The organism is Mahella australiensis 50-1 BON (genome assembly GCF_000213255.1).
Classification (GTDB): domain Bacteria; phylum Bacillota; class Clostridia; order Mahellales; family Mahellaceae; genus Mahella; species Mahella australiensis.
Window position 1 is genome coordinate 920,349 of record NC_015520.1, and the last position, 57,671, is coordinate 978,019.

General features: G+C 44.7%; 57 protein-coding genes, 9 tRNA genes and 1 other RNA gene (2 of these 67 cut by a window edge). All 67 read left to right on the forward strand.

Going from position 1 to position 57,671, the window contains the following annotated elements:
* Positions 1-612, forward strand: partial view of a FapA family protein gene (locus MAHAU_RS04365; RefSeq protein ID WP_013780512.1) — the 3' end only. The gene continues 1,188 nt to the left of window position 1, outside the view; the window shows 612 of its 1,800 coding nt (coding positions 1,189-1,800); the start codon falls outside the window, past its left edge; it ends in the stop codon at positions 610-612.
* Positions 613-620: 8 nt separating this feature from the next.
* Positions 621-938 (forward strand): hypothetical protein, encoded by a 318-nt coding sequence (locus tag MAHAU_RS04370; RefSeq protein WP_013780513.1) that lies wholly within the window; start codon positions 621-623, stop codon positions 936-938.
* A gap of 11 nt (positions 939-949) precedes the next feature.
* Positions 950-1,291 carry a DUF6115 domain-containing protein gene (locus tag MAHAU_RS04375; protein WP_013780514.1) on the forward strand — a complete coding sequence of 114 codons (342 nt, stop codon included), beginning with the start codon at positions 950-952 and terminating at the stop codon, positions 1,289-1,291.
* The gene (locus MAHAU_RS04380) at positions 1,288-1,737 is read left to right on the forward strand and encodes an aminodeoxychorismate lyase (protein ID WP_013780515.1); all 450 of its coding nucleotides are present in this window, start codon (positions 1,288-1,290) and stop codon (positions 1,735-1,737) included. Before MAHAU_RS04375 ends, MAHAU_RS04380 begins: the two co-directional genes overlap by 4 nt.
* A 13-nt stretch (positions 1,738-1,750) precedes the next feature.
* On the forward strand, positions 1,751-2,296 hold the full coding sequence (locus MAHAU_RS04385) for a D-lyxose/D-mannose family sugar isomerase (RefSeq protein ID WP_013780516.1): 546 nt from the start codon (positions 1,751-1,753) through the stop codon (positions 2,294-2,296).
* A gap of 220 nt (positions 2,297-2,516) precedes the next feature.
* The gene (locus MAHAU_RS04390) at positions 2,517-4,190 is read left to right on the forward strand and encodes a formate--tetrahydrofolate ligase (RefSeq protein WP_013780517.1); all 1,674 of its coding nucleotides are present in this window, start codon (positions 2,517-2,519) and stop codon (positions 4,188-4,190) included.
* A 24-nt stretch (positions 4,191-4,214) separates the two neighbouring features.
* Positions 4,215-5,261 (forward strand): FAD-dependent oxidoreductase, encoded by a 1,047-nt coding sequence (locus MAHAU_RS04395; RefSeq protein ID WP_013780518.1) that lies wholly within the window; start codon positions 4,215-4,217, stop codon positions 5,259-5,261.
* A gap of 1 nt (position 5,262) precedes the next feature.
* Positions 5,263-6,762: a hydrogenase iron-sulfur subunit gene (locus MAHAU_RS04400; protein ID WP_013780519.1), complete on the forward strand. Its 1,500-nt coding sequence runs from the start codon at positions 5,263-5,265 to the stop codon at positions 6,760-6,762.
* Complete coding sequence (locus MAHAU_RS04405; RefSeq protein ID WP_013780520.1) at positions 6,759-7,427, forward strand: methylenetetrahydrofolate reductase C-terminal domain-containing protein; 669 nt, start codon at positions 6,759-6,761, stop codon at positions 7,425-7,427. Before MAHAU_RS04400 ends, MAHAU_RS04405 begins: the two co-directional genes overlap by 4 nt.
* Positions 7,424-8,350, forward strand: a complete 927-nt coding sequence (locus MAHAU_RS04410) for a methylenetetrahydrofolate reductase (RefSeq protein ID WP_013780521.1) — start codon at positions 7,424-7,426, stop codon at positions 8,348-8,350. The genes MAHAU_RS04405 and MAHAU_RS04410 overlap by 4 nt, the downstream gene beginning before the upstream one ends.
* The gene (locus tag MAHAU_RS04415) at positions 8,351-8,797 is read left to right on the forward strand and encodes a 4Fe-4S dicluster domain-containing protein (RefSeq protein ID WP_013780522.1); all 447 of its coding nucleotides are present in this window, start codon (positions 8,351-8,353) and stop codon (positions 8,795-8,797) included. It begins immediately after the preceding gene.
* A gap of 12 nt (positions 8,798-8,809) precedes the next feature.
* Positions 8,810-11,839 (forward strand): CoB--CoM heterodisulfide reductase iron-sulfur subunit A family protein, encoded by a 3,030-nt coding sequence (locus MAHAU_RS04420; RefSeq protein WP_013780523.1) that lies wholly within the window; start codon positions 8,810-8,812, stop codon positions 11,837-11,839.
* Between the two features lie 19 nt (positions 11,840-11,858).
* A complete protein-coding gene (locus MAHAU_RS04425; RefSeq protein ID WP_041643851.1) occupies positions 11,859-12,290 on the forward strand; it encodes a hydrogenase iron-sulfur subunit in 432 nt (143 codons plus the stop codon).
* Positions 12,287-13,141 (forward strand): 4Fe-4S dicluster domain-containing protein, encoded by an 855-nt coding sequence (locus tag MAHAU_RS04430; RefSeq protein ID WP_013780525.1) that lies wholly within the window; start codon positions 12,287-12,289, stop codon positions 13,139-13,141. Before MAHAU_RS04425 ends, MAHAU_RS04430 begins: the two co-directional genes overlap by 4 nt.
* A gap of 13 nt (positions 13,142-13,154) precedes the next feature.
* On the forward strand, positions 13,155-14,186 hold the full coding sequence (locus MAHAU_RS15330) for a 4Fe-4S dicluster domain-containing protein (protein WP_013780526.1): 1,032 nt from the start codon (positions 13,155-13,157) through the stop codon (positions 14,184-14,186).
* Positions 14,155-15,012, forward strand: a complete 858-nt coding sequence (locus MAHAU_RS04440; protein WP_013780527.1) for an FAD/NAD(P)-binding protein — start codon at positions 14,155-14,157, stop codon at positions 15,010-15,012. Before MAHAU_RS15330 ends, MAHAU_RS04440 begins: the two co-directional genes overlap by 32 nt.
* A gap of 178 nt (positions 15,013-15,190) precedes the next feature.
* Positions 15,191-16,336 carry an aminotransferase class V-fold PLP-dependent enzyme gene (locus MAHAU_RS04445; protein ID WP_041643853.1) on the forward strand — a complete coding sequence of 382 codons (1,146 nt, stop codon included), beginning with the start codon at positions 15,191-15,193 and terminating at the stop codon, positions 16,334-16,336.
* A gap of 94 nt (positions 16,337-16,430) precedes the next feature.
* Complete coding sequence (locus tag MAHAU_RS04450) at positions 16,431-17,687, forward strand: ROK family transcriptional regulator (protein WP_013780529.1); 1,257 nt, start codon at positions 16,431-16,433, stop codon at positions 17,685-17,687.
* A gap of 22 nt (positions 17,688-17,709) precedes the next feature.
* The gene (locus tag MAHAU_RS04455; RefSeq protein ID WP_013780530.1) at positions 17,710-18,318 is read left to right on the forward strand and encodes a chromate transporter; all 609 of its coding nucleotides are present in this window, start codon (positions 17,710-17,712) and stop codon (positions 18,316-18,318) included.
* A gap of 6 nt (positions 18,319-18,324) precedes the next feature.
* On the forward strand, positions 18,325-18,912 hold the full coding sequence (locus MAHAU_RS04460; RefSeq protein ID WP_013780531.1) for a chromate transporter: 588 nt from the start codon (positions 18,325-18,327) through the stop codon (positions 18,910-18,912).
* Between the two features lie 210 nt (positions 18,913-19,122).
* Positions 19,123-19,977, forward strand: coding sequence for a sensor histidine kinase (locus tag MAHAU_RS04465; RefSeq protein ID WP_013780532.1), 855 nt, complete (start codon positions 19,123-19,125; stop codon positions 19,975-19,977).
* Positions 19,978-20,037: 60 nt separating this feature from the next.
* Entirely contained in the window at positions 20,038-20,727 is a 690-nt protein-coding gene (locus MAHAU_RS04470) for a response regulator transcription factor (protein WP_013780533.1), read from the forward strand.
* Between the two features lie 82 nt (positions 20,728-20,809).
* A complete protein-coding gene (locus MAHAU_RS04475; protein ID WP_171804962.1) occupies positions 20,810-22,135 on the forward strand; it encodes a sensor histidine kinase in 1,326 nt (441 codons plus the stop codon).
* 79 nt (positions 22,136-22,214) lie between these two features.
* A complete protein-coding gene (locus MAHAU_RS14935) occupies positions 22,215-23,192 on the forward strand; it encodes a GerMN domain-containing protein (protein ID WP_013780535.1) in 978 nt (325 codons plus the stop codon).
* A gap of 25 nt (positions 23,193-23,217) precedes the next feature.
* Complete coding sequence (locus tag MAHAU_RS14940) at positions 23,218-24,642, forward strand: GerMN domain-containing protein (protein WP_013780536.1); 1,425 nt, start codon at positions 23,218-23,220, stop codon at positions 24,640-24,642.
* A 138-nt stretch (positions 24,643-24,780) separates the two neighbouring features.
* Positions 24,781-25,068: an Asp-tRNA(Asn)/Glu-tRNA(Gln) amidotransferase subunit GatC gene (gene gatC, locus MAHAU_RS04495; protein WP_041644339.1), complete on the forward strand. Its 288-nt coding sequence runs from the start codon at positions 24,781-24,783 to the stop codon at positions 25,066-25,068.
* A 13-nt stretch (positions 25,069-25,081) separates the two neighbouring features.
* A complete protein-coding gene (gene gatA, locus MAHAU_RS04500; protein ID WP_013780538.1) occupies positions 25,082-26,545 on the forward strand; it encodes an Asp-tRNA(Asn)/Glu-tRNA(Gln) amidotransferase subunit GatA in 1,464 nt (487 codons plus the stop codon).
* A gap of 9 nt (positions 26,546-26,554) precedes the next feature.
* Entirely contained in the window at positions 26,555-27,982 is a 1,428-nt protein-coding gene (gene gatB / locus MAHAU_RS04505; RefSeq protein WP_013780539.1) for an Asp-tRNA(Asn)/Glu-tRNA(Gln) amidotransferase subunit GatB, read from the forward strand.
* A 64-nt stretch (positions 27,983-28,046) separates the two neighbouring features.
* Positions 28,047-29,066, forward strand: a complete 1,020-nt coding sequence (locus MAHAU_RS15930; protein WP_013780540.1) for a GerMN domain-containing protein — start codon at positions 28,047-28,049, stop codon at positions 29,064-29,066.
* A 15-nt stretch (positions 29,067-29,081) separates the two neighbouring features.
* Positions 29,082-29,825: a ribonuclease PH gene (gene rph, locus MAHAU_RS04515; protein WP_013780541.1), complete on the forward strand. Its 744-nt coding sequence runs from the start codon at positions 29,082-29,084 to the stop codon at positions 29,823-29,825.
* Positions 29,822-30,421: an XTP/dITP diphosphatase gene (locus MAHAU_RS04520; RefSeq protein ID WP_013780542.1), complete on the forward strand. Its 600-nt coding sequence runs from the start codon at positions 29,822-29,824 to the stop codon at positions 30,419-30,421. Before rph ends, MAHAU_RS04520 begins: the two co-directional genes overlap by 4 nt.
* A gap of 11 nt (positions 30,422-30,432) precedes the next feature.
* On the forward strand, positions 30,433-30,912 hold the full coding sequence (locus tag MAHAU_RS04525) for a metallophosphoesterase family protein (RefSeq protein WP_013780543.1): 480 nt from the start codon (positions 30,433-30,435) through the stop codon (positions 30,910-30,912).
* 109 nt (positions 30,913-31,021) lie between these two features.
* Positions 31,022-31,095 (forward strand) — tRNA-Gly (locus MAHAU_RS04530).
* A gap of 8 nt (positions 31,096-31,103) precedes the next feature.
* Positions 31,104-31,180, forward strand: a tRNA-Arg gene (locus MAHAU_RS04535).
* Between the two features lie 7 nt (positions 31,181-31,187).
* Positions 31,188-31,264: transfer RNA gene (locus tag MAHAU_RS04540), tRNA-His, on the forward strand.
* A 13-nt stretch (positions 31,265-31,277) separates the two neighbouring features.
* Positions 31,278-31,353 (forward strand) — tRNA-Lys (locus MAHAU_RS04545).
* Positions 31,354-31,461: 108 nt separating this feature from the next.
* Positions 31,462-31,536, forward strand: a tRNA-Gln gene (locus MAHAU_RS04550).
* Positions 31,537-31,541: 5 nt separating this feature from the next.
* Positions 31,542-31,617: transfer RNA gene (locus tag MAHAU_RS04555), tRNA-Lys, on the forward strand.
* Between the two features lie 6 nt (positions 31,618-31,623).
* A tRNA-Leu gene (locus MAHAU_RS04560) sits at positions 31,624-31,708 on the forward strand.
* A 16-nt stretch (positions 31,709-31,724) separates the two neighbouring features.
* A tRNA-Gly gene (locus tag MAHAU_RS04565) sits at positions 31,725-31,799 on the forward strand.
* A gap of 7 nt (positions 31,800-31,806) precedes the next feature.
* Positions 31,807-31,882, forward strand: a tRNA-Lys gene (locus MAHAU_RS04570).
* A gap of 128 nt (positions 31,883-32,010) precedes the next feature.
* Entirely contained in the window at positions 32,011-33,333 is a 1,323-nt protein-coding gene (gene tig / locus MAHAU_RS04575) for a trigger factor (protein WP_013780544.1), read from the forward strand.
* Between the two features lie 35 nt (positions 33,334-33,368).
* Positions 33,369-33,953 (forward strand): ATP-dependent Clp endopeptidase proteolytic subunit ClpP, encoded by a 585-nt coding sequence (clpP, locus tag MAHAU_RS04580; protein ID WP_013780545.1) that lies wholly within the window; start codon positions 33,369-33,371, stop codon positions 33,951-33,953.
* Between the two features lie 26 nt (positions 33,954-33,979).
* Complete coding sequence (gene clpX / locus MAHAU_RS04585; protein WP_013780546.1) at positions 33,980-35,266, forward strand: ATP-dependent Clp protease ATP-binding subunit ClpX; 1,287 nt, start codon at positions 33,980-33,982, stop codon at positions 35,264-35,266.
* A 124-nt stretch (positions 35,267-35,390) separates the two neighbouring features.
* Positions 35,391-37,082 carry an ATP-dependent protease LonB gene (gene lonB / locus MAHAU_RS04590; RefSeq protein WP_013780547.1) on the forward strand — a complete coding sequence of 564 codons (1,692 nt, stop codon included), beginning with the start codon at positions 35,391-35,393 and terminating at the stop codon, positions 37,080-37,082.
* A gap of 27 nt (positions 37,083-37,109) precedes the next feature.
* Entirely contained in the window at positions 37,110-37,718 is a 609-nt protein-coding gene (yihA, locus tag MAHAU_RS04595) for a ribosome biogenesis GTP-binding protein YihA/YsxC (protein WP_013780548.1), read from the forward strand.
* Positions 37,702-38,826, forward strand: a complete 1,125-nt coding sequence (tgt, locus tag MAHAU_RS04600) for a tRNA guanosine(34) transglycosylase Tgt (RefSeq protein ID WP_013780549.1) — start codon at positions 37,702-37,704, stop codon at positions 38,824-38,826. Before yihA ends, tgt begins: the two co-directional genes overlap by 17 nt.
* A 61-nt stretch (positions 38,827-38,887) precedes the next feature.
* Positions 38,888-39,196: a preprotein translocase subunit YajC gene (gene yajC, locus MAHAU_RS04605; RefSeq protein ID WP_013780550.1), complete on the forward strand. Its 309-nt coding sequence runs from the start codon at positions 38,888-38,890 to the stop codon at positions 39,194-39,196.
* 70 nt (positions 39,197-39,266) lie between these two features.
* Positions 39,267-39,683 carry a TIGR04086 family membrane protein gene (locus MAHAU_RS04610; protein ID WP_013780551.1) on the forward strand — a complete coding sequence of 139 codons (417 nt, stop codon included), beginning with the start codon at positions 39,267-39,269 and terminating at the stop codon, positions 39,681-39,683.
* Positions 39,684-39,727: 44 nt separating this feature from the next.
* Positions 39,728-39,868 (forward strand): six-cysteine ranthipeptide SCIFF, encoded by a 141-nt coding sequence (scfA, locus tag MAHAU_RS15335; RefSeq protein WP_013780552.1) that lies wholly within the window; start codon positions 39,728-39,730, stop codon positions 39,866-39,868.
* A 61-nt stretch (positions 39,869-39,929) separates the two neighbouring features.
* Complete coding sequence (scfB, locus tag MAHAU_RS04615) at positions 39,930-41,294, forward strand: thioether cross-link-forming SCIFF peptide maturase (RefSeq protein WP_013780553.1); 1,365 nt, start codon at positions 39,930-39,932, stop codon at positions 41,292-41,294.
* Between the two features lie 62 nt (positions 41,295-41,356).
* Positions 41,357-42,622 (forward strand): protein translocase subunit SecD, encoded by a 1,266-nt coding sequence (gene secD, locus MAHAU_RS04620; protein ID WP_041644344.1) that lies wholly within the window; start codon positions 41,357-41,359, stop codon positions 42,620-42,622.
* The gene (gene secF, locus MAHAU_RS04625) at positions 42,619-43,512 is read left to right on the forward strand and encodes a protein translocase subunit SecF (protein WP_013780555.1); all 894 of its coding nucleotides are present in this window, start codon (positions 42,619-42,621) and stop codon (positions 43,510-43,512) included. Before secD ends, secF begins: the two co-directional genes overlap by 4 nt.
* A 36-nt stretch (positions 43,513-43,548) precedes the next feature.
* Entirely contained in the window at positions 43,549-46,056 is a 2,508-nt protein-coding gene (gene recJ / locus MAHAU_RS04630; protein WP_013780556.1) for a single-stranded-DNA-specific exonuclease RecJ, read from the forward strand.
* A 17-nt stretch (positions 46,057-46,073) separates the two neighbouring features.
* A complete protein-coding gene (locus tag MAHAU_RS04635; RefSeq protein WP_013780557.1) occupies positions 46,074-46,598 on the forward strand; it encodes an adenine phosphoribosyltransferase in 525 nt (174 codons plus the stop codon).
* Positions 46,599-46,632: 34 nt separating this feature from the next.
* On the forward strand, positions 46,633-48,792 hold the full coding sequence (locus MAHAU_RS04640) for a RelA/SpoT family protein (protein ID WP_013780558.1): 2,160 nt from the start codon (positions 46,633-46,635) through the stop codon (positions 48,790-48,792).
* Complete coding sequence (locus MAHAU_RS04645; RefSeq protein WP_013780559.1) at positions 48,789-49,424, forward strand: MBL fold metallo-hydrolase; 636 nt, start codon at positions 48,789-48,791, stop codon at positions 49,422-49,424. Before MAHAU_RS04640 ends, MAHAU_RS04645 begins: the two co-directional genes overlap by 4 nt.
* Positions 49,425-49,452: 28 nt before the next feature.
* Entirely contained in the window at positions 49,453-49,623 is a 171-nt protein-coding gene (locus tag MAHAU_RS15710) for a helix-turn-helix domain-containing protein (RefSeq protein ID WP_013780560.1), read from the forward strand.
* Between the two features lie 62 nt (positions 49,624-49,685).
* Positions 49,686-50,948, forward strand: a complete 1,263-nt coding sequence (gene hisS / locus MAHAU_RS04650; protein WP_013780561.1) for a histidine--tRNA ligase — start codon at positions 49,686-49,688, stop codon at positions 50,946-50,948.
* Between the two features lie 11 nt (positions 50,949-50,959).
* Positions 50,960-52,747, forward strand: a complete 1,788-nt coding sequence (gene aspS / locus MAHAU_RS04655) for an aspartate--tRNA ligase (RefSeq protein WP_013780562.1) — start codon at positions 50,960-50,962, stop codon at positions 52,745-52,747.
* Between the two features lie 68 nt (positions 52,748-52,815).
* Positions 52,816-52,998, forward strand: a non-coding RNA gene (gene ssrS / locus MAHAU_RS15340) — 6S RNA.
* Between the two features lie 65 nt (positions 52,999-53,063).
* Complete coding sequence (locus MAHAU_RS04660) at positions 53,064-53,783, forward strand: tRNA threonylcarbamoyladenosine dehydratase (RefSeq protein WP_013780563.1); 720 nt, start codon at positions 53,064-53,066, stop codon at positions 53,781-53,783.
* Positions 53,784-53,888: 105 nt separating this feature from the next.
* Positions 53,889-54,170, forward strand: coding sequence for a metal-sensitive transcriptional regulator (locus MAHAU_RS04665; protein WP_041644346.1), 282 nt, complete (start codon positions 53,889-53,891; stop codon positions 54,168-54,170).
* Between the two features lie 9 nt (positions 54,171-54,179).
* A complete protein-coding gene (locus MAHAU_RS04670; protein WP_013780565.1) occupies positions 54,180-54,647 on the forward strand; it encodes a SoxR reducing system RseC family protein in 468 nt (155 codons plus the stop codon).
* Positions 54,640-54,969 carry a thioredoxin gene (gene trxA, locus MAHAU_RS04675; RefSeq protein WP_013780566.1) on the forward strand — a complete coding sequence of 110 codons (330 nt, stop codon included), beginning with the start codon at positions 54,640-54,642 and terminating at the stop codon, positions 54,967-54,969. Before MAHAU_RS04670 ends, trxA begins: the two co-directional genes overlap by 8 nt.
* 133 nt (positions 54,970-55,102) lie before the next feature.
* Positions 55,103-56,356 carry a serine hydroxymethyltransferase gene (locus MAHAU_RS04680; protein ID WP_013780567.1) on the forward strand — a complete coding sequence of 418 codons (1,254 nt, stop codon included), beginning with the start codon at positions 55,103-55,105 and terminating at the stop codon, positions 56,354-56,356.
* A gap of 15 nt (positions 56,357-56,371) precedes the next feature.
* Positions 56,372-57,671, forward strand: partial view of an AAA family ATPase gene (locus MAHAU_RS04685; RefSeq protein ID WP_013780568.1) — the 5' portion only. It continues 35 nt past the right edge of the window; 1,300 of the gene's 1,335 nt are visible here — the first part of the coding sequence; its start codon is at positions 56,372-56,374; its stop codon lies off the right edge, out of view.

Consider the following 57,671-nt stretch of genomic DNA (forward strand, 5'->3'; position numbering starts at 1 on the left):
ATAGCGCGCTTTGTGGAAAATGCTCATCTCGAAGCAGGGCATGATGTGGTTGCCGATGCTATAATGCATAGCTATATAAAAGCAGGGAATTCGGTTACAGCCGATGGTCGGCGCGGCTTGATAGTGGGTGGCAATATAAAAGCGGCCATGGCGATAAATGCGAGGAACATAGGATCTTTCATGGCTACGGCCACAGAGTTGGAAGTTGGTATTGACCCGGGATTGAGGGAGCGGTATAATCAAATCAGTGTTAAATTGGAAGAGCTGGACCGTCAGTTAAAAAATTACGATAAAGACATACAGGCACTTACTAAAATGGAGGCTCGTGGCGGATTACCGGCAGAGAGGCAGCGCTTAAAAATTGTCCGTATACAAAATAAAATTAAATTAGTGCAGGAGATAGCTGAATATAAAACACAGTTAGTTGAAATAGAAGAGCAGCTGGAGCAACTGTCAAATGGCACAGTAAATGTAAAAGATACTATTTTTCCAGGCGTTAAGATAACTATAGGTTCGTCTGTGCTTAATATAATGAAAGAGTTCCATTACGCGACTTTTAAACGAGAACGCGGAGAGGTAGTGATGGTGGCTTATGAGAAGAGAGGAGGCTGACGATAGTTATGGATGTTCGCCCTATAGAGATGCTTCATGTTATCAATAAGTCTGCCGAGGTATCAAGGATACAGAGCAATGACCAGCATAGGTATATAAATATGCAACAATATATGGCCGAAGAGGCTAAAATACAATTGGAGCATCGGATGGCGGAGGTAAATTATCCAGAACAGGCATATGCTGATAACAATATATCGGAAGATGACCAAAACAAAAGCCAGTATCAGCCAAACAGAAATCGGAATGAAGATAAAGAAGGAAACGATAAAGAAAAAGAAGATGTAATACGACCGTCCGGTTCGGTTATCGATATTATGATATAAAGGTATTCACCATGTATATAGTATTATTAATAGGGTTGATTTTTATCATATGCTCCATACCTCTGCTTAAGCGCGATATATCCGTTATTGAAAAATATTCGATCGATATAGAGAACAGCAAGCGCGAACTAGCTGAATTAAAAGAGTTGAAATATAATATACTGGCGGAACTGGAAGATATGCTTGCAGAAAATGACATTGACAATTTGTCAAGTGATATCGTTAGACTTGCTGATAGCGGATATACTGTCAGCGATATAGCGCGACAGTTAGGCAGAGGTATAGGAGAGGTGCAGATTATGCTGCGCGTAGGGCAAATGCGCCGCCAGAAAAGAGATGATACCTCGTCATGAAACGGATATTTTGGGGCAGCCTTGTATTAGGTATGGGCATAGGTATTTTTATTACGGCGCTATTGGCTATTGTATGGTTTGACGGTCAAGCTGTTGATGATGCATTATCCGACCAACAGATAATGGAAAAAGCTAAAGCGCTCGGCATGATAGATCCCACAGAGGGCAGTTATAAGCAAAGTATAACCGCAGATGGAAAGACGCATGCGGAAACCGAAACAGGATCTTCTTCGCAAGAAGGCTTTGTGGTATTGACTGTAAACAAGGGTATGACTGTATCCGATGTGGCCGGTATATTGAGAGATACTGGTGTTATATCCGATGACGATACTTTTATAGATGAGGTGCGTAAAGCGGATTTGATAACCAAACTTCAGCCGGGTATTTTTAAGATAAAGAAAGGCAGTACTACGGATGAAATCATCCGTTTATTATTTAAGAAATAGTGGAGGTAATATTATGTTAACAAGTCGCCAAATAGCTGAGGCTAGACAAAGGGCACTGGAATTTTATGAAAAAGCCCATATTGTATTAACCGATGAAGAGAAAGCAAATATAGAAGTAGCGGATTTTGGTTTAGATGATTTAGAACATAGCGGGCTAGAGCTGGTGGTTTATGTAAATACTGATAGAGTATGTGCCAAAGAAATGGTTTTATTTCCGCATCAAACATGTCCTGAGCATCGCCATCCTGACATAAACGGCAAGCCGGGCAAAGAAGAAACATTTCGTTGCCGCTGGGGAAAGGTTTATCTATACGTGCCTGGGGAAGCAACGGCACATCCGAAAGCCAAGCCGCCTGAAGGGCATGAGACCTATTATACTGTTTGGCATGAGGTGGAATTAAATCCCGGTCAGCAGTACACGTTGTTGCCTGACACGCTTCATTGGTTTCAAGCCGGCCCAGAAGGCGCTGTAATATCGGAATTTTCCACTACCAGTATGGATGAGTTCGATATATTCACCGACCCCGATATAAACCGTATACCTCAAATAGTAGAATAAGCATCGGTATCAAGGCTTTGCTTTAATAAGCAAGGCTTTATTTTTTTGTTATTGTTTATGTTAATTATTTAACTAACAAAATAGGCATATACATTACAAAATAAGATAGAGCAATATCATCTATATTGTGTTATCATTAAACCAGTATAAAAGTCGTTAAGAGCTGTATTCACGTATATAAAATTCATGGCAAAATATTAACAAATCGGAGGATGATGAAATGTTATCGGATATCGAAATAGCGCAGCAGGCCAAATTGCAACTCATAAGCGAAATAGCGGGGAAAGCGGGGTTGTCGGAGGATGACCTGGAGCCTTATGGCAAATATAAGGCCAAGGTAAGCTTAGATGTATATAATCGGCTTAAGGATAAGCCGAACGGCAAACTGGTATATGTTACGGCCGTGACGCCGACGCCGGCCGGCGAAGGCAAAACGTGCACGGCGGTAGGCACCACGCAGGCGTTGGGCAAGCTGGGTAAAAACGTTATGCTCTGTTTGAGAGAACCGTCATTAGGGCCTACTTTTGGCGTAAAAGGCGGTGCCGCCGGCGGAGGATATTCGCAGGTGTTGCCCATGGAAGATATAAACCTTCATTTTACAGGGGATATACACGCGGTGACCACCGCGCACAACCTTTTGGCCGCTATGCTGGAAAATCACATAGTAAAGGGCAATAAATTGAACATAGACCCGACGCGCATCATATGGAAACGCGTTATGGACATGAACGACCGCCAGTTGAGAAAGATTGTGGTAGGATTGGGTGGCAAAGCCAACGGCATGCCGTTGGAGTCGGGCTTTGATATAACAGTAGCATCGGAGATCATGGCTATATTGTGTCTTACCACTGGTATGACAGATCTTAAAAAGCGTTTGGGCGATATGCTGGTGGCATACACGTACGATAATAAGCCGGTATATGCAAGGGATCTAAACGCTGTAGGCGCTATGGCTGTGTTGTTGAAAGATGCCATAAAGCCTAATTTGGTTCAGACACTGGAAGGTCAGCCGGCTTTTGTTCATGGTGGGCCCTTCGCTAACATAGCCCACGGCAACAACAGCATAATAGCCACCAGGACTGCTTTGAAACTGGCCGATTATGTTGTGACCGAGGGAGGATTCGCCGCCGATCTCGGAGCCGAGAAGTTCTTCGACATAGTCAGCCGCGTTATAGACGTGCATCCCGACGTAGTGATTCTGGTAGCGTCGATAAGGGCATTGAAGTCGCATGGAGGCGTGGATAAGGATAAGCTATCCGAGGAGAATATAGATGCTCTGGCCAGAGGTTGTGCAAACCTAGACCAGCATATAGATAACGTGCACAACAAGTATGGATTGCCGCTTGTGGTGGCTATAAACCGTTTCCCGAGCGACACCGAAGCCGAGATAGAATTTTTAAGACAGCATTGCAATGATATCGGCATACGCGTCGCTCTTTCCGAAGTGGTGGCCAAGGGCGGAGAAGGCGGCATAGAGCTGGCGCAGCAGGTCATAGACGCATTGGAACACGACGAGAACAATTTCAAACCCATATATGACCTTGATCTTCCTTTGGAGGATAAGATAAGGGTTGTAGCCAAAGAGGTATATAGGGCTGATGATGTGGTATTCAGCAACAGCGCGGCCAAATCGCTAAAGACGTTAACCCAATTGGGCTATGGAAAGCTGCCGGTATGCATAGCCAAGACGCAGATGTCTTTTTCGGATGATCCATCGCTTAAAGGTGCGCCGCGCGGCTGGAAACTCAATGTTCGCGAGGTTAAAGCATCGGCGGGGGCTGGATTTATAGTGGCATTGGCCGGCGATATCATGACCATGCCCGGTTTGCCGGCGGTGCCCGCGGCCGAGAAAGTCGATATAGCCGAGGACGGTACCATTACAGGTTTGTTTTAAGCGAATTCATTAGGGGGTGTATGCGTGAGAGGTGTATTGATAGTGGGCGGCGGCATAGCCGGTTGTACGGCGGCCGATATGCTGGCCCAGTCTCATATTCCCGTCTATATCGTAGATAAGAGCAAAAATATCGGAGGCAAAGCAATAAATTACGGTTGCAAGGCCACCGATACCTGCCTTAAGTGCAATATGTGCCTTACACAGGATATTTGGCAAAGCGTTAACGATAATCGCTATATCGACATTATGACCGGAGCCGACGTGTTGTCATGTCAAGGTGACAAGGGCGATTATAGGGTGATGATAAGGCTGGATGACGGACTGGAGCGCGAGATAAACGTGGCGTATATAATAGTGGCTATAGGATTTCAGCCTTATGACCTTAAAAACAAAGGATTTTTTGGCTACGGGCTTTACAAGAACGTATTGGGTGGGTTGGACATGGAACAGCTATTGAAGCAGCGCACGCCGGAAACATTGCCATTTATAAACCCATCGATAAAAAAGCTGGCATTTTTACAATGCGTCGGTTCGAGAGATGTGCAGGACAAAGCGCCGTATTGCTCAAAGGTATGCTGTGCTTATGCATTGCGCATGGGGCAAACCATTCATTATTATTATCCGGATATAAAGATTACCTATTTTTATATGGATATACAAGAGGTAGGCGGTGTGTTTTCAGATTATTACGACAAATTGGTGAAGAATGGTTTCAGATTCGTATTGTCCCGGCCGGTTATGGTGGAACAGGCCGACGACGGCGGGCTGGAGGTTATACACGAGGATCTGGCCAAAGCGTCGGTGGTGAGGGAGAAATTCGATATGGTCATATTATCGCAGGGCATAAGGCCGGCCGATGATATCGATTATATAGCCGATGTATTCGGTTTGGGATACGATGCCAACGGCTTTCTCAAGGGCATAGGCCGTTGGTCCGAAACCGGCATATATCTTGCCGGTGCCGCCAAAGGGCCTATGAATATAGCCGATAGCATGGCCGATGCCAGGAGAGTAGCTATGGAGATCATAACGGATTATCGGATAGCCGCTGTTGCGTCGGGAGTGATGTGATATGCAGCATAGAATATTGATTATAGGCAACGGAGATGACGCCGCTGTGGCGGCCAGAGCTGCAGCCGCTGTTGGAATGGAGGCGCTGGTTATAGGGGAGGGCGCATTTCCTATAGCCGATGACAGAATAACATATAAGGACGGTTGGACGCTAAAGCATATAGAAGGCCAGATAGGCGCGTTTGAAGCGGTCTTTGACACAAATGACGGGGAACAGACTGAAACCGTATCGTCTATAATAGCGGCTACGGGCGCGGATATGGTACCATGTTCATTGATGAATTCGGCTGGCGATAAGGCGGTATCGTTCAAGGATTTACCGGCGTTGTTAAATGCTAAAGAGTATACATTGCCAATGGCAGTAGTCTTTATACAGGATGCCGATGTAGATGACGGGCAATGGGTCAGCGCTATAGGTATAGACTTGGCCAGACAGGTTGGAAAAATGTGGGGCTGCGACATATACTATCTTTGCCGATTCATACGCGGCTCTCATTTCGAGGTCGAGAACGCTTACCGCATGGCCAGGGCCGAAGGCGTAGTCTTTATAAAATATAGCAAGGATTCACTCGCCGTAATGCCTTTGAATGGGAAAACAATGGTAAACTTTAATGACTATACACAGGATATAGCTATACAAGCAGACATAGTTGCCATGTCGGATGTGTTGAAGCCGCAAGCTCAGACGTCGTCGTTGGCTCAAAAGCTTGGCATAGGCGTTAATCCAGAGGGATTCTTTCAATATGATAACGCGTATTATCCGTTTACCGCGACCAACCGCAGAGGCGTATATGTAATCGGAGCATGCAAAGGCCCGGCCGGCTTAAACGATGTGAACGGCGATGCTGCTTACACCGCATTGGATATAAAGATTCAACTAGACGACCTTCGGCAAGCCGCCGAGGTGATAGCTGAGATAAATCCGTTCAAGTGCTCGCTGTGCCTTACATGCCTTAGATTTTGCCCTCATGGGGCGCTGCATGTGAGCGATGACATGCCGTCCATGGCGGTATACGATATGGCATGCCAAGGCTGTGGCATATGCGGGGCCGTATGCCCGGCTGAAGCCATAAACCTGGCTGATAACGGCAAAAGGCTTATGAAAGAAGGCAGCGGTCAAAAACGCTTAAAGGTGTATTGTTGTAAGAATTCTGCTAAAAAGGCACTGGATGCAATAAATATGGTCGCCCAATTGCCTCAGGGAATGGAGCTGGCCGAGATGCCATGCTCGGGCAGCATAAAGCCTGAGGAACTGGTCGATGACCTGTATGCAGGATTTCAGCGCATACTGATACTGGCCTGCTACAGCGACGCCTGCCGGCATGTTAACGGCAATACCGATATGCGTCGCCAGATGAAGGCGTTGCAGGACACATTGGCCGATATGGGTATAGCACAGGATAGTATAGTGGTCATGGATGTAGCCGGCCCGTCGCCGGATGATGTGTTAGAGAAAATAAATTCAGCTTATAATGCTATCGGGTTGGAGGTGGCGCTATGATAATCGGACAGGAGAAACCCGTAACCGAATTGTTGGATATGATAAAGCCATATAAGAGGGTACTGGTGTTGGGATGCGGGACATGTACAACTGTATCCCTCGCCGGCGGCGAGAAAGAGGCCGAATTCATATCGGCGCTCATAAGGCTCAACGCGGCAAAAGCAGGCCGGGATGTCACGGCGACCACCGAAACCGTAAAGAGGCAATGCGAGTGGGAGTTTTTAGACGATATAGCCGACCTTATAGAACAAGCCGATGCGGTGCTGTCGTTTGCCTGCGGCGTGGGCGTGCAGGCTATAGCCGAACGCTATCCGGACAAGGTCGTGCTGCCGGGCGTCAATACCAAATTCATGGGTATGCCCATAGATACTGGAGTATTTCAGGTGCGCTGTGCCGGATGCGGCAATTGCATACTGGATAAAAGGGGCGGCATATGCCCGATAGCCCGCTGCTCCAAGAGCCTGCTCAACGGTCCGTGCGGTGGTGCCGAAGACGGCAAATGCGAGGTAAATCCAGAAATAGATTGCGCCTGGTATCTCATATACAACCGCTTGAAAGCTATAGGCCGCTTGGACGATATGAAACAATTCTTCGAACCGAAGGACTGGTCTTACGGCCGCCACGGCGGTGCAAGAAAACTGCGCAAGGAGGGGATAGCCTTATGACGGCGTTAAGCCATCTTCAAGCTGTGCTGAAGCAGGGCCATTTTGCTGTTACCGCCGAGATAGGGCCGCCCATGAGCGCCAATGTGAATCTCGTCAGGCAGAAGGCCGGTTATTACAAGGGTTATGTCGACGCCGCTAATATAACCGATAATCAGAGCGCCGTGGTGCGCATGTCCAGCATAGCCACCGCTGCCATAGTACAGCAGGAGGGCGTGGAAACGGTGTTTCAGATGACCTGCCGCGACCGCAATAGGATAGCGTTGCAGAGCGATATATTGGGTGCAGCCGGCCTGGGACTAAAGAATTTATTATGCTTATCTGGCGACCATCAGAGTTTCGGCAACGATCCTCAGGCCAAAAACGTCTATGATCTGGATTCCATACAGCTAATCCATACGGTCAAGGGCATGAGGGATGACAAGCGGTTTATAAACGGCAAGGAAATAAAAACCGAACCGCAAATGTTTATAGGCGCCGCGGCTCATCCGTTTGCTCAGCCGACCGAACTTTACCTGATAAGCATGGGCAAAAAAATAGCGGCCGGGGTACAATTTTTCCAAACCCAGGCTATATTCGATGTGGAGGGCTTCGGCGATTGGATGAAAGCCGTAAGGGAGATGGGGTACCATAAACAGGCTTATATATTGGCCGGTATTATCCCCATAAAGACGGCTAGAAGCCTTAAGATAATGAACGATACGGTGGCCGGCATACGCATACCGCCCGACCTTATAAAACGCATGGATTCGGCCGATAATCAGGAAGAAGAGGGCATGCGCATAACGCTGGAGATCATCGAGGCTGTGCGTAAAATCGATGGAGTGGCGGGTATTCATCTTATGCCGGTCAGTTCCGAGCAGATAACACCCGTCGTGGTACAAAGGGCCGGGCTGTATCCCAGGCCACAGGCGGAGGTGCAATAAATGATAGAAACAATTAATTCACAATTTAAGGAAATAGTATCGTCCATGCCAGGCGGCGTAAACCTTAACCTTTGTTACGCCTGCGGCGCGTGCACTGCTGTATGCCCGGTCAGTCGGATAGCAGAGGAGTTTAATCCCAGAAAGATTATACGCATGGTATTGCTCGGATTAAAGGATGAGGTGTTATCCGGCCATGAAATATGGCTGTGTTATCAATGCCATGCTTGTATGACGCGCTGTCCACAGGACGTGAGGTTTACCGAGATCATAAAGGCATTGCGCCGCTTGGCGGTGGCCGAGGGCTATGCTACGCAGGAGTTTGCCGATAAGGTAGAAGATATAGACGCATTTTCGAAAATATTGCGTAAAGAATTGGTAAAAGGGCTCTATGACGGTGATCTGGACGAATCAAAGGCTGCAATGCTCGAACGGATAAAGGATGTATAGGGGGTTGACGGCATGAGCAAACCCGTAATGGTGGTAGGAGGCGGCATAGCCGGCATACAGGCATCGCTGGATTTGGCAGAAATGGGCATACCGGTATATCTGGTCGAAAGTCAGCCTTCCATAGGAGGGCGAATGGCCCAATTGGACAAGACATTCCCGACAAATGATTGTTCGACATGTATATTGGCGCCCAAAATGAGCAGCTGTGCCAATCACCCGCTTATAAAGATATACTCATACAGCGAATTAAAGGACATAAGGGGCCAAGCCGGAGATTTCACCGCTATAGTAACCAAAAAGGCGCGTTATGTAGACGAAGATGCCTGCAACGGTTGCCGCCAGTGCTTGGACGTGTGTCCGCAATATGTCGATGATGATTTCAATATGGGCATCGACCAGCGCAAAGCGATATATATGCTATTTCAGCAGGGCATACCGAACGTGGCCACCATCGACGATAGATTCTGCAGATTCTTGAACAGGGATAAAAACGATAAGTGCGGGCGATGCGCCAGGATATGCCCGCGCAAGGCCATAAGGTATGGTCAGCGCGATAAGGATATAGAGCTAGAGGTAGGGGCGGTTATACTGGCTACGGGTTATGATGCGTTTGAGGCCGAGCTTAAGCCGGAGTATGGCTACGGCTCATACAGAAACGTCGTTACCAGTATGGAATACGAGCGCATTATGAGCGCCTCCGGCCCGTATGGCGGCCATATAAAGCGCCCGGACGGCAAAGAACCCAAGCGCATAGCCTTTCTTCAATGCGTAAGTTCGCGGGATGCCAAATGCAATCGGGAATACTGTTCTTCGGTATGTTGTATGTACGCTATGAAAGAGGCTGTTATAACCAGAGAGCATATTAAATCCGTAGAGGATCTGTCGATCTATTATATGGATATGCGCGCATTCGGCAAGGATTTCGAACGGTATTATGAGAATGCCAAGAAACAGGGGATAAATTTCGTGCGCAGCCGTGTGGCTGAGATAGTAGAAGATAGCGATACCCATAACTTGAAGCTCTATGCCGTGGATGAACAGGGTAGCGTCAGCGAGGACGAATTCGACATGGTGGTATTGTCAGTCGGATTGGTGCCGCGCCCGGATGTGGTGGAATTATGCCAACGCGCCGGCATAAAAACCGATCGTTACGGTTTTGTGTATGCAGGAAGCATGGCTCCCATACAGACAACGCGTGAGGGCGTATTGGCGTGCGGTGTGCTGACAGGTCCCAAGGACATACCCGAAACGGTATATGAGGCTAGCGGTGCGGCATCATTGGCCGCTCAACTGGTAAAGGATCTGACCGGTCCGGAGATACCAAAGCCCGAAGAGGTTCCTATGCGCGATATAGGCAGAGAGCGGCCGCGCATAGGGGTATTCGTATGCCATTGCGGTACCAACATAGCCGGAGTGGTCGACGTCAAAGCTGCGGCGGAATATGCCAGGACATTGCCATATGTGGAGTATGTGGATGATACCATGTATGCCTGCGCCGCGGATACGCAGGGCTTTATAGCCGATATGATAAAGGAGCATAACCTGAACCGCGTGGTGGTGGCCTCGTGCACGCCCAGAACGCATGAACCGCTGTTTCAGGACGTATTGAGGAAATCGGGGCTTAACCCTTATTTGTTCACCATGGTCAATATAAGGGATCAATGCTCGTGGGTGCATATGGATTACCCGGAGGAAGCCACCGAAAAGGCAAAGGACCTTATAAGGATGGCGGTGGCTAAAGCATACTATGCCCAACCGCTGCAGCAGCAGGTATTGCCTAAAGATAGCAGCGCGCTGGTCATAGGTGGCGGATTGGCCGGGATGACATCGGCGTTGTCGTTAGCTAAGCAGGGCTATAAGGTATACCTTGTGGAAAAAGAACCCGTATTGGGCGGAAACGCAAGGCTGATGAATATGTCCGCAAGAGGCCGTTCATTCGAACAATACATGGATGAGCTGACCGAAAGCGTGTACGATCATCCGTATATTACCGTCTTAACATCGGCCCATATCAGTGGAGTGGAAGGCTATGTAGGTAACTTCGTTACTACGATGCAAAAGGGGCGGGATACTATAAAATTAAACCACGGCGTGATCATAGTGGCGGTGGGCGCCAATGAGGCTGTTCCGACCGAATATCTATACGGCCAACATCCGGCCGTCATGACGCAGCTCAAGCTGGAGCGCCAAATCAAGCATCATGTTGACGATTTCAAGGGTAAACGCGTCGTCATGATACAATGCGTCGGTTCCAGGGAGCCTCAGCGGCCTTATTGCAGCCGCGTATGCTGCACGCAGGCGGTTAAGAACGCCTTATACCTGAAAGAGATGGATCCCACTATACAAATTACTATATTGTATCGCGAAATGCGCACTTATGGCATGAACGAATTATATTACGAGAAAGCGCGTCGGTTAGGCGTGGATTTTGTCCGCTACGATGTGGATGATAAGCCGCGCGTCACAGTCGATGAAGATGATTTGAATAAAGTAAACGTCGAATTTTATGAGCATTTAATAGGCCGGACGTTGAAAATAAAAGCCGATTATCTCATATTGAGCGCCGCCATAGAGGCGGACAGAGAAAGTAATGCCGAGCTGTCCAAGATGCTTAAGGTGCCGATAAATCAGGATGGATTCTTCCTTGAAGCCCACATGAAGCTCAGGCCGGTAGAGTTTGCCACAGACGGGATATTCCTGTGCGGCATGGCCCATGCGCCTAAGAATGCCGACGAGGTAATAGCCCAGGCGCAGGGTGCGGCGGCTCGGGCAGCATCTATATTGGCTAAAGAGTATATTACCACCGACGGCATGGTGGCGAAGGTGAATCGCTTCCTATGCGTCGCTTGCGGTATATGTGAGAGCATATGTCCTTACAAGGCTATAGCGGTGGACCCGCAGCTGCATGTCGCGGTGGTCAACGCTGCCTTGTGCAAAGGCTGTGGCCTGTGCGCGGCCACGTGCCGTCCCGGTGCCGTGGATCTACAGGGTTTCGACGACAATGAGATATTGGCTCAGCTCGACGCATTGTATAATTGGTAAGGAGTAAGGGGTGAACAATATGAACGAACAGGAATGGGAGCCCAAGATAGTGGCTTTTTTATGCAATTGGTGCAGTTATGCCGGGGCTGATCTTGCTGGTACCAGCCGTATACAGTACCCACCGAATGTAAGGGTGATAAGGGTGCCGTGCTCGGGCAGGGTAAATCCGCTTTATATAATAAGAGCACTTCAGGAGGGTGCCGACGGCGTGCTGGTATCAGGATGCCATCCGGGCGATTGCCATTACTCCACCGGCAATATGTATGCGCGGCGCAAATTTACGGTGCTTAAAAATTTGCTCGAATATGTAGGCGTGGAGCCGGATAGGGTGCAATTTTCATGGGTATCGGCATCGGAAGGGGCCCGCTTTGCGGAGGTTATAACGCAGGTTACAGGGGATATAAAGCGCTTAGGCAAACCTACTCGACTGGTGAAGGAGGCAACGCGGTGAATTGGGAACAGCAGCAGCAAAAAATGAGGAATATAACCTCTGAATTATTGACAAACGGCAAAGTGGATATAATCATAGGTTACGAGCAAGCGTCTGTGAAAGGCAAAGCCGCGCCTGCATTCATAACCTCTCTGGAAGAAATACAAACGCTGGTGTGGAATGATAAATGCGAGAATATGCTAGCCAAGTATGCCCTGCGCTATAAAGACAAACGAATGGCCATAGTAGCCAAGGCCTGCGACGCCAGGGCTATAGTTGGGCTTATGGTGGAGCATCAATTCCCGAGAGAACAGATCGTCATCATAGGCATGGTATGCCCGGGCATGACCGATGAACGCGGCCGCGTTTATGAAAGCTGCCAGGTATGCCGTCACCATAATCCGCCAGTATACGATTATTTTATCGGCGATGCGATGGAGGAAAGCGAATACAAGCTTTCGCCGACCATGGCCAAGATAGATGCCATGATGCCCGATGAGCGCTGGGCTTATTTTACCAGTCAGATGAAAAAATGCATACGCTGTTATTCTTGCCGTCAAGCATGCTATCTATGCTATTGTAATAAGTGTTTTGTGGACAGGAATCAACCGAGATGGATGGCCAGGACCACTGACCTTTCGGATAATATATACTATCATCTCGGCAGAATCATGCATACAGCCGGCCGATGCGTACAATGCGGAGCGTGCGAGAGGGTATGCCCTATGGACCTTAAGATATGGTATCTGGCGCAAAAGGTAAGCGACGACTGCAAAGAATTATATGACTATGATGCAGGGCTTATGCTTGATGAAAAGCCTGCGTTGGCCGATTACCGGTTGGAAGACAGCCAAAAGGCTTTTGTGGATTGATGGGGGTGATTATATGAGCGTTATATCATATAAAATGTTGCAAAAGGCAAATATGGCCGATATAGTAAACCGATGGATGAAGGATTACGATGTGATAGCGCCGGTGAAATATGGGATGACTATGGAGTTCAGGCACATCGATGACCCTAAGCGTATATACCTGAGCGATGGCAACAGCATAAAGACCCCAAAAGAGTTTTTCTTTCCGCAAAACGATGAGCTGTTTGAAATAAGGGATGGAGAAGTGCAGGCTCCGATATCGGCTAAACCAACTATATTGCTGGGCGTAAAATCCTGCGATGTGACATCATTTCCAGTCATAGATAAGGTATTCATAAATGAGCACTATGTAGACCCATATTATAAAGTGCGGCGCGATAATACCATAGTGATAGGTTATGCCTGCAACAAACCGGATGATGGTGGATTTTGCACTACATTAGGCATATCGCCGGCGCATAACGAGCAATGCGACATGTTCTGGCATGATATAGGCGATGCCTATCTCATAGATGTCATAACCCAAAATGGCAGCGATTTGGCCAATGGTTTACCCGATGCCTCACAAGAGGATGTAGAGGCGGCGCATAATGCCCGCGAGTCCATAGAGGCCATGATGCCGCCCGAATTCGACTTGGCCGATCTGCCCGATGAAAAAACCTTTTTTGAGGCGCCGCTTTGGGATGAGGCGTATCAACGCTGCATAGGATGCGGCACATGCACCTATGTATGTTCGACATGCCATTGCTTTGAGTTCTATGATGAACGTACCAAAGGTGCGGTCAAACGCTACAGGGATTGGGATTCTTGTATGTACGCGTTGTTTACCGAACATACCTCGGGCCATAATCCGAGGCCGACGCAGAAAGAACGAGTGCGCCAGCGCTTTATGCATAAATTTTGCTACTATCCTATCAATTTCGGCGTCGTATCGTGCGTCGGCTGCGGCAGGTGTGTGAGGCAATGCCCTACAAATGTGGACATACGGCGCATTATAAAGCAGGCATGCGATTATGGCAGAGAGGTGGCGACAAGTGTTGAATAATCCTTTTGCGCCTATAAAAGGCACTGTAGTGGATATAAAGCAAGAGACAAAGACCGATAACAATGACATAAAAACATTAAAAGTAATACTTGAAGATGAGGACTTCAACTATAAGCCGGGGCAATTTGCCGAGGTATCGGTATTCGGCGTTGGAGAAGCGCCTTTTTGCCTTGCGTCGTCGCCTACGCAGCGAGGTTATGTGGAATTCAGCATAAAGCGTGCGGGTTCGGTCACACAAGCCATACACAGTCTGAAAGAGGGGGATACTATAGGAGTGCGCGGTCCTTTCGGCAATTACTTTCCTGTAGAGGCCATGGAAGACAAAAAGCTGTTGTTTGTTGCAGGTGGCATAGGATTGGCACCGCTGCGCTCGTTGATAAACTATGTGACAGATGAAAGCCATCGCTCGCGATTCGGCCACATAATGATTTTCAGTGCCGCACGCAGCACTGCGGATATGACATTTACGTGGGAATACGACCGTTGGAAACAGATAAGGGACCTAGATGTGAAATTTACCATAGACCGTCCAGAGACCGGTTGGGACGGTATGGTAGGATTTCCTCATGTCCTGTTGCCCGATATGGGCATTTCGTCGGACAATACCGTAGCCGTTACGTGCGGCCCGCCAATAATGATAAAATCGGTATCCAAAGCTTTGATGGACATGGGCTTTGCGCCGGATAGTATCATAACCACGCTGGAAATGCGCATGACATGCGGTCTCGGCAAATGCGGACGCTGCAACATCGGCCACCGCTATGTTTGCGTCGACGGCCCTGTGTTCACAATGACTCAGTTGAATGAGATGCCGGACGAGTATTAAGTTGATATATTAGATGTGGATATTGTTAAAAGTTTGTCCAAAGCAGCGATTATTAGCATTTTGGTCTGTGGATAACTTTGTGCATAATGTGGATTACTTAAAGTTACAGTTAAAGTTAAACATATCTTCTACTGCATGAGCATAGATATGATTATAACTTAAAAGAATGGTGAATACTTTGATATATCTTGATAATGCTGCTACATCTTATCCTAAGCCGGAATATGTATATGAAGCCGTGCTCAAATGCATGAAGGAATATGGAGCCAACCCGGGTCGCTCAGGCCATAGGATGGCCATTGAGGCAGGCAAAAAGGTATATAGGTGCCGCGAATTATTAGCCGAGCTATTCAATATACCTGATCCTATGGATATAGTATTCACATATAACGCTACTGATGCAATAAACCTTGCTGTAAAGGGGTTTATCCGAAGCGGCGATCACATAATAACCACATCGATGGAACACAACGCCGTCGCCAGACCGCTTACCACGTTAAAAACCCAAGGAGTGGATGTAAGTTTTGTTCCTTGCGGCAGCGACGGCACATTAAATGCGGAGGATATAGAAGGCTATATCCGCCCTAATACGCGCCTTATAGCGATGACGCATGCATCGAACGTTACGGGTACGATCCTGCCAATAAATGAGGTTGGGGAGGTAGCTCATGAGCATGGAATAACATTTCTGGTTGATGCCGCTCAAACGGCGGGCACGTGTGATATAGATGCGGCCGAAATGAATATCGATATGCTGGCATTCCCGGGGCATAAGGGCCTCTTAGGTCCACAAGGAACCGGCGGATTGTATATAAAAAAGGGAGTAGAATTGCAACCCTTGAAACAAGGAGGTACCGGAAGCAATTCTGAAAGCCTTATACAACCGGATCTTATGCCGGATAAGTTTGAGAGTGGAACGCTTAACACGCCGGGTATAGCCGGTCTGGCCGCTGGTGTCGAATATATCTTGGACAAAGGCGTCAACGCCATACATGCACACGAGATTGGTCTTATAAAGCAAATGCTAGAAGAACTGCGCTCTCTAAATGGTGTATCCATATACGGTCCTTCAGACGCCAAAGGCAGGGTGGGCATAATATCGCTCAATATAGATGGTATCACCGATGGCGAATTGAGCAATGTGTTGGATCAAAGCTATGATATAGCCACTCGGGCCGGTTTACATTGTGCTCCGCTGGCGCATACGACCATCGGCACTATAGATAAAGGTGCGGTGCGGTTCAGCGTAAGCTATTTTAATACGAGAGATGATATAGATGCGGCTGTGTCCGCGCTTAAAGATATCGTACACATAAAGGCTTAGCGTATATCCTATTCCCAAACATGCATTTCAAATAAACTATTGACTTTTGACCAAATTGGTGATAAGTTATACTACAGAATATGGAGTGATTCTAGTGCAGAAACCCGTTGATGTTTTTGGTTTAATGAGAGATACTATGAAAATTAAGGTGTACGAGATCATAAGAAAGCACGGACCGATCACGCGGGCAGAGATTAAAGATATAACCGGAATGAAATTAACTACATTGTCGCGCATATTGGACGAATTGTCTGATAGAGGGCTCATAATGCAGACCGGTTTCGATGCGTCGGGCGGAGGCCGGAGGCCAGTGCTTTTTGCCATAGTGCCATCGTTCGCTTACGCTGTGGGTATAGATATATCGCGTACCTATACTAAGGCAGTGCTGTTTGATATGGCATTTAAGGCGGTTGATGGCTGTACTATGGATATGAACGAAGACTGTACGCCTCAAAATGTTGTCGAACGCTTGGTATCTTGGCTAAACAAAACGACGGTGGATAAAAGAAAAATCTTGGGTATAGGCATCGGGACGGTCGGCCCTATAACGTCGGATGGTATTATAAAACACCCGCGTGACTTTCCAGCTTACGGATGGGATATGGTTCCGATAAAACAGATGATGGAAACATATACTGGATTGCCCGTTATGGTGGCTAATGGTGCCGATTGCGCTGTCATGGGTGAATATTCATGCGGTAAAGCGGTAAAGCGCTCCGGTGTAATAGCGTATATAATAATAGGCATAGGCATACGCTGCGGGATTATGGTGAACGGCGCTGTCGTGACCGGGCTCAACGAGGAAGAAGATGCTTTTGGGCATATGATAGTGGATATAGACGGTAAGCTGTGCGGTTGTGGCAATTACGGCTGCCTTGAAACATACTGCTCGATGCCGGCTATTTTGATGTCCTATGCATCGCATATAAAGAAATACCAGTCCAATAATGATTTGCCGCTATCGCATTTGGTTTTTCGAGATTTTTGTACAGCTTTGGAGAAAGGCGATGAAATAGCTATGCGCGTAGCTGACGAGGCCGCTGTATACCTTTCGGCCGGTTTGGCAAATTTTGCTCGTTTATTAAACCCGCAGCTTGTAATGCTCGGTGGACCGCTTATAAACGATTGCCATCGAATATATGACGCTGCCGTCGAAATGACCTATAAAAGATTGTGTGGGGAGGGCGGTGCTAAAACCCATATTTTCGATAAGGGCTTGTTGTCCAACGAAGCCGTATGCACGGGTGCTGCTGCTATGATAATAAATATAACGATCCATCGTTCCGGAACCAATGCAATACGGGAATCACGTGACAATACAAACGAGTTGTCATGGATAAAATTAAGTTGATAGAAATGGAAAGGACATTATAATGAGCGATAAAACACGATCCGTAGATTTTAAGATGCTTTGGACACTTTTTATAACGTTTTTTAAGATAGGTGCATTTACATTTGGTGGCGGTTATGCCATGATACCTCTAATAGAGAGGGAAATGGTGGGGGGCAAAGGATGGATAAATCAGGAGGATATAGTCGATATATTGGCAGTATCACAATCGTTGCCCGGTGCCATAGCCATAAATTCCGCTACTTTTATAGGCTATAAGATAGCAGGTATGGCGGGTGCGATATCAGCGGCATTAGGCGTTATACTGCCGTCGGTAATAGTGATCACAATTATCGCATCTATTTTTGTGGCTTTTAAGGAGAATATGATCGTCCAAAAGGTATTTGCCGGTATAAGGTCTGCCGTAGTGGCGTTGATAGCAGTAGCAGCATGGAATATAGGCAAAAGCTCTATTAAAGATGCTATCGGTCTTATTATAGCTGCTGGTGCCTTTATAGCTTCGGCTATATTCGATATACATGCTATATACATAATATTAGTCGGCATAATGCTTGGGCTTATTATACAGGGTATAAATGACCGAAGGACCATTCAACAAACTTATAAGAACGATCGTGCAGGAAAGGAATAACATAAGATGGATATTACGACGATTATTCAATTGATCGCGACATTTTTTAAGATAGGTTTATTCAGCTTTGGCGGTGGTTATGCTATGATACCCCTCATGGCAAAGGAGATAGAGGGACATGCATGGCTGACGGCGCAGGAATTTGCCGATATAATAGCTATAGCGGAAATGACGCCTGGCCCGATTGCCGTAAATTCGGCAACATTTACCGGTTATCAGACTGTAGGCATAATAGGTGGTTTGGCGGCTACTTTCGGCGTAGCTTTGCCATCGTTCATTATAGCTACTATCGTATCTCACTTTTTTATACAATTTCAGTATCATCCGTTAGTTCAAAATGCGTTTTATGGTATACGCCCGGTTGTAACAGGCCTTATAGCAGCTGCTGCTGTAGCCATTGCTCAGACGTCGATATTTACAGGCGCTCTTACGCCGCAACTGTTTATCGGTATATTTGCACATCCATTACAATATATAGATGTTAAAAGCCTGATCATATTTGTGGGTTCGCTTGCCGCGCTCATTTGGTGGAAGAAACTGCATCCTATATTGCTTCTAGCTATAGCCGGCTTGGTAGGGGCTATCATATTTTAGTGCGATGATACAGGATCTAATATGTTGGTTTGAAAGTGCTTGAAAAAATGAGGGTGGTGATATAAAATTAAGCAGTAATAATTGATAAGGATGAGGATATTATTTATGAGAGATGAGTGTAGTGTAGTTTTTATATCGAAACAATATTTGGGAAGAAATATAAACCGAGCATTTTGTAAAATATACTGGTGACAACAAAGGGGTATTGCTGTGAAAATAAAGACGCCGAAATTTAGAGGTGTCGTTCTAACTGCTTTTATAGTTATATTGAGCATGGCCTTTATCGTGCTCGGCTTTTTCACTTTCAAAAATAGCGATAATGCTTTCGGCGGTATATTTATAGCTCTAACAGTGGCTATTTTGACTATAAGTGTTACCTTATCATGCTATATAATATGGAAGCTGGTTAAAGATGCAAATGACGCGGATAATTATAAAGCCCAAGTAAATGACTACGAACGGATCATAATCGAATTGCGTGCTCAGCGCCACGATTTTCAAAATCATTTATTGGTCATATCCACATTGCTTCAAATGGGGGCTTATGATAATGCTATGCAATATATGAACAATATGTTGGGCGATGTAAGCAGTTTGTTCAGCATAGGAACATTAAAAAAACCGGAAATAGCAGCAGTACTTATTAGTAAAACAGATGAAGCCCATAAAAAAGGCATAGATGTAGAATTGGACATCACGGCCTCGTTGGAGGACGTTGAAGCTAGTGTAGTAGACATTGTCAGGATATTATCAAATTTGATGGATAATGCTATTTATGCACTATCACAGCAACCATCACCATATAAAAAGCTTTTCATATCTATAAAAGAAAATGAGCTATATGCTATATTTACAGTTATAAACAATGTCCCTGTTATCCCGTCGGATATTGGAGAAAGAATATGGCAAAAGGGTTTTACAACAAAAGGCCATGACGGCGAAGGCTTAGGCTTGTATGTGGTAAAAAAATTGGTACATAAAAATAGAGGTCGAATATTGTTCAACAGCGATGAGCAAAGTGGTACAGTGTTTCAAATAATGTTGCCGCTTTCTCAAAATATATAGATTATCGTTATTAAATGATGTATAATACAGTATATACATTATATGAAGGTGGTTAATATCTTGGCCAAAAAGATACTTATAATAGATGATGAACGCATTATGGTCAAAGGATTGAAATTTAGCTTAGAGCAGGACGGATACGAGACCGATGCGGCTTATGATGGTGAAGAAGGCTTGAATAAGGCATTAAACGAGCATTATGATCTCATAATATTGGATATAATGTTACCTAAAATAAACGGGTTGGAAGTTTGCAGACAAGTGAGGGAGCAATCATCTGTTCCTATTATTATGCTGACGGCTAAAGGCGATGACATGGATAAAATACTCGGACTGGAATATGGTGCTGATGATTATTTAGCCAAGCCATTTAATATACTGGAATTGAAGGCCAGAGTAAAAGCTATATTTCGAAGGCTTGATTTAGCAAGTCCTAAGAAAAATGATAAGTATTTGAAAATAAAAAATTTAACTATAAATTTTGAGAACAGGACAGTATTGGTGGATGGCCGAGATGCTAATTTGACTGCGAAAGAATTTGATTTACTTGAGGTATTGGTTAATGGGAGGGGTAAGATTTTCAGCAGGGAGCAATTACTGGAAACTGTGTGGAAATATGATTATTTGGGTGATCTTAGAACGGTAGACGTGCATATAAGACGCTTGAGGGAGAAATTGGAGAAAAATCCGAGTCAGCCCGAGCTTATTTTTACCAAATGGGGAGTGGGCTATTATTTTGCTCAGGAATAAACATGTACATCCGATAAGTTTGCGATGGCAGATCTCAGTTTCATATTTTGTTATAATAGCGATCTCGTTTACGATGCTCAATATGGCAGTGATAAATATTTTGGAGCAAAATTATATTTCGTCTAGGAAGACCACCTTAGTAAAGCAGGCTAATATAATATCGGTTGTATCTGCACGCTATCTACAAGATGCCAATCCGTATATCAACAATGTAATATCGGATTTCAGCGATAGCTTGAATGCGAGGATACTCATACTGAATCACAGGGGTACGGTAGTAGTGGATTCATTCAATGATATAAATATTCTTAACCGTACGTTGAACCATCAAGAGGTTTTGGCAGCTCTAAAAGGAGAGAGCGTTAGCCAACAATATTATTTGCCTGAGGGACAATGGGTTATGTATTCTACAGCCCCTATAACTGCCAATGGCGATATCATAGGAGTGGTGTTCATATCCTCTTCCCTTAAAGATATATATGATTCAATCTCACAGGTACGGGATAGATTGTTGGTCTATTCTGTATTCTTGGCAGTAGCTATCGCGTTGTTCAGCTATTTTATATCGGGTTTTGTAACCAAACCTATAAAAGATATAACCGATGTTATACGAGAAATGGGACGCGGTCATCTACGCCAAAAAGTGGAGGTAAGCGGAAGCAAGGAGATTATAGAGCTGGGTAATGCTTTCAATGCCATGAGTCAGCGTGTTGAGAGCTTGGACAAGGCCCGATCGGAATTTGTAGCCAATGCTTCACATGAATTAAAGACACCTTTAAGCTCAATAAAAGTGTTGGCACAGTCTCTTGTTCAGGATCCAAATGCTGATATAAAAGTATACAAGGAGTTCATGTACGATATAGATTCAGAGATAGACAGGATGAACAATGTTATAAACGATTTGCTTACATTGGTTCAGTTGGACAAGGATAAACCCGATATAACATATACCGATGTAGATTTGGAAAGACTGATAAATGAAGTTTTGAAAGTATTGAGGCCGCTAGCTGCTGCTAAGAATATAAAATTGAACTATAGATGTGAAGAGGGCGTGAGCATTAGGGGAGATGCACCTAAATTAAAGCAGATGTTGATAAATATAATAGATAATGCGTTAAAATATACTCCGGAGGGCGGTAAAGTGGATGTATGTTTACGCAAGAAAGATGGAGAGGCATTGATCGAAGTAGTGGATAACGGCATGGGTATACCGAGAGCAGATCTTCCCTATATATTTGATCGTTTCTATAGGGTGGATAAAGCCAGATCCAGAGCGACGGGCGGTACAGGTCTTGGTTTGTCAATAGCACAAAAAATTGCTTATTTGCATAAAGGTACTATCAATGTCGAGAGTAGCGAAGGGGAAGGCACGCGTTTCTCTATAAAATTGCCCTTAAATATGGGATAAACTTAATAAAAACGTTAGAAATGCTTAAAACATTCGTAAAAAACTAGGTGTATAATGAGTGCGGAAGGAGTGAATAGAGGTGCATAGTTCAAGCAAAATTACAATGTATATTAAACTATTGACAATATGCCTTATAATAGTATTGTCTCTATCATCGTGCGACTTATTTGGCCAAAACGTAAGCCGAGACGATGCTGAATCTGCACCGATAAAAAGTACTCGAAGTTCTCCTATTCCTATAAGCCCCGATCTCGAGCAATATGATGTAGATATAACGCTGTATTTTCTTAGCGAAGACGGTACAAGTTTAGTACCTGAGCGGCGAACTATAAAAAAGGGCCCTGAAAGATTGGAGGAATTGGTTGTATCAGAGTTGATAAAAGGCCCCATGCAGCGGGGTCATGTAGCTATTATCCCACCGGCTACCAAGCTGCTCTCTGTAACTTCCAGCGATAATATAGCTTTTGTCGATGTAAGTAAGGACTTTTTGTCTATAGATCAAAAAGAACCTAATAAGCTTGTTTTAATGATATATTCTGTTGTAAATACCATAACTGAATTAGATGGAATAGATAAAGTTCAATTTCTTGTAGAAGGACAAAAGGCACCTATATTTCCTGAAATAAACGGTCAAAATCCTAAAGGGAATGTACAAAGCGGGCCGATAGCTAGAGCTAATAGTTTAATACAAAGTCCGGTAACTGCTGTAAATAGCTTTTTAAAAGCGTTATCGGCAAATGATCTTGATAAAGCATATATATATATGTCTGATGATATGAATGATAAGAATAAAAGATCTCTTCAGGAATTCAAGGATGCCGCAAAGCAGATAAATTTTAAGCTTACGGATTATGCGGTGTATGATTATAGCCTGGACCTAAACGGCAATGAGGCGCTAGTATCTGTAGATTTCGAAATTAAATTAGGCGACGGAAGCACTATAAAAAGGGATAAAGCATTGCTGAAAACGGTGCGTTTAAACGGCATATGGAAGTTGGAGTGGGCATTGCCTTTTGAAGATTTACAGCTAGAGATGTTAAATGCTATAAGAAAATAAGAAAGTTAGGAGGAAGATTGTATATATGCGACGAAAAAGTTGGTTTGCTGTCAGGCTGATAGCATTAGTCATTCTATTGGTTTTATCAGTTATGGCCTGTTCTAACCAAAAATCCTCCGAGCAACAAAATTCTAGTAATACCGGTGGACAGGAACAGGATGTTTCAAAACAGCAACCTCAAAAAACTGTAGCCACTTTATATTTTACAGATAAAGGCTTTGAAAAATTGGTTACAGAAAGTCGTGAGATAGAGGTTCAGCCTGAGCAGACCCTTGTGGAAGCGGTGCTTAAAGAGCTTTTTAAAGGACCGCGCCAGCCTGAGCACGAAACGGCCATACCTTCAAATGCCAAGCTGTTAAAGGTGAGTCAGGCTGAAAATATCGTGACGGTAGATGTGTCAAAGGAGTTTGATGCAGGGGATATACAGGAAATAGTAGCCAGGATAATGATAGCCAATACTTTGACTGAATTGCCCGGTGTTAAGTATGTTAAATTTTATAAAGAAGGTCAAGAGTATATAGGTGCTAGTGGAGAGCCTCTAGGGTTAATGACCAAAATGGAGAATCTGCAAGAACAGCAAGCTTCAGAAACTCAAGCTGTGGACGATACTGCTGCTAAAAAATACAATATGATATTATATTTTGCGGGCAGCCAAGCCATGTATGTTGTGCCTGAAGTGCGAGAAGTGGACGTTGTCGGGCGGCGATATGCACAGACGGCCATAGAAGAGCTTATAAAAGGACCTACGATGCCGGGCTTATACCCAACTATACCGAATGGTACAAAGCTTAGGAGCATAAAAGTAGAAGACGGTACAGCTATAGTGGATTTCTCCAAAGAATTTAAGGAGAATCATTCCGGGGGCTCTGCCGGTGAATTGATGACTATAAATTCAATAGTCAATACTTTAACAGAGTTCCCATCGATAAAAAGTGTAAAGTTTTTGATAGATGGTAAGGAAAATGAAACTTTAGCCGGGCATGTTGTATTTGATCAGCCATTTACGAGAAATGAGGATGTGATAGGGCAGCGGATAATATTGTATTTTGGCAATAAAGATGCAAACTATCTGGTTCCAGAGTATCGCGATATTCAACACAATGAGCTAAATATTGTTAAGAGAATAGTTCAAGAGCTGATAAAGGGGCCTATGGAAGATGGATTGGAACCTACCATGCCGGAAGGTCTGAGTGAAAAAGATGTCCTGAATGCTAAAGTCAGCGGTGATACCGCTGTGATAAACTTTTCTTCTAACCTAAAAACCAAGCACAAGGGAGGTTCGGCAGGGGAGACGTTGACAGTGTATTCTATTGTCAATTCTATAACCGAGCTGCCCAATATAAAACGTGTGCAAATATTGATAGATGGCAAAGTGCAGGATACGTTAGCTGGGCATATGGCGCTGGATGAGCCTATAATGAGAAATCCAAATTTGATAAAAGAACAATAAAAAGTAATTGCTCAGGTAATATTGCTGATAGACGATGGTAATTAATTACCCACAATAAAAAAACCATCTTTGTTGAAGGTGGTTTTTTTATTGAATAAGGCTGCGAATAGTGGTAAAATTACCAATGAGGTGATATCAATGAGAATAAAACCAGAGGAAGTAGATTATATAGCTGCTTTATCAAGGCTATTTTTATCGGAGCAGGAAAAAAACATATATGCCAGGCATCTTAGCGAAATATTGGAACACGCTGAGCGCTTGAGCGAATTGGATACTGACGGCGTTGAACCTACAGCGCATGTTTTGCCGTTAAGAAATATCTTTCGCGATGACAAAGTTAAACCGTCATTGGAGAGGGATATATTGCTGAGCAATGCGCCTGAAGTAGAAAATGGTTGCTTTAAAGTGCCTAGAATAGTGGAATGAGGAGGACTTTCGGGTGGAATTATATAGGCTTACAGCTCATGAGGCTTACGACAAACTAAAAAAACGTGAGGTGAGTGCTCGTGAGCTTGCTCAATCTGTGATAGAGCGTATAGAGGATGTTGAACAAAACATCGGAGCATACATACATCTTGACTTTGACGCGGCTTTGAGACAAGCTGAAGATGTGGACAGGCATATAGCGGAAGGCTGTGAATTACCGTTGCTTGGCGGTTTACCTATAGCCATAAAGGATAATATGTGCACAGAGGGTGTAACTACGACATGTGCATCGCGTATACTAGCCAATTTTGTACCGCCTTATGATGCTACGGTCGTGCGTCGTTTGAAGGAAAGACAGGCCGTTATATTAGGTAAATTGAATATGGATGAGTTTGCTATGGGCTCATCGACCGAGACATCGGCATTTAAGAAAACTAAAAACCCGTGGGATACAGATAGAGTACCTGGTGGTTCCAGTGGAGGGTCGGCAGCGGCAGTGGCGGCCGATGAGGCATTCTTTACCCTCGGTTCCGATACTGGTGGCTCTATTCGCCAGCCAGCGTCATTATGCGGTGTAGTAGGTATGAAACCCACGTACGGAGCGGTATCGCGGTACGGGTTGGTAGCATTTGCTTCATCTCTTGACCAAATAGGGCCCTTAACAAAAGATGTAAAGGACTGCGCTATGGTATTGAATGCAATAGTCGGCCATGATCCATATGACGCGACATCGGTATCGAGATCATATTCCGACTATACATCCGCTTTAGTCGATGATGTCAAAGGTATTAAAATCGGTGTTCCCAAAGAATTTTTTGGTCAAGGCATAAACGAAGAAGTGAAAAGTGCCGTAATAAAGGCTATTGAGTTGTTCAAAGAGATGGGAGCGGATTATGAAGAAACATCTTTGCCATATACTGATCATGCGCTGTCGGCCTATTATCTTATAGCATCGGCTGAAGCCAGTTCAAATCTTGGGCGCTATGATGGTGTAAAATACGGTTATCGGGCAGCCCAATACGACGATATGATAGATATGTATAAAAAAACTCGTAGCGAAGGCTTTGGTAGCGAGGTAAAGCGCCGTATAATGCTGGGCACATATGCGTTGAGTTCAGGTTATTATGATGCCTACTACTTGAAAGCGTTGAAGGTTAGAACACTTATAACAAGGGATTTTCAGCGAGCTTTCGAGAAATACGACGTTCTCGTAGTACCTACGTCGCCTACGACAGCTTTTAAGATAGGCGAGCGTATGGATAATCCTATGGAGATGTATTTATCCGATGTATGCACAGTGCCAGTAAATATAGCCGGATTACCTGCTATATCCATACCGTGTGGTTTGGACAGCCGGGGTTTGCCTATAGGCTTGCAGATTATAGGCAAGGCCTTCGATGAAGAGACCATACTGCGCGTGGCGTACGCCTTTGAGAGCAATACGCCATACCATAACGAAAAACCTAGTGAAAGGTGAACATGACAGATGGAAGTACAAACCCTTATCGGATTAGAAGTACATGCTGAGTTAGCGACCAAAAGCAAAATGTTCTGTAGTTGCAGCACCGAGTTCGGGGCCGAACCTAATACGCATTGTTGTCCGATATGTACGGGCATGCCGGGTGTCTTGCCGATGCCCAATAAAAAAGCCATAGAATATGCTGTTAAAGCAGGGCTGGCTCTGAATTGCGATATATCGGAGTTCAGTAAGATGGATAGAAAAAATTATTATTATCCCGATCTTCCGAAAGCCTATCAGATCTCTCAGTATGATTTACCGCTCTGCGTCGGTGGTTATGTAGATATAGATACTGAAGAAGGGCCGAAGCGTATACGCATACGCAGAGTTCATATGGAAGAAGATGCTGGCAAACTGTTGCATGAAGGCTGGGGTAACAATTCGTTGGTCGATTATAACCGAGCCGGCGTACCGCTGATAGAGATAGTAACCGAGCCGGATATGAATTCACCGGCCGAAGCAGGGGCATTTTTGGACAAATTAAAAGCTATATTGCAGTATATAGAGGTATCCGACTGTAAGATGGAAGAGGGTTCTTTGCGTTGTGACGTGAACATAAATGCAAGGGCTAGTGATAAATCTATGGCTACTGCTATCACGGAAATGAAAAACTTGAATTCGTTTAAAGCTGCTGTCAAAGCTATGGAGTACGAAGAAAAACGCCATCGAGAGGCTCTACTCGAAGGAGATCCAACAGTGCATGAAACACGACGGTGGGATGATGCCAGAGGCGTTACCGTTGCAATGCGCAGCAAAGAGGAAGCTCATGACTATCGATATTTCCCTGAGCCGGATCTCGTACCGATAGCTTTGGACAAAAGCTATGTAGAAAGCATAAAAGAGGGCCTTCCGGAATTACCGGATCAAAGATATCAGCGCTTTATTTCTCAATATGGTTTGCCACAATATGATGCTGAAATCTTGACATCATCGAAATATCTGGCCGATTACTTTGAACAGTGCATGACTATTTACGATAATGCTAAAACCGTAAGCAACTGGCTTATGGGAGACGTTTTGAGGGCTTTAAATGAAAATGGCAAAGATCCGTCGGACATACCATTTCCGCCGGTATATCTGGTCGATTTGATTAAATATGTCGACGATGGTACTATAAGCACAAGCATTGCCAAAAAGGTATTCGATGAAATGTTTGCAAACGGAACGGATCCCGGTGCTATAATAAAAGAGCAGGGATTGGTGCAGATAAGTGATGAAGGTGAATTATTGGAAATAATACGGCAAGTTATTCAGGAAAATGCGCCTTCGGTAGCTGATTATAAAGCCGGCAAAAAGAAGGCTTTAGGTTATCTGGTGGGTCAGGCCATGAAACTTACCAAAGGCAAAGCCAATCCGCAACTTTTAAATAAACTGTTGGAACGGGAATTAAATTAATCATACCAAGCCTTCTTGCCTAATATAATTGTAACAAGATATTAGGTGAGAGGGTGTTATATTAATGGCTTATAAGAAGTGGGTAATATTTATAGCATTGGCTTTAATATTGTCTAGTGGCTTGATGGCATGTTCTTCTGAGAGCGATGATAAGGCTGATAAAAGTGATGCTGGAAACACAAATAATGCTGCCGAAACGGCTGGCCAAGCCGAGACGACCAGCAATATGCGTCCCACGGTACTGTATTATCAGGATGCCGATGGCTATGTCGTGCCGGTGATGCGCAGGATAAAGTGGCAAGAGGCCATAGCCAAATCAGCATTGCAAGCTATAACCGATGAAACCGTAATTCGAGAGGATATACAAAAAATAGGCCTATTGCCTTCCATACCGGCCGGTACTCAGATAAACGGCATAAGTATACATGATGGTTTGGCCACCGTAGACTTCAACGATGGCATAATGAGCTGTGCAGATGCTGCCGAAGAACGAAATATGGTCGATGCTATAGTGTATACTTTAGCCGAATTTCCGACTATAGATAAAGTGCAGCTTCAGGTCAACGGCAAAATTGTGAAGAAGTTAAAACACGGTACGGCTGTGGATAAACCTCTTGAACCGGCAGGTATAAACGCAGAGACAGCTGATAAAAATCTGGATCTGAATAAAGCATCGAAAGTAGCGGTATATTTCACAAAAGCGTCTGCTCCTAATTTTGCTTGCCTGGTTCCTGTAACTAGATTTACATCGGCCAGCAGCGCTAATATAGCTGACGCTATAGAAGAGCTGCTGAAGGGGCCTAAAGAGAATAGCAGTTTGACCACGTCTATACCACAAGGCACCAAGCTCCTGGGTGTCCAGGTGAAAGAGGGAGTAGCATATATTAATCTTTCTAAGGAATTTGAAGCTGTTCAAAATGCGCAGGCCGATATGGATATGGCGCTTAAGCAGCTTATGATGACGGTAAAACAGTTTGACGGAGTACAAAAGGTTAAGATTCAAATAGACGGCAAAGATGTGGGTTCGGGTGAGAATGCTGTTGCTGAGCCGATAGCCGTTCCCGCATTTGCCAATGAATACTGATTTTTGGAGGATATAATGCGGGCTTACCATAGAGGCTTTGATCAACTGCGACCGGTAACATTAACGCGCGATTACTTAAAACACCCTGATGGATCGGTGTTGATCGAAGCCGGAGAAACCAAAATAATATGTACGGCGATGATAGAAGATAAGGTGCCGCCTTTTTTGAAAGGAACGGGCAAAGGTTGGATAACCAGCGAATATGGCATGCTGCCGGGGTCCACTCAGGCACGTAAAATAAGGGAGTCTACCAGAGGGCATATAGAAGGGCGTACGCAGGAAATACAACGCATCATAGGTAGGACATTGCGCTCAGTTGTGGATATTTCTGCTTTAGGTGAACGCACTATATGGATAGATTGCGATGTTATACAAGCTGATGGAGGTACGCGCACAGCTTCTATAACTGGTTCTTTTGTAGCGTTGGCTATTGCTATAAACAAGCTGTTTGAGAAGAAAAAAATAGAGCGTTTCCCCATAAGCAATTTGGTAGCCGCTGTAAGCGTGGGTATAGTAGATGGCCAGATTATGCTGGATCTGTGCTATGATGAAGATGCTAGGGCGCAGGTAGATATGAATATTGCTATGACAGATGATGGCCGCTTCGTAGAGGTCCAGGGAACTGGCGAAGCGGCGCCGTTTTCACGCCGGCAGATGGACGAGCTCATAAACCTTGCCGACAAAGGGATACAGGAGCTCATGGCTTTGCAAATAGATTGTTTAGGAGAAATAGCTGATAAAATAGGTGGCAGAAAGTGAAGATCAAGGATATCATCATAGCTTCTAATAACAAAGGTAAGATTGCAGAGATCAAACATATATTGACGCCTTTGGGCGTCAATATATGTTCTATGCAAGAAAAAGGCATATATGTAGCAGTAGAGGAAGATGGCAATAGTTTTCAAGAGAATGCCATTAAGAAGGCTATGACTGTATGTAAAGTGGCTAATGAGTGGACATTGGCCGATGATTCAGGATTAATCGTACAAGCGTTAGGCGGCCGACCTGGTATATATTCGGCGCGTTTTGCCGGCTTAAATGCCAGCGATGAGGATAACCGCAGAAAGCTGCTCGATATGATGCGAGATGTACCATGGGATAAACGCAAAGCGTTCTTTTACTGCTGTGTTGCTCTCGTTTCGCCCGACGGCTATGTAATAATGGCAGATGGGCGATGTGACGGGTATATAGCATATGAGGAAATGGGAAGCGACGGTTTCGGATATGATCCTGTATTTTTGATACCTGAATATAACAAAACATTTGCCCAATTGGATATATCAGTAAAAAACGAGATGAGCCATAGAGCCAGGGCATTAGATGCGTTAAAGGATAAAATCAAAGATTACGTATGAAGAGGTAACTGATGAGAATAGGGGTAATGAGCGATACCCATGGTCATTTGGCCACAGCCAGAAGGGCTATAAAGGATATGGGTAATGTCGACGTGCTTGTGCATCTAGGCGATTATTGCCATGATGCTGTACTGTTATCGGCAGAGCTACAAAGAGAGATAATATCTGTAAAAGGGAACTGCGATTTTTCTTCCAGTATACCGGCAGAGCAGATTATAGAGGCTCAGGGATTGAGAATTTACGCCACACATGGCCATCAACACGGTGTCAAATGGGATCATGATGGCATCATTGAGAAGGCCAGGGATTTAAAGGCTGATGTTGTGTTATTCGGGCATTCGCATATAGCGGAGATATTCGCAGATAATGGCATACTTTTCATCAATCCTGGCAGCATAGGTGAGCCGCGCGGTTCGGATGCACCCAGCTATGCGATTATCGAGATAAGAAACGGCAAAACATATCCATATATAGTGGCCCTATCTTTGTGATGATGGGACAAATTTATTTGGCGCGACACTGTATGCCAGCAAAATCGGCGATTTTTTGCTATTGACAAACAAACGGCTATATGCTAAACTTACATATTGTCACCGGTATGCGGGTGTAGCTCAATGGTAGAGTTCCAGCCTTCCAAGCTGGCCGCGTGGGTTCGATTCCCATCACCCGCTCCATATAATAAGCGCTTGTAGCTCAGCAGGATAGAGCAACGGATTTCTAATCCGTGGGCCGGGGGTTCGAATCCCTCCAGGCGCACCATAATGTGGTGGATGTAGTTCAGCTGGTTAGAGCGCCAGGTTGTGGCCCTGGAGGTCGTGGGTTCGAGTCCCACCATTCACCCCATTTTTATTTTTGCGACCCATTAGCTCAGGCGGTAGAGCACTTGACTTTTAATCAAGGTGTCCGGGGTTCGAGTCCCCGATGGGTCACCATTTTGGGAAATTTTTTCGCTATAAATGTTGCATACTTTATATATGTTTGCTATAATAATAAGCGTCAGTCACATTGAGCTGTTTAATGGGTCAAGGTGACGTTAACGTTGGGATGTAGCCAAGCGGTAAGGCACAGGACTTTGACTCCTGCATTCGTAGGTTCGAATCCTGCCATCCCAGCCAAATTTGATCCATTAGCTCAGGCGGTAGAGCACTTGACTTTTAATCAAGGTGTCCGGGGTTCGAGTCCCCGATGGATCACCAATATGCGCGGGCGTGGCGGAATTGGCAGACGCGCCAGACTTAGGATCTGGTACCGCGAGGTATGGGAGTTCGAGTCTCTTCGCCCGCACCAAATGACCAAATAGCATGCGGGAGTGGCTCAGTGGTAGAGCGTTGCCTTGCCAAGGCAAATGTCGCGGGTTCGAATCCCGTCTTCCGCTCCATTACAATGGGCTATTAGCTCAGTTGGCAGAGCACCTGACTCTTAATCAGGGTGTCCAGGGTTCGAGTCCCTGATGGCCCACCATGAAGATCGCTGCTTAAGAGTAGCGGTCTTTTTATATAAAAAGCAAAATAGACCTTGAAATTTTAGCGTTTTAGTGGCATAATAAAAAAAACGAATATTTTGCTATTTTTTAATATAAGGAGGAACGTATGGGTTCTCAATTAGAGCAATTGGAAAATAACGTTGCCAAGCTGCGGATAGAAGTAGATGCTGCTGCTTTTGAAGAAGCGATAAAGAAGGCTTATAGAAAGAATGTTAAGAAATTCAGAGTACCTGGATTTCGCGTGGGGAAGGTACCTCAACATATAGTGGAGCAATATTATGGGGAATCTGTATTTTATGAAGATGCTATAGACGATGTTTTCCCGGATGCATACAGCAAGGCTATCGAAGAGAATGATCTTACTCCTGTAGACCTGCCTCAAATAGATATAGTCCAGATAGGTAAAGGGAAAGACCTCATATTGAGTGCAGACGTTACTGTAAAACCAGAAGTGACGTTAGGAGAGTATAAAGGAATACAGGTCAAAAGGCCGGTATATAATGTTACAGATGAGGATGTAGAAAAAGAATTAGAAGATTTGCGCCAGAAGAATGCGCGGTTGATAGCTGTAGAAGATAGGGCATCGCAAGAAGGCGACACTGTGACGGTGGATTATACCGGTTATCTTGACGGTCAAGAGTTTGAAGGCGGCAAAGCTGAGGATCAAGTTATAGAGCTTGGCCAAGGACGCTTTATACCCGGCTTTGAGGAGCAACTCGTTGGCATGCGGGTAGGTGAGAATAAGGAATTTAATATAGTATTTCCAGAGGATTATGGTAATAACGATTTAGCAGGCAAAGAAGTAACGTTTTCGGTTACCATGAAAGAAATAAAGTACAAGGAACTGCCTGAACTGGATGATGAATTCGCCAAAGATGTCAGCGAATTCGATACACTGGAGGAATTAAGGCAAAGTATAAGGGAGCGTTTGGAAAATGAAGCGGCCCAACAAACACAGTCAGCTCTCGAAAATGCTGTGATAGCAAAGGTTACCGAAAATTCTAGCGTTGATATTCCAGATGTGATGGTGGAAAGGGAACTGGATGATGTATTGCAGGAATTGGACTATAATCTCCAATATAACGGTTTGAGTCTGGATATTTATCTTCAGATTACCAATACATCAAAAGAGGCACTGAGGGAACAATATAAAGACGTTGCTCATAATCGCCTTAAATCCAGAATGGTACTGGAAAAGATAGGCCAAGTAGAGAATATAGAGGTTTCTCCTGAAGAAGTAGACGAAGAAATAAAGAAACGCGCGGAGCAAATGAATGTGGATGTCGAACAATATAAACAACGGATAAATCCGTCGTTTATAGAAGAAACATTGCGCATGGATAAGATCATCTCCTTTTTAATAGAAAATGCTGTTGTAGAGGATGTTGAGGAAGATGGTCAAGCGGATACTTCGGAAGACGAAGCCTAGTTTGAAAAGCAAGTATAATGAGCGGAGGTAATTTTATGAATTTGGTACCTATAGTTGTAGAGCAAAGCAGCCGCGGCGAGCGGTCATATGATATATATTCGCGGTTATTAAAGGAAAGGATAGTCTTTTTGGATGGCGAAGTGGACGATGCCACAGCCAGCCTGGTAGTAGCTCAAATGCTATTTTTGGAGTCAGAAGATCCGGACAAGGATATTCATTTGTATATAAACAGTCCTGGAGGTTCGGTGACGGCGGGTTTTGCCATATACGATACTATGCAGTATATAAAGCCGGACGTTTCCACAATATGCATAGGTATGGCAGCTTCCATGGGTGCGTTTTTGCTGGCTGCCGGTGCTAAGGGAAAAAGGTATGCTTTACCCAATAGCGAGATACTGATACATCAGCCAATGGGTGGGGCTCGCGGCCAAGCTACTGATATAATGATACATGCCGAGCAGATCGTAAGGATAAAACGGCGTTTGAATGAAATACTCAGCGAGCGCACGGGGCAACCTTATGAAAAAATAGAAAAGGACACCGATAGAGATTTCTTTATGTCAGCTCAAGAGGCAAAAGAATATGGTATAGTAGATGAGGTTATTATATCTAGGAAATAACGTTTGCCAGTAGGAGAGGTGATACAATGGCAAGATATGATGATAAAAAGCAGGTAAAGTGCTCATTTTGCGGCAAGACGCAGGATCAAGTAAGGCGTTTAGTGGCTGGCCCTGGTGTTTATATATGTGATGAATGCATAGAACTATGCCAGGAGATCATTGAGGAGGAATTCGACGATACGTCCGAGATCGAGATAAAGGACCTGCCGAAACCAGCAGAAATAAAGGCGATACTTGATCAATACGTGGTAGGACAAGAGGACGCTAAGAAAACCTTGTCAGTAGCGGTATATAACCACTACAAACGCATAAACAGCGATGTAAAATCGGATGGCGTAGAGCTTCAAAAGAGCAATATAATAATGTTGGGGCCCACCGGATCAGGAAAAACGCTTCTGGCCCAGACGTTGGCGCGCATATTGAATGTGCCGTTTGCGATGGCGGATGCAACATCGCTTACCGAAGCCGGATATGTAGGCGAGGATGTAGAGAATATACTCTTGAAGCTCATCCAGGCAGCCGATTATGATGTGGAAAAGGCCGAGAGGGGTATAGTCTATATAGATGAGATCGATAAGATAGCAAGGAAATCAGAAAATCCGTCGATCACAAGGGATGTGTCAGGTGAGGGCGTACAGCAGGCATTGCTTAAAATATTAGAAGGTACTATAGCCAATGTGCCCCCGCAGGGTGGTAGAAAGCATCCTCATCAGGAATTTATACAGATAGACACGACCAATATACTATTTATATGCGGTGGAGCTTTTGATGGGATAGATAAAATAATACAGAACCGACTGGGTGAGAAGGCCATGGGCTTTGGGGCCGAGATTAAAACCAAGAAAGAGCAGGATGTGGGTGAGTTATTGAAGCATATAATGCCTCAGGATCTGCTTAAATTCGGATTAATACCGGAAATGGTAGGTCGATTGCCTATTATCGTAACACTCCATGCCCTTGACAAAAAAGCCCTCATGACCATTTTGACAGAGCCGAAGAACGCCCTTATAAAGCAATACCAGAAGTTGTTTGAAATGGATGGTGTGACGCTGGAGTTCGAAGAAGCGGCAATAGCCGCCGTAGCGGATAAGGCGCTGGAAAGAAATACCGGTGCCCGCGGTTTAAGGGCTATATTGGAGGATATCATGCTCAATATAATGTATGAGATCCCATCCAGAGAGGACATAGAGAAGTGCGTTATAACAGAGGATACCATAGTTAATCATACTGAGCCGATGATAATAATATCGGAAATACAGAAGTCGAAGCGGCCTGTGAAAAAAGGGCGAGAGAAAAAAGAAACAGCTTCGTAATAATCGCAGAATTTTTCGGGCGTTCTTTTATAGAACGCCCTTTAATATTCAAGGATAAAATGCAACCTCATACACATACTACTTTATGAAATCTAATGCATCTATAGGAGGAGGTTGCTAAACTATGACCACGTTGATATTGCTGATAGAATTCTTCTTTGCGGTGGTTATAGGCTTATATTTCTTCAACTTGCTGAAAAGCCAACAAAATAATCGCTCGGCCATTGCTAAAGAATCCAAACAAGAGCTGGAAAAGCTGCATAGAATGAGAGAGAGGTCCTTGACCCAACCGTTGTCGGAAAAAACCAGGCCCGCATCATTCGACGATATAATTGGGCAGGAAGAAGGTATAAAAGCGTTAAAGGCCGCTCTATGCGGCCCCAACCCTCAACATGTTTTGATATACGGGCCTCCGGGTGTGGGTAAAACCGCGGCAGCTCGCCTGGTTCTGGAAGAAGCCAAGAAAAATTCATACTCGCCATTTAAAAAAGATGCGAAATTTGTGGAAATGGATGCCACATCCATGCGCTTTGACGAGCGCAGCATAGCCGATCCTTTGATAGGCTCGGTGCATGATCCTATTTATCAAGGAGCAGGGCCTTTGGGTATAGCCGGCATACCACAGCCCAAACCGGGAGCTGTTACCAAAGCTCATGGCGGCATATTGTTTCTGGATGAGATCGGCGAATTGCACCCAATTCAGATGAACAAATTGCTCAAGGTTTTAGAGGATAGAAAGGTATTTTTTGAAAGTGCCTACTATAGCTCCGAGGATACTAACATACCACGGCATATACATGATATATTTCAGAATGGTCTGCCGGCCGATTTTCGATTAGTGGGAGCAACGACAAGGTCGCCCGATGAGATACCGCCAGCTATTCGTTCGCGTTGCCTGGAGATATTTTTCAGAGCTTTATTGCCTGATGAAATAGTACGTATTGCCAGAAATGCTGCTGATAAAGCAGGCTTCGCAATCGATGAAGATGCTTCGCAATTGATAGGCAAATATGCTACCAACGGCAGAGAAGCGGTCAATATAATACAGCTCGCTGCCGGTATAGCATTTATCGACGGCAAGAAAGACATAACAGTAAATGATATAGAATGGGTTATTGAAAGCGGTCATTACAATCCCAGACCTGAGCGCAGGATCTACGATAAGCCTAGAGTGGGATGCGCAAACGGGATGGCTGTATACGGGCCGCATCTGGGGATGCTGATAGAGGTAGAAGCCTCGGCAATACCGACCTTAAAAGGCAAAGGCATACTTACTATTACCGGTATCGTTGAAGAAGAAGAGATTGGTTCCGATATGCACAAGGTAAGGCGTACCAGTATGGCCAAGTCGTCTATAACTAATGTACTGACTGCGTTAAATAAATGTATGCATATTCAGATAAGGGATTATGACATCCATATAAACTTCCCTGGCGGGGTGCCGGTAGACGGGCCGTCAGCCGGCGCTGCTATAGCTACGGCTGTATATTCCGCTATAATGGATGTACCTGTGGATAACGCAGCGGCTATGACAGGTGAGATATCTATTTATGGTGAGGTGAAGCCTGTGGGCGGCATTGCAGCCAAACTGGAAGCTGCCAGAGCTGCCGGAGTGCGCAAGGTTGTGATACCGGAGGACAATTGGCAGGCTGGTTTTGACAACAAAAATATAAAATTGATAAAAGCTGCGCGTATAGAGGATGTGCTGGGACAAGTTTTATGCCGCGATGATAAGAAAAATGCCGGTATATCAGCGACACCTGCTTCCATGGGAGTGTTGAGTGCATCAAGCTTGCATGATAAAAATAAAAATTAGCAAACGATAGGGAGGGGAAATGAGCATATGGAGATAAAGAAGGCGGAGTTTATAGCGAGCGCTGCGATACCGTCGCAATATCCAGAGAGTGGTATGCCTGAACTGGTGTTGCTTGGACGATCCAATGTGGGCAAATCCTCATTTGTGAATACCATAGCCAATAATCGCAAACTGGCTTTTATAGGTTCTAAGCCAGGCAAAACGCGCACTATAAACTTCTACCTTATCAATGGACGTTTTTATATAGTTGATTTGCCGGGGTATGGCTATGCTAAAGTATCTATGCAGGAAAAAGATCGATGGAGCGAGAGCATAGAGACATATCTCAAATCGCGGATAGATAATATAGCCGGTGCATTTATGTTGCTGGATATTCGTCATAAACCTAGCGAGTATGACAAGCTGATGTGGCAGTGGCTACGATATTATGGAGTAAGCACAGGTTTTGTAGCTATGAAAGCCGATAAGTTGAACAAAAGCGAGGTGCAGGAGCACCTCGATATGATAAAAAAGGAGATGGAAATACCACAAGGAACTGATATAATACTATTTTCAGCGCTGACCAAACAAGGCAAGAATGATGCTTTAATGGCCATAAAAGAAGCTTTGGAGGGATACGATGGCTTTAAGGTATGAGCTTATAAAAAAGGATAAAAGCAGCGGTGCGCGTTTGGGCAGGATATACACCGAACACAGCGTTATAGATACGCCGGTTTTTATGCCGGTGGGTACTCAGGCCACTGTTAAAGCCATGGCTCCCGATGAATTAAAGGACATAGGGTTTGAAATTATATTGAGCAATACATATCATCTTTACTTGCGCCCCGGCCATGATATAGTGGCCAAAGCAGGGGGGTTGCATGGTTTCATGCATTGGGATCGCTCCATCTTGACCGATAGTGGTGGATATCAGGTGTTCAGCATGAGCCATCTGAGGGATATAACCGAAGATGGGGTCGCATTCAGATCGTATATAGACGGTTCCAAGCATTTCATAGGTCCCGAAAAAGCCATAGAAATCCAAAATGCCCTTGGTGCCGATATCATAATGGCATTCGACGAATGCGTACCATATCCGTGTGATCGCGATTACGCTTTGCACGCTGTGGAGAGGACCACTAGATGGGCTAAACGATGTAAGCAGGCACATGCCGATGAACGCCAGTCACTCTTTGGCATAATACAAGGTAGCACATATAAGGATTTACGACAAAAGAGCATGGAGGAAATAGTGAATATAGGGTTTCCTGGATATGCTGTAGGCGGCTTGAGCGTAGGCGAGCCAAAGGATGTCATGTATGACATACTGGAATACATAATGCCGAATATGCCCGATGATAGACCGCGGTACCTTATGGGAGTGGGCAGTCCCGATTGCCTTATTGAGGGAGTTATACGCGGCGTGGATATGTTCGACTGCGTATGGCCTACCAGAATAGCCAGAAATGGTACGGTGATGACTTCTCAGGGCAAGCTTGTCGTAAGGAATGCCGCTTATAAGGACGATATGCGCCCATTGGACGAGCAGTGTGGCTGTTATGCATGCCGGAATTTCTCCAGGGCTTATATAAGGCATTTGTTCAATGTGGGTGAAATACTAGGGGCTCGCTTGGCTACTATCCATAACCTGTACTTTTTAGCAGGCCTTATGTCGGATATAAGGAAGGCTATAATGGAAGACAGACTGTTAGAATTTAGGGATATATTCTTCGGAAATTATTACAAAAGCCAAACTTTGAGTTGATAAATCGATCGCTATCATGGTATAATTATCATGCTTTGAATAAAAGAAAGGAGGGGTTAATGTGCCTCAAGGAACAGTGCCGACAGGTGGTGCCGGGGCTTTGATAGCCAGCTTTGTTCCACTTATACTGTTAGTGGTTGTTTTTTATTTTTTCCTTATAAGGCCGCAGCAGAAACGGGACAAAGAAACGCGCCAAATGCTGGAGGCGTTAAAAGTAGGCGATAATATAACCACTATAGGCGGTATATATGGCAAGATAGTATCCATAAAAGATGAAGTACTAACTATAGAAACGGGTTCCGACAAAACCAAACTTGTTATAGCTCGATGGGCTGTAAAAGAGGTAGAAAATCCGGAGACCGCGGACTAGAAGAAACAGTAATATTCCCTCATATCCTTTGCATAGATTATTACTGATAATAAGATGTGGGGGAATATATATGGCTGATTACAGGCGTGGAAGGACTGTCGAAGAGCGTGGGATTCCTGCGTATGATATATGGGTTATAATAAGAAGCGCTCTATGGGGTGTAGTTATATCGCTTTTGTGTTTTATAATATTCGCTGTTGTCATAAATAGTTCGAAGGTGCAGGAATCTACTATACCGCCGACAGTGCAGACCATAAAGATTATAAGTGTGGCTATAGCAGGCTTGTTAGCCTCTGTTGCCACGAATTCCAGAGGCTGGCTTAAAGGCGGCATAGCCGGATTAATTTACATATTGCTTGCGCTTATTATAACCTCTATAATTTCCTCTGAACCCATATTATTTAGCGCTATGTTAAACGATGCTTTCATGGCCTTTGTTGCGGGAGCGATAGGTGGTATAATAGGCGTCACATTAAAGAGCAAATGATAATCGTGCAGTAAAAACAAATAATGCGAAGTGAGGGATGAAGAGTGAGACATATAAAGACGTTGAACAAAGCTGTGCTAAAGGATACTTTGTCCAAAGCCGGTTGCGGTGAATGCCAGGCATCCTGTCAGTCGGCCTGCAAGACATCTTGCACAGTAGCCAATCAAGTATGTCAGAACAACTGATTCTGAAATGCCATTCATCTTTGATGGATGGCATTATTATATTTCTATTGAGGGAGAGATAATGCAACAAATTCACAGATTTTATCAAAGCGGTATCTATATGGTGATAGATGTTAACAGTGGCGCAGTACATAGCGTCGATCGTTTGACATGGGATATATTGGAATATTATGGGACGACCGATAATGCGCAGATCGTTGATAAATTAGCATATAAATATGAAAAATCAGATATAGCCGAGGCACTGTCCGAATTGGATCAATTGAGGGCTGACGGTATGCTGTATAGCGACGATAAAGATTATGATACCTTTTTCCAAAGCGATGATAGGCTACACGTTGTAAAAGCCATGTGCCTTCATCTGTCGCACGACTGCAATATGCGCTGCAGCTATTGTTTTGCTTCTACCGGTGATTTCGGTGGACAACGCACGCTGATGACGGCCGATACAGGCAGGGCGGCTCTGGATTTCCTCGTGCGTCACTCAGGTTCCCGCCGCCATCTTGAGGTGGATTTTTTCGGCGGAGAACCGCTTATGAATTTCGATGCCATGAAGGATATAGTGGAATACGGCCGTCGACTGGAACAAAGCAGCGGTAAGCACATACGCTTCACCGTGACTACCAATGGCATTGCGCTGGATCAAGAAAAAATCAAATATATAAACGATAATATGGATAATGTTGTGTTGAGCATGGATGGTCGACCGGCTATCAACGACGCCATGCGAAAGACTATAAACGGCAAAGGAACATATGATATAATAATGCCTAAATTCAAGTCACTGGTAGATAACCGCAAGCATGGCGATTATTATATACGCGGTACCTTTACAAAGCGCAATTTAGATTTTGCAGAGGACGTTATGCACATAGTCGATAAGGGGTTCGATCAGGTTTCGGTGGAGCCGGTGGTGGCCAAAGACCAGCCATATGGGTTGACACAGGATGATTTGCCATATATATTCGAACAATACGATAGATTAGTGGATGAATATCTCGATCGCATACGCCAAGGTAAACCGTTTAATTTCTTCCACTTCATGATCGATTTGGAACAAGGTCCGTGTGTGGCCAAGCGCTTGCTCGGTTGTGGCGCCGGCAGCGAGTATATAGCTGTGACGCCGGCAGGCGATATCTATCCATGCCATCAGTTCGTGGGCAACGCTGACTTTATAATGGGTAACGTCATGGAAGACACCATAAATACCGATATGCAGCAGCGTTTCGCTCAGTGCAATATATACAATAAGCCGGAGTGCCGGAAATGCTGGGCACGTTTTTACTGCAGCGGCGGGTGCGCAGCTAATGCTTATATGTTTAACGGCGATATAGGTCAGCCGTACGAATTATATTGTGCTATGGAGAAAAAACGCATAGAATGCGCTTTGGCTATAAAAGCAATTTTGAATAGGGACAGGCATTGACGAGTTCACGCGATAAGAAGTATAATATCATGGTAATAAATGCAGAGGGAGGTATAAAGCAGTTGAATCGAAAAACGAGGAGCTTGGTTATCCTCATAGTATTTATTTTAATTTTAGCTATCGTATCCTATATAGCCATAGCGGGCTTGAATATAGGTATATACGTCGTTAAACCGCTGGGAAGCGCTATAAAACAAGGTCTGGATTTAAGCGGCGGCGTTTATCTTGTATATGAAGCTCAGGTATCGGACAACGAACCTGATTTGGACAGCAAAATAGACGGCGTTATAGGCGTGTTCAGAAATCGACTGGACAGCAAAGGCCTGACCGAAGCCACTATAGCTAAGCAGGGTGAAAGGCGCATACGCGTCGAGATTCCGGGTACTACCGACCTGCAGGAAGCGCAGGATTTGCTCGGGCGTACTGCAAAGCTCGAATTCAAGGATGAAGCGGGCAACGTCATAATTACCGGCAGCGATGTAAGGTCAGCTAAACCTGAATATGGTGCGGATGATACGGGTATTACCCAGCCTGTGGTGGCATTGGAGCTCAACGATGAAGGCGCTAAAAAGTTTGCCGAGGGAACCAGAGCCAATTTAGGGAAGACCATAAGTATTGTGCTCGACGATCAGGTAATCTCGTCGCCTATGGTAAAGAACGAAATACCCAATGGTAAGGCACAGATAACTGGCATGGCATCTATGGAAGAGGCAGCTAATCTGGCCAACCTTATACAAAGCGGTGCACTGCCAGTACCGGTGGAGGTTATAGAAATGCGTTCTATAAAGGCCACGCTGGGTGCCGGTGCCATGGAACGCAGCGTATTGGCCGGTGCTATAGGCGTGGCGGCGGTATTGTTGTTTATGCTGCTGTATTATCGTTTACCCGGCCTGGTAGCCGATATAGCGCTGGTAACATATATATTATTGGTGTTTTTAGTGCTGGCTGGAACTGGTGCTACGCTGACCTTGCCAGGTATAGCCGGTATAGTATTATCGATAGGCATGGCAGTGGATGCCAATGTGCTTATATTCGAGCGGTTGAAAGAAGAATTAAAGTCCGGCAAGACGCTCGGCGCGGCTGTCGATGCAGGCTTTCACAGGGCTTTGAGCGCTATATTGGATTCCAATATAACTACCATCATAGCGGGGGTAGTACTGCTTGTTTATGGTACAGGCACTATAAAGGGTTTTGCCGTTACATTGATCATAGGTATAATAGTCAGCATGTTTACCGCTGTGGTGGTAACGCGTTATCTGTTGAAACTGGTAATGGATTTTGGCATCAAAAATCTTAAAGTCTATGGCGTAAAGGAGGTTGCCCAATGAAAATCATAGAGAGAAGATGGATATGGTACAGTATATCCATAGCCATTATAGTTGTGGGCATCGCCTTTATGCTGATAAGGGGCTTAAATTTCGGCATAGATTTCCGCGGCGGCACGCTGATGGAGATAAACATAGGCAAAAGTTATGATGTTGAGGATATAAGGGCTATAATAAAAGCTCATAATATAGATGCCTATGTATCGGAAGCAGGGGATAACAACCAGGAAGTGTTAATACGCATAGCCTCTGTGCCCAACGACGATGAAGTGCAGGCGCAGATATTAAACGATATGAAAGAAAAATATGGCATCGATGACAGCGCAGTGCTTTCGCTTGAAAAGGTGGGCCCGACAGTGGGCGGCGAGCTCACGCGCAACGCGATATATGCCATAGCCATAGCCTGTGTTCTAATGCTCATATATATATGGATACGATTTGAGATACGTTTTGGCGTGGCCGCTATTATAGCATTGGTACACGATGCTCTTATAATGCTGGCTGTGGTGGCCATAACCAATACGCAGATCAACACGCCTTTCGTGGCCGCGGTGCTCACCATAGTTGGTTATTCAATAAATGATACCATAGTGGTATTCGATCGTATACGTGAGAACAGACGTAAATTGGGCAAAAAGAAGATGAACCCGTTTGAACTGGCTGATATGAGCATAGAGCAGACACTGGCCCGTTCAATAAACACGACTTTGACCACGTTGTTTACCATAACGGCGCTGTATATATTCGGCGTACCGTCTATAAAAGAGTTCGCGTTGCCTATAATAGTGGGTATTGTAAGCGGTGCATATTCTTCGATATTCATAGCCAGCCCAATATGGGCGACATGGACCCAAAGAGATGCTATGGAAAAGGCAGCGGTTCACAAGCGGTAGGCTTCCGGCCTGCCGCTTTGCTTAAGGGTGTGGGTAATGTATATTTACAAGCCTATAGTTTCAAATCCCGATTATGATATGATTCAAAATTTGTCTCGTAAACTTAATGTATCGCCGCTTTTGGCTCAATTATTGTGGCAGCGGGGTATAACCGACGAGGCAACTGCTGCTGCGTTTTTGCATCCGTCTTTATCGCAGTTGCATGATCCGTATGCTTTGCCTGACATGGATGTTGCTGTGCGATGCATAAAGGGTGCTGTTCAAAGCGGCGCCAAAATAGCTGTGTATGGCGACTATGACGTCGACGGTATAACATCCAGCGCTATAATGCTGAGCATATTGCGTGAAATGGGTGCTGAGGCCATACCTTATTTGCCTGATAGATTCAGCGAGGGTTACGGGTTAAACAGCGATGCCATATACAAACTCCATGATCAAGGCGTGGGCCTGATAATAACGGTCGATTGCGGCATAACTGCTGTAGAAGAGGTGAAACTGGCGCATGAATTGGGCATACAGGTGGTTGTGACTGATCACCATCATTGTGCGGACGAACTGCCCGATGCTCAGGCAGTGGTCAATCCTCATAGGCCTGATGCAACCTATCCATTTGCCTCATTGGCAGGCGTAGGTGTAGCATTTAAACTGGGATGCGCGCTGATAGGCTTGGATGCTGCTATGGATTATATAGACATAGCGGCGTTGGGTACAGTAGCCGATATAGTCCCTCTTGTGGGTGAAAATAGGGTAATAGTAAAATACGGCCTGCAGCGCATAAAGGATAATACGAGGTTGGGTATAAAGGCTTTATGGCAGGCAGCGGGCTTAAAAGATGATATAAGCTGCATAAATACCGAACATATAGCGTTTCAATTAGCGCCGAGGCTGAACGCTGCTGGGCGTATGAGCAGCGCTATAAAAGGTTTAACGCTGCTTATGAGCCAAGATGCGGATGAAACTGCAGCATTGGCCAAAGATTTGGACGCTGACAACCGTCAGCGCCAGTCGATAGAGAGGCAGATCATTCAAGAGGCCATCGGGATGATCGATGATACCGTGGATTTAAGGCGTGATTTCGCTATAGTATTGGCTAAAGAGGGCTGGCATCAAGGAGTGATAGGCATAGCTGCGGGCAAGCTGGCTGAGATGTATCATCGGCCGGTGCTTATGATAGCGCTATCCGAAGGTATGGGTCATGGTTCGGCGCGCAGCATATCATCATTGGATCTTTATCAAACACTTGTTCAATGCAGAAAATACTTTGTAGCTTTCGGCGGGCATGCTCAGGCTGCCGGATTTTCTATATTGGAAGAGGATATCAATGCCTTGCGTCGAAAGCTCAATGCTATTTTATCCGATGTGCTTTCGCCTCAGGATGTCATGCCGCTTATCCATTATGATGCCAGTATAAATATCGAAGATATTTCGCCCGCGGCATTGGATGAATTGAGTCTTCTTGAACCATTCGGAGATGCTAATGAGGAGCCTGCATTTCTGATAAGCGCAGCTTCGTTTAAGGATATGCGGGAGGTCGGTGCCGATAAAGCCCATTTAAAGCTTTGCCTGACGCAAGATGGGATCGATCTCGATTGTATAGCATTCCGTAACGGCAATAAATATCAAGAGTTATGTTGCTGTCAGGGATTGGACGTGATAGGCTCTTTAGGGCTTAATACATGGAATGGTGTGCAAAAGGTACAGCTAAAAGCAGCCCATATAAGGCCGTCTATCGATAAGCAAAATTTGGACGCTTTTATATGCCAATACTACGATAATATAACCGATGGCTTTATAGCTGATAACATTGAAGTGTTAGGTGATATGTCCTTTATAGACGATGTGCTGGGATCGAGCCCTCATTTGGAACAGAGAGACCAATGGTTGCTCGAGCATGTATCTGATAATATCAATAATCTGATACTGGTCAATACACAGGGCCAACTAGCTCATTTGCTCCATATGTTGAAGGAACGCAAGGCATTGGAAATCATGGATATGCATTATAACTCGGCTGGCAATGACTCGGTGGTGTATAACCGTATATTAGTTAATGCTGAATTATCGACATTAAACCTTAAACCGTTTACCCATGTAATACTCTATGATGTACCTTTCAGCGCTAGCTATATTCTGAAATTAGCTGATAAAATAACCGATCAGGAACTCCACATAATTTTCGGGGTGGACCAACTGAAAGATAATATTGAAATGCTAAAGCAATGGGCTTTATCGCGCGGTGATATGGAGAGCTTATATAAGGCACTCAGGTATGCGGCACGTCGTTCGGTGCAGTATAACATAAAAGCCGATCTTTTGATAGAGGCTGCTGGTATTACTGTGCATAAACTAACAAAGGGATTAGATATTTTCCAGCAATTAAACTTGCTCAGATATAGCATGCTATCTGATGGCATGGTATACATATGCATGCTGCCTTACAGCAAAAGGATGGATTTGCGTGATAATGCCATCTATAGCGCTATGGAACGTTTGCAAAAAGCATTTAAAGATTTCGAAAAGTATGTTAAAATTAAATATAACTGAAAAATGGGGGTTTTGCCATGGATGGGTTGAAAGAAAAAGTGCGTATAGTACCTGATTTCCCCAAGAAAGGGATAAGCTTTAAGGATATAACCACGTTGCTTAAGGATAAAGAAGCCTATCATTACGTCATAAAAGAATTGGCAGCCGGATTGAATGATATAGATTTGGTGGTAGGGCCGGAAGCCAGAGGCTTTGTTATCGGGGCACCTTTGGCTTATGAGTTGTACGCTGGTTTTGTATTGGTGCGCAAGCCGGGTAAATTACCGGCCGCCACGATAAAATATGAATATGAATTGGAATACGGTACCGATGCGCTGGAGATACACAGAGACGCTATCATACCTGGCCAACGAGTGGTAGTGGCTGATGATCTGTTGGCCACGGGCGGTACAGCTTATTCGGTCGTCAAGCTTGTGCAAAGCCTTGGCGCAGAAGTCGTAGCCATTCGTTTTGTTATGGAGTTGACCGATCTCGCCGGTAGAGAGCGCTTGAGTGAATTCAAGGACTGCGATATAAAATCGCTCATCCAATTTGATTATTGAATGGGAGTTACACTATGGAGATGTCCTTTAATATATGGATAAAGATTTATACGATAGGTTAAAGCAGAGTTATACTTCGGAAGATGTAGAATATATAAATAAAGCATATGAGTTTGCCGAGAACGCTCATAGAGGACAAGCGCGTGTGTCGGGTGAGGCATATATCATTCATCCTGTTCAGGTAGCATTGATATTGGCAGATCTCGGCATGGATGCCTCTACGATATGCGCTGGTTTGTTGCATGATGTCTTAGAGGATACTGATTATACGTATGATGATCTTGCAAAGCTTTTTGGCAAGGAAATCGCAGACCTTGTAGAGGGCGTTACAAAGCTGGGCAAACTAGAGTTTCAGAGCAAAAAAGAGGCTCAAGCTGAAAATTTGCGCAAGATGTTTATAGCCATGGCCAAGGATGTCAGGGTGATAATGATAAAGCTGGCTGATCGCCTCCATAACATGCGCACGCTCAGATATCTGGATAAAGAAAGCCAGCTTAGGAATGCCCAGGAGACCATGGAAATATATGCACCTCTGGCGCATCGTTTGGGTATATTCAAAATAAAGTGGGAATTAGAAGATCTCTCGTTGCGGTATCTGGATCCAGAAGCATATTATGATCTGGTCGATAAAGTAGCTGCTAAACGCAAGCAAAGGGAAGAATATATAAACCAGGTCATAACAGCGCTCAAAGAAAGAATTGCTGAAACAGGCATTGAAGCAACTGTGGATGGTCGGCCTAAGCATTTTTACAGCATATATAAGAAGATGAAATACCAGGGCAAGGCTTTTGAGCAAATATATGACCTTATGGCCGTGAGGGTAATAGTGAATACCGTACGCGATTGCTATGCCGTGCTCGGCCTCATCCATACTATATGGAAACCGATACCCGGTAGATTCAAGGATTATATAGCTGTGCCTAAGCCGAATATGTATCAGTCTTTGCATACAACCGTAGTGGGCCCACAAGGAGAACCCGTTGAGATACAAGTACGTACGTGGGATATGCATAGAACAGCCGAATATGGTATAGCGGCTCATTGGAAATATAAAGAGGGCCGCTTGAAAAATACTGACCTGGATTCAAAATTGGCATGGTTGAGGCAGATACTAGAGTGGCAAAGCGATGATCGCGATGCCGATGAATTCGTGGAATCATTAAAGGTCGATTTATTTAGCGATGAGGTTTTAGTTTTTACGCCTAAAGGCGATGTTATCGATTTGCCAAAAGGCTCTACACCGCTTGACTTTGCTTATGCCATACACAGCGCTGTAGGCAATCGATGTATCGGGGCCAAAGTGAACGGCAAGATAGTGCCGCTCGATTCTGAATTGCAGACTGGCGATATAGTAGAAATACTGACATCGCCGACGGTAAAAGGGCCCAGCCTTGATTGGTTAAAGATAGTTAAAACATCCCAAGCTAAGAGCAAAATAAATCAATGGTTTAAAAAAGAGCAAAAAGCGGAAAACATAGCAAAAGGTCATGAGTTGCTGGAAAGAGAGGCCAAAAAATATGGGCTTTCGCTCGGCCAACTTACAAAACCCGAGTGGATAGAACCTATAATAAAAAAATACAGCTTTCGTTCATTTGATGATATATATGCAGCGGTAGGCTATGGGGCTTTAACCCCTCATCAGGTATTATCACGACTGGTAGAATACTATCGTCAAACGCAGCAAAGTGATGAAAAAATCATTGAAACCATCAACAAAGCTATGCCGGAGTCTAAACAGTCAACGCCTGCTACGATAAAAGTAAGTGATATCGACAATGTTATGATGAGGATATCCAAATGCTGTAATCCAGTCCCCGGCGATGAAATAGTAGGTTATATAACTCGTGGCAGAGGCATATCTATTCACCGAAAGGATTGTCCCAATGTGAGAAGCGGGGCGTTTGAACCCGAGCGTTTGATAGATGTTAAGTGGGATGAGGCGCCGAAAGCGGCATATGATGCAGGTGTGCAGGTGACGGCGCAGGATCGTTTCGCCCTGCTGGCCGATATTACCAATACCATAAGCGAATCCAAAATAATGGTAACATCTGTAAATGCCAAAAGCAGACAGGATGGCATAGCAGTTATAAATCTGACCGTACAGATAACCGGTTTACAGCAGTTGGACAAGCTGATGAGACAACTGAGAAAATTGCCTAAGGTCATAAGCGTGGAAAGGGTTAATGCCTCATGAAAGTCAAAGTTTTACGTGTCGGCATATATCAGACGAATTGCTATATATGCGTATATGATGACAATAATTCGGCAGTTATAATCGATCCGGGTGATGAAGGGGAGAGAATATACGGCGTTGTAGCACAAGATAAATTAGCAATTACGCATATAATACTGACGCACGGGCATCCGGATCATGTCGGCGCAGTACCCTACTTAAGAAAGTTTACGGGCGCTAAAGTATTAATCCATAAAGATGACTCCTTTATGATAACTGATAGCGAAGCCTCTTCCTTTGCGCATTTATTGGGTATGAATCCAGTATCGATGGTCCCAGACGGCTTTTTGACAGATAACGATACTATCGATATGAGTTTTTCTAAAGCGCATATCATGCATACGCCCGGGCATACTCCGGGCAGTATATGTATTCAAATGAGGGATTGTTTATTTACCGGCGATACATTATTTGCCGGATCTATAGGTCGTACCGATTTACCTGGTGGTGATGAACACGAGATGAGAATTTCTTTAAATCGTATTTTAACGAATATAGATGATAATACTATTTTATATCCTGGTCACGGTCCTTCGTCTACTATTAAGTATGAAAGGGTGAGCAATCCGTTTTTAACGGATATGGATCTGTAAACGAAATTAGAAGGTGGAGGTAAGGTTTATGAGCAAAGATGGGTTCGATGATCGATATAAAGATCTTACAGACGTAGAAGTTACTGAGGTGATGGATATGATAGAAGAAGGCATTGATGACAGAACCATAGCAGAACAATTTGACATAGACCCTGAAACGGTACGACGCTTGAAGAAAGATTTGGAAAAAGACATATAGAGGTTGACGCCATGCTATCTAAAATCTATAATTATATGTATAAAATCTTTTGGAGGTAAAGCATGGTGATAAATGCTCCTCGCGGCACTAAAGATGTGCTGCCTGATGAAATATATAAATGGCAATATGTAGAATCTTTCATACGGCACTGGACCGCATTATTCGGGTATAAGGAGATCCGTACGCCTGTTTTTGAGCATACCGAGCTATTTCAAAGGGGTGTGGGCGACACCACTGACATAGTGCAGAAGGAAATGTACACCTTTGAGGACAAAGGTAACAGAAGCATAACGTTGAAGCCGGAGGGGACAGCCGGTGTTGTTAGGGCATATATAGAGCATAAACTTTATGCTGAAGCCCAACCTATAAAACTGTATTATCTTTCTCCTATATTTCGGTATGAGCGTCCTCAGGCCGGCCGTTTAAGAGAGCATCATCAATTCGGTGTAGAGTCTTTTGGCAGCTATGGTCCTTCCATAGATGCGGAGATAGTGGACCTCGCTATGTCTTTATTGAATGATTTGGGATTAAAAGACCTTGAAATCCATATTAACAGCATAGGGTGTAAACAATGCAGGCCTGTGTATCATAAAGCGCTTATGGACTATCTGGCCGATCGTCTTGATCAGTTATGCGACACATGCCGTTCGCGCTACGATAAGAATCCATTGAGGATACTGGATTGTAAGGAGAAAGGCTGCCAGGCGGTATTGACTGATGCGCCTGATATCGTCGATTATCTATGCGATGATTGCAAAAAGCATTTTGACAGCTTTCAAGATTATCTATCGGCTATGGGTTATAAATATGAGATTGATCCTAGAATAGTGCGCGGACTGGATTATTATACGCGGACTGTGTTTGAAATATTATCTACCGATGAAAGGTCTCCAGGTACTATATGTGGCGGAGGCCGCTACGATGACCTGGTAGAGCAATGCGGAGGTCCATCGATACCTGGCGCAGGGTTTGGCATGGGATTGGAACGTTTGCTCTTGTGTATGGATAGCCAAGGCATTATTATACCTGTGCCAAAAGGGCCGGATTTGTTTATAGCAGCAGTGGGGGAGCAGGCATACCACTATTCGATAGGATTAGCGTCAATGTTGAGAAAACGCGATATATCTGTGGAGATAGATCATGTAGCTCGGAGCCTGAAAGGGCAATTTAAGTATGCCGACAAGCTTAAAGCCCAATATGTACTGGTTATAGGTTCTGATGAAATGGCCTCCGGTCATGTTTCATGCAAAAACATGAGTACAGGCCAAGAACAACGTATGGAACTTGATAATATTGCAGAGCGGCTGCATAGTTTATTGCATTAGGAGGAAATTTAATGGACGAGTTATTGGGAGGATTAAAGCGCACGCATATGTGCGGCCAACTGCGGCTCAGCGATGTGGATACAAGCGCAGTGGTTATGGGATGGGTGCAAAGGCGCCGTGATTTGGGCGGCGTTATATTTATAGATTTACGAGATCGGACCGGTATAGTACAGGTAGTATTTAATGAGATCTTCGATGCCGATGCTTTTGATAAAGCACAGGCGCTGCGCAACGAATATGTCATAGCAGTGGTCGGCGATGTGGTTCGTCGCTCGGAGGATACTGTAAATCCTAAAATAAACACCGGAGAAATAGAGATAAGGGCGCGTCAGCTCAAGGTCTTAGGGCGTTCTGAAACGCCGCCGTTTCCTGTAGAAGATGATATAAACGTGTCGGAGATACTGCGCCTTAAATATCGTTATTTGGACTTGCGCAGACCAGATATGCAGCGCAATCTTATGCTTCGTCATAAAGTATCTAAGATTACACGCGATTTCTTATCCGATGAAGGGTTTATTGAGGTTGAGACGCCTATGCTCACAAAGAGCACGCCTGAAGGCGCCAGAGACTATCTTGTACCCAGCCGTTTGCACCCAGGTTCATTTTATGCGTTGCCACAATCTCCGCAGCTTTTTAAGCAGCTTTTAATGATATCTGGCTTTGATAAATACTTTCAGATAGCTAGGTGTTTTAGGGATGAGGACCTTAGAGCCGACAGACAGCCTGAGTTCACGCAGATAGATTTGGAAATGTCTTTCGTCGATGTAGAGGACGTAATAGCGCTGAACGAACAGCTTATAGCCAGGATATTTAAGGACGCCATAGGCATGGATATATCATTGCCGCTCAAACGCCTTACATATAAAGAGGCTATGGAACGCTATGGTTCCGATAAGCCCGATACCCGCTTCGGCTTAGAGCTGAAAGATATAAGTGACATAGTACGATCGAGCCAGTTTAAGGTGTTTGCCGATGCAGTAGCTCACGGCGGTAGCGTACGCGGTATAAATGTGATAGATGGAGCTGATAAGTTCGCACGCAGGGAATTGGATGCATTGGTCGATTTTGTGAAGACGTTTGGGGCTAAAGGTTTGGCGTGGATAACCATTACAGCCGACGAATTAAAATCACCTATAACGAAGTTTTTAAGCCAAGATGAGATAGATGGTATACTTGGACGTATGGATGCCAAAGCAGGTGATTTACTTTTATTTGTAGCCGATAAAGATGAGGTAGTATTCGATTCGTTGGGCCAATTGCGACTGGAACTAGGTAAACGCCTTAACCTCATAGACGATAGCCGTTATGACCTTTTATGGGTAACCGAGTTTCCGCTTTTGGAATACAGCGAGGAGGAAAAACGCTATGTAGCCAAACATCATCCATTTACCTCGCCGATGGATGAGGATATATCGCTGTTGAATAGCGAACCGTGGAAAGCCAGGGCGAAGGCCTATGATATGGTATTAAACGGAAACGAGATAGGCGGAGGCAGTATAAGGATACACAGCACCGAACTTCAACAGAAAATGTTCGAAGTATTAGGCTTTTCAAAAGAAGATGCATGGGAAAGATTTGGTTTCTTGCTCAAAGCGTTCGAATACGGGGCTCCGCCGCATGGCGGCATGGCATATGGACTGGATCGCCTTGTAATGCTCTTGGCGGGACTGGATACCATACGCGATGTCATAGCCTTTCCTAAGGTGCAAAATGCTTCTTGTCCGCTCACCGAAGCACCGACGCCTGTGGACGAGAAACAACTAAGAGAGCTTCATATAAGGGTGCGGCAACAACAGTAATGGCAAATTATTGTTGTTGAAAACCGCTACATTTTGTGATATTATATAGTTGAACGACGGAGCAGAATAATTCCCTGCTGTGTGCGTGATGATATGGCGTTTCATATGAGCCAACGTATGAACGAAAGGGAATCCGGTCTCTGGATGTGGCATATACGCCTCATGACGAGGACATATAAAACATTCAGGAGGATACCCACCTGCTGAGGGCAGGTTCATTGAGGCCATGGACACGGCACGGTGGGGATGTATTGTGTTGTATGATAAGGCAGCGTAAGCTGCCTTTTTTATATATTATTTGCGGAAGGGAAGGATCATGCTTCATCCATTTTCACGCACTGAGCTTCTTATAGGCTCAGAGGCGTTAAATATACTTAAAAATAAAAAAGTAGCCATATGTGGGATAGGCGGTGTAGGCGGTTTCGCCGTCGAAGGGCTGATACGATCAAATATAGGCCGTTTTGTGTTGGTGGATGACGATACTGTTTGTTTGACCAACATTAATCGTCAAATCCATGCCACTCATAAAACTGTAGGTAGGCCCAAAGTAGAAGTTATGAAAGAAAGAATGCTGGATATAAACCCGAACGTAGAAGTGACAGCTATACAGCAATTCATTACTTCCGACAATGTGGACGGCATAATAAGCGATGATTTTGATTATGTGGTGGATGCTGTGGATACCGTATCGGCTAAAATAGCATTGGTGCTAGCCTGTAAACAAAAGAACATACCTATAATAAGTTGTATGGGTGCAGGCAACAAACTCGATCCCACAGCTTTTAAAATAGCCGACATATATGATACCTCCATATGCCCGTTGGCTAAGGTTATGCGAAGCGAGCTAAAAAAACGCGGCATCGACCATCTTAAGGTCTTATATTCCACTGAACCGCCTATTAAGCCACAGGGTTCTATAGAAGGAGATTCAAATAAACGCCAAATTCCGGGCAGTATATCCTTTGTGCCTTCTGTAGCGGGACTCATCATAGCCGGAGAAGTTGTAAAGGATCTCATAGGCTATAAATCGATGTAGCGACATAAATAATGTTGATATTGAGAAAACTATGCTATATAATATAAATATACCATACCCTATCAGGGTATATATGCGAGGTGATAAATTTTGGCGCATGAGCATATGAATTCGTATCAAGAGCAAAAGGATGATTTGCTCAATAGGCTGAAGAGGATCGAAGGCCAGGTAAAGGGAATACAAAAGATGATACAGGATGATAAATATTGCGTAGATGTATTGACGCAGGTAGCAGCCGCTAAGGCGGCTATAAATAAAGTCGGGGGTATGCTGTTAAAATCCCATGCGATGGGATGTGTAAAAGGTGCTGTATTATCCGATGATAAGGAAAAAAGCTCTGAAATGATTGACGAGCTGGTAGATGTGGTGTTAAAATTTATGAAGTGAGGGATATTTATGGCCGATGTAGAAGAAACAGGTGTGGTCTTGGAATTGAATGGTACACAGGCCAAGATAGGCATTCAAAGGTCTGATGCTTGCGATAAATGCGGTGCATGCCGGTTTGCCGACAGAAACCAGCAAATGATACTTACAGTGGATAATACTATAAACGCCAAAGTAGGCGATGAGGTCCAGATAGAGTTAGGAAGTGGCAGATTGTTGTCAGCCACCTTTATAATCTATGTTATACCATTGATAGCGTTGTTAGCAGGTGTAGCGCTGGGTTATTGGTTGGCAGGAGCTCTCGGCGCACAAAGCGGCGATATATACGGCGCTATAACGGGCATAGCCTTAGCTGCACTTTCCTTTGGCTTGATAAAGCTATTTGAACCGCGTATCAGAAAAAGTGGACGGTATATTCCGACCATAAAGCGTGTAATTTATAAAGATAAAAACGAGAAAGGAGACGGATTGTATGACTGATGACAATGTTATAACATTGACGGCGGATAATTTTGACGATGAGGTGTTGAAATCCGACAAACCGGTGCTGGTAGACTTCTGGGCTGCTTGGTGTGGACCGTGCCGCATGGTATCTCCCATTATAGATGAGTTGGCAGCAGACTATGCCGGTAAGATAAAGGTTGGTAAGGTCAATGTGGACGAACAACGCTCTATAGCTGAACGTTACCGTATAATGAGTATACCGACCATTTATCTGTTCAAAGATGGTCAGCCGGTGGATAAAATTATAGGCGCGAGGCCCAAAGCGGATTTTGAACGATTCATACAGCAAGCGCTGTGAATAGCCAGTTATCAAGTTAGGTGAATAGCCATAAATATAGGCTGGTGATAAGCCAGCCTATATTTATACCCTTGTAAATAGGAAGTACACTGACTATAATTATCATATAAGCGAATATGGAAGGAGTCCTTGAATGATAGACCTAAAAACTATATATGATACCGACCCCGAAGTAGCAAAAGCTATGGAGGATGAATTGAACAGGCAGAGGAATAAAATAGAACTGATAGCCTCTGAGAATTTTGTAAGCCCTGCTGTCATGGCAGCAGCAGGAAGTCATCTTACCAACAAATATGCTGAGGGTTATCCGGGTAAGCGCTATTATGGCGGATGCGAATACGTAGACGTAGTGGAAGATCTGGCTCGTGAGAGAGCCAAGACCTTATTTGGAGCCGAACATGCCAATGTGCAACCTCATTCTGGTGCTCAGGCCAATCTGGCTGTTTATTTTGCCCTTTTAAATCCCGGCGATACCATACTGGGAATGAATCTTTCACATGGCGGCCATTTGACGCATGGCAGTCCGGTCAACCTTTCTGGTAAATATTACAATATAGTGTCTTACGGCGTCAGGCGCGATACAGGTTACATAGACTATGATGAAGTTAGGCGCTTAGCGCTGGAGCATAAGCCCAAGCTAATAGTAGCTGGGGCAAGTGCTTATCCAAGGATTATAGAATTCGACAAATTTCGCAATATAGCGGATGAATCAGGTGCTTATCTGATGGTAGACATGGCCCACATAGCCGGACTAGTAGCTACCGGTTTGCATCCCAATCCGGTGCCTTATGCGGATGTGGTTACTACTACAACTCACAAAACATTGAGAGGCCCGCGCAGCGGCATGATATTGTGCAAGAAGGATTTGGCAGCGGCTATAGATAAGGCTATATTTCCGGGAACACAGGGCGGCCCGCTCATGCATATTATAGCCGCTAAAGCTGTATGCTTTAAGGAAGCGGCTACGCCATCTTTTAAAGAATATCAGAAACAGATAATAATTAATGCCGCAGCCATGGCCGATGCTCTTATGCAACGTGGATTTCAATTGGTATCGGGTGGAACCGATAATCATTTGATGCTGATAGACCTGCATAATAAGGGTATTACAGGTAAATATGCCGAAGAGCGTTTGGATAGCATAGGCATAACGGTCAATAAAAATGCAGTACCGTTTGATACCGAGAAACCGTTTATCACCAGTGGCATGCGCATAGGCACGCCGGCTGTGACGTCGCGCGGCATGAAAGAAACGCAGATGTCAGAGATAGCTGATATAATAGCCGAAGCTTTAAGCGATGACAACGCCGATTTAGGAGTGCTAAAAGCGCGTGTATCGGCGCTTTGCGCTCAATTTCCACTTTATGAAGATGTAGTTGTAAAATAGATGGGATGACCTTTGATGGATCTATTCGATTATAATAGAAACAAACAATTAAAGAAAGAAGCTCCTTTGGCTGAACGCATGCGACCTCGTACATTGGAGGAATTTGTAGGTCAGGAGCATATAATAGCTCCCGGTCGTATGCTTTATCGTGCTATAAAAGCGGACAGGCTTTCATCGGTTATATTCTATGGACCTCCCGGTACTGGCAAGACCACATTGGCTCGGGTTATAGCCAATACTACTAAGAGCCATTTTGAACAGCTAAGTGCCGTGACGGCCGGTGTGGCCGATGTCCGCAGGCTTATCGACGAGGCCAAACAACGATTGGGTATGTACGGTCAGCGCACTATACTGTTTATCGATGAGATCCATCGCTTTAATAAAGCCCAGCAAGATGCTCTCCTGCCTCATGTAGAGGCAGGTACCATTATACTGATAGGGGCTACCACAGAAAATCCGTATTTTGAAGTTAATTCAGCACTGTTATCACGCTCCACGGTTTTCGAACTTTACCCTTTGAAGGAGAAACATTTAAAGGAAATATTAAAAAGGGCATTAGCCGACAAGGATAGAGGGCTTGGCAATTATGCCATTGAAATAACAGATGATGCTATCGACCATATAGTGAATATGGCTGACGGCGATGCACGCAGCGTCTTAAATGCTCTGGAGATAGCCTTTCTTACCACACCGCCGTCCGATGATGGCATCATCCATATAGATCTGGGAGTAGCTGAGGAATGTATACAGCGTCGAGCTTTGCGCTATGATAAAGCGGGCGATAATCATTATGATACCATATCCGCCTTTATAAAGAGCATGCGCGGTTCGGATCCGAATGCGGCTGTATACTGGCTGGCTAAAATGATAAATGCCGGTGAGGATCCTAAGTTTATAGCCAGGCGTATCGTCATATGTGCTTCCGAAGATGTGGGCAATGCTGATCCGCAAGCCCTGCTTATAGCTATGGCGGCAGCTCATGCTGTGCAGTTCATAGGTATGCCGGAGTCTCAGATTATATTAACTCATGCTGCAACGTATGTAGCTTGTGCTCCTAAAAGCAATGCTACCGTTATGGCTATAGATAAGGCTTTGTCCGATGTAAAGAATAAGCGTGACACCGGCGTGCCCGATCATCTTAAGGATTCCAGCTATGATGGAGAGGGCAAATTGGGGCATGGTGTAGGATATAAATACGCACATGATTATCCGGAGCATTACGTAAAGCAACAATATCTTCCGGACAGTCTGATCGGTACCGTGTATTATGAGCCTAGCGACAACGGTTATGAAAAACATATAAAAGATTATTTAA

Excerpts from the sequence above, each read along its gene's own strand:
- MAHAU_RS04425 (WP_041643851.1), top strand. The coding sequence starts at position 11,859 with ATGAACGAACAGGAATGGGAGCCCAAGATAGTGGCTTTTTTATGCAAT.
- MAHAU_RS04375 (WP_013780514.1), top strand. The coding sequence starts at position 950 with ATGTATATAGTATTATTAATAGGGTTGATTTTTATCATATGCTCCATA.
- MAHAU_RS04390 (WP_013780517.1), top strand. The coding sequence starts at position 2,517 with ATGTTATCGGATATCGAAATAGCGCAGCAGGCCAAATTGCAACTCATA.
- MAHAU_RS15710 (WP_013780560.1), top strand. The coding sequence starts at position 49,453 with ATGAGCAAAGATGGGTTCGATGATCGATATAAAGATCTTACAGACGTA.
- rph (WP_013780541.1), top strand. The coding sequence starts at position 29,082 with ATGCGGGCTTACCATAGAGGCTTTGATCAACTGCGACCGGTAACATTA.
- aspS (WP_013780562.1), top strand. The coding sequence starts at position 50,960 with ATGGACGAGTTATTGGGAGGATTAAAGCGCACGCATATGTGCGGCCAA.
- yihA (WP_013780548.1), top strand. The coding sequence starts at position 37,110 with ATGGAGATAAAGAAGGCGGAGTTTATAGCGAGCGCTGCGATACCGTCG.
- MAHAU_RS04400 (WP_013780519.1), top strand. The coding sequence starts at position 5,263 with ATGCAGCATAGAATATTGATTATAGGCAACGGAGATGACGCCGCTGTG.
- lonB (WP_013780547.1), top strand. The coding sequence starts at position 35,391 with ATGACCACGTTGATATTGCTGATAGAATTCTTCTTTGCGGTGGTTATA.
- MAHAU_RS04660 (WP_013780563.1), top strand. The coding sequence starts at position 53,064 with ATGCTTCATCCATTTTCACGCACTGAGCTTCTTATAGGCTCAGAGGCG.
- MAHAU_RS04640 (WP_013780558.1), top strand. The coding sequence starts at position 46,633 with ATGGATAAAGATTTATACGATAGGTTAAAGCAGAGTTATACTTCGGAA.
- MAHAU_RS04635 (WP_013780557.1), top strand. The coding sequence starts at position 46,074 with ATGGATGGGTTGAAAGAAAAAGTGCGTATAGTACCTGATTTCCCCAAG.
- MAHAU_RS04415 (WP_013780522.1), top strand. The coding sequence starts at position 8,351 with ATGATAGAAACAATTAATTCACAATTTAAGGAAATAGTATCGTCCATG.
- clpX (WP_013780546.1), top strand. The coding sequence starts at position 33,980 with ATGGCAAGATATGATGATAAAAAGCAGGTAAAGTGCTCATTTTGCGGC.
- MAHAU_RS04420 (WP_013780523.1), top strand. The coding sequence starts at position 8,810 with ATGAGCAAACCCGTAATGGTGGTAGGAGGCGGCATAGCCGGCATACAG.
- secF (WP_013780555.1), top strand. The coding sequence starts at position 42,619 with ATGAAAATCATAGAGAGAAGATGGATATGGTACAGTATATCCATAGCC.
- MAHAU_RS04460 (WP_013780531.1), top strand. The coding sequence starts at position 18,325 with ATGGATATTACGACGATTATTCAATTGATCGCGACATTTTTTAAGATA.
- MAHAU_RS04440 (WP_013780527.1), top strand. The coding sequence starts at position 14,155 with ATGGCAGAGAGGTGGCGACAAGTGTTGAATAATCCTTTTGCGCCTATA.
- MAHAU_RS04455 (WP_013780530.1), top strand. The coding sequence starts at position 17,710 with ATGAGCGATAAAACACGATCCGTAGATTTTAAGATGCTTTGGACACTT.
- MAHAU_RS15330 (WP_013780526.1), top strand. The coding sequence starts at position 13,155 with ATGAGCGTTATATCATATAAAATGTTGCAAAAGGCAAATATGGCCGAT.
- gatC (WP_041644339.1), top strand. The coding sequence starts at position 24,781 with ATGAGAATAAAACCAGAGGAAGTAGATTATATAGCTGCTTTATCAAGG.
- scfB (WP_013780553.1), top strand. The coding sequence starts at position 39,930 with ATGCAACAAATTCACAGATTTTATCAAAGCGGTATCTATATGGTGATA.
- MAHAU_RS14940 (WP_013780536.1), top strand. The coding sequence starts at position 23,218 with ATGCGACGAAAAAGTTGGTTTGCTGTCAGGCTGATAGCATTAGTCATT.
- MAHAU_RS04665 (WP_041644346.1), top strand. The coding sequence starts at position 53,889 with ATGAATTCGTATCAAGAGCAAAAGGATGATTTGCTCAATAGGCTGAAG.
- MAHAU_RS04645 (WP_013780559.1), top strand. The coding sequence starts at position 48,789 with ATGAAAGTCAAAGTTTTACGTGTCGGCATATATCAGACGAATTGCTAT.
- MAHAU_RS04610 (WP_013780551.1), top strand. The coding sequence starts at position 39,267 with ATGGCTGATTACAGGCGTGGAAGGACTGTCGAAGAGCGTGGGATTCCT.
- tgt (WP_013780549.1), top strand. The coding sequence starts at position 37,702 with ATGGCTTTAAGGTATGAGCTTATAAAAAAGGATAAAAGCAGCGGTGCG.
- MAHAU_RS15930 (WP_013780540.1), top strand. The coding sequence starts at position 28,047 with ATGGCTTATAAGAAGTGGGTAATATTTATAGCATTGGCTTTAATATTG.
- MAHAU_RS04525 (WP_013780543.1), top strand. The coding sequence starts at position 30,433 with ATGAGAATAGGGGTAATGAGCGATACCCATGGTCATTTGGCCACAGCC.
- MAHAU_RS04680 (WP_013780567.1), top strand. The coding sequence starts at position 55,103 with ATGATAGACCTAAAAACTATATATGATACCGACCCCGAAGTAGCAAAA.
- MAHAU_RS04370 (WP_013780513.1), top strand. The coding sequence starts at position 621 with ATGGATGTTCGCCCTATAGAGATGCTTCATGTTATCAATAAGTCTGCC.
- MAHAU_RS04380 (WP_013780515.1), top strand. The coding sequence starts at position 1,288 with ATGAAACGGATATTTTGGGGCAGCCTTGTATTAGGTATGGGCATAGGT.
- trxA (WP_013780566.1), top strand. The coding sequence starts at position 54,640 with ATGACTGATGACAATGTTATAACATTGACGGCGGATAATTTTGACGAT.
- MAHAU_RS04670 (WP_013780565.1), top strand. The coding sequence starts at position 54,180 with ATGGCCGATGTAGAAGAAACAGGTGTGGTCTTGGAATTGAATGGTACA.
- hisS (WP_013780561.1), top strand. The coding sequence starts at position 49,686 with ATGGTGATAAATGCTCCTCGCGGCACTAAAGATGTGCTGCCTGATGAA.
- MAHAU_RS04405 (WP_013780520.1), top strand. The coding sequence starts at position 6,759 with ATGATAATCGGACAGGAGAAACCCGTAACCGAATTGTTGGATATGATA.
- MAHAU_RS04475 (WP_171804962.1), top strand. The coding sequence starts at position 20,810 with ATGGCAGTGATAAATATTTTGGAGCAAAATTATATTTCGTCTAGGAAG.
- gatB (WP_013780539.1), top strand. The coding sequence starts at position 26,555 with ATGGAAGTACAAACCCTTATCGGATTAGAAGTACATGCTGAGTTAGCG.
- tig (WP_013780544.1), top strand. The coding sequence starts at position 32,011 with ATGGGTTCTCAATTAGAGCAATTGGAAAATAACGTTGCCAAGCTGCGG.
- MAHAU_RS04410 (WP_013780521.1), top strand. The coding sequence starts at position 7,424 with ATGACGGCGTTAAGCCATCTTCAAGCTGTGCTGAAGCAGGGCCATTTT.
- MAHAU_RS04385 (WP_013780516.1), top strand. The coding sequence starts at position 1,751 with ATGTTAACAAGTCGCCAAATAGCTGAGGCTAGACAAAGGGCACTGGAA.
- clpP (WP_013780545.1), top strand. The coding sequence starts at position 33,369 with ATGAATTTGGTACCTATAGTTGTAGAGCAAAGCAGCCGCGGCGAGCGG.
- recJ (WP_013780556.1), top strand. The coding sequence starts at position 43,549 with ATGTATATTTACAAGCCTATAGTTTCAAATCCCGATTATGATATGATT.